48 protein-coding genes, 1 other RNA gene and 1 pseudogene (1 of these 50 cut by a window edge) are annotated in these 57,671 nt (G+C 50.2%); 31 read left to right on the top strand and 19 right to left on the bottom strand.

Going from position 1 to position 57,671, the window contains the following annotated elements; genetic code table 11:
- Nucleotides 1-665: 665 nt before the first annotated feature.
- The 18 genes from tssB (at nucleotide 666) to JC793_RS06740 (ending at nucleotide 23,084) form a co-directional block, all read left to right on the top strand.
- Nucleotides 666-1,163 carry a type VI secretion system contractile sheath small subunit gene (tssB, locus tag JC793_RS06825; RefSeq protein WP_046892545.1) on the top strand — a complete coding sequence of 166 codons (498 nt, stop codon included), beginning with the start codon at nucleotides 666-668 and terminating at the stop codon, nucleotides 1,161-1,163.
- 17 nt (nucleotides 1,164-1,180) lie between these two features.
- Nucleotides 1,181-2,665: a type VI secretion system contractile sheath large subunit gene (gene tssC, locus JC793_RS06820; protein WP_052927285.1), complete on the top strand. Its 1,485-nt coding sequence runs from the start codon at nucleotides 1,181-1,183 to the stop codon at nucleotides 2,663-2,665.
- A 5-nt stretch (nucleotides 2,666-2,670) separates the two neighbouring features.
- Nucleotides 2,671-3,108, top strand: coding sequence for a type VI secretion system baseplate subunit TssE (tssE, locus tag JC793_RS06815; RefSeq protein ID WP_046892547.1), 438 nt, complete (start codon nucleotides 2,671-2,673; stop codon nucleotides 3,106-3,108).
- A gap of 4 nt (nucleotides 3,109-3,112) precedes the next feature.
- Complete coding sequence (gene tssF / locus JC793_RS06810; protein WP_166707418.1) at nucleotides 3,113-4,894, top strand: type VI secretion system baseplate subunit TssF; 1,782 nt, start codon at nucleotides 3,113-3,115, stop codon at nucleotides 4,892-4,894.
- On the top strand, nucleotides 4,858-5,883 hold the full coding sequence (gene tssG, locus JC793_RS06805) for a type VI secretion system baseplate subunit TssG (protein ID WP_046892549.1): 1,026 nt from the start codon (nucleotides 4,858-4,860) through the stop codon (nucleotides 5,881-5,883). Before tssF ends, tssG begins: the two co-directional genes overlap by 37 nt.
- Nucleotides 5,884-5,887: 4 nt before the next feature.
- Nucleotides 5,888-7,156, top strand: coding sequence for a type VI secretion system-associated FHA domain protein TagH (gene tagH / locus JC793_RS06800; protein WP_218427901.1), 1,269 nt, complete (start codon nucleotides 5,888-5,890; stop codon nucleotides 7,154-7,156).
- A gap of 12 nt (nucleotides 7,157-7,168) precedes the next feature.
- Nucleotides 7,169-7,708, top strand: coding sequence for a type VI secretion system lipoprotein TssJ (tssJ, locus tag JC793_RS06795; protein ID WP_046892551.1), 540 nt, complete (start codon nucleotides 7,169-7,171; stop codon nucleotides 7,706-7,708).
- A 1-nt stretch (nucleotide 7,709) separates the two neighbouring features.
- Entirely contained in the window at nucleotides 7,710-9,062 is a 1,353-nt protein-coding gene (gene tssK / locus JC793_RS06790; protein ID WP_046892552.1) for a type VI secretion system baseplate subunit TssK, read from the top strand.
- A gap of 68 nt (nucleotides 9,063-9,130) precedes the next feature.
- A complete protein-coding gene (gene icmH, locus JC793_RS06785; RefSeq protein ID WP_166708942.1) occupies nucleotides 9,131-9,853 on the top strand; it encodes a type IVB secretion system protein IcmH/DotU in 723 nt (240 codons plus the stop codon).
- Nucleotides 9,853-12,513 (top strand): type VI secretion system ATPase TssH, encoded by a 2,661-nt coding sequence (gene tssH, locus JC793_RS06780; protein ID WP_218427900.1) that lies wholly within the window; start codon nucleotides 9,853-9,855, stop codon nucleotides 12,511-12,513. Before icmH ends, tssH begins: the two co-directional genes overlap by 1 nt.
- On the top strand, nucleotides 12,513-13,310 hold the full coding sequence (locus JC793_RS06775) for a hypothetical protein (RefSeq protein WP_112550480.1): 798 nt from the start codon (nucleotides 12,513-12,515) through the stop codon (nucleotides 13,308-13,310). Before tssH ends, JC793_RS06775 begins: the two co-directional genes overlap by 1 nt.
- Complete coding sequence (gene vasI, locus JC793_RS06770) at nucleotides 13,307-13,954, top strand: type VI secretion system-associated protein VasI (RefSeq protein WP_054424996.1); 648 nt, start codon at nucleotides 13,307-13,309, stop codon at nucleotides 13,952-13,954. Before JC793_RS06775 ends, vasI begins: the two co-directional genes overlap by 4 nt.
- 5 nt (nucleotides 13,955-13,959) lie before the next feature.
- Entirely contained in the window at nucleotides 13,960-15,402 is a 1,443-nt protein-coding gene (gene tssA, locus JC793_RS06765; protein ID WP_218427899.1) for a type VI secretion system protein TssA, read from the top strand.
- The gene (tssM, locus tag JC793_RS06760; protein WP_247717336.1) at nucleotides 15,402-18,950 is read left to right on the top strand and encodes a type VI secretion system membrane subunit TssM; all 3,549 of its coding nucleotides are present in this window, start codon (nucleotides 15,402-15,404) and stop codon (nucleotides 18,948-18,950) included. Before tssA ends, tssM begins: the two co-directional genes overlap by 1 nt.
- Before the next feature lie 14 nt (nucleotides 18,951-18,964).
- Nucleotides 18,965-20,305, top strand: coding sequence for a VasL domain-containing protein (locus tag JC793_RS06755; RefSeq protein WP_218427898.1), 1,341 nt, complete (start codon nucleotides 18,965-18,967; stop codon nucleotides 20,303-20,305).
- 11 nt (nucleotides 20,306-20,316) lie between these two features.
- Nucleotides 20,317-20,796: an Hcp family type VI secretion system effector gene (locus tag JC793_RS06750; protein WP_046892559.1), complete on the top strand. Its 480-nt coding sequence runs from the start codon at nucleotides 20,317-20,319 to the stop codon at nucleotides 20,794-20,796.
- 47 nt (nucleotides 20,797-20,843) lie between these two features.
- Complete coding sequence (locus tag JC793_RS06745; protein ID WP_218427897.1) at nucleotides 20,844-22,577, top strand: type VI secretion system baseplate subunit TssF; 1,734 nt, start codon at nucleotides 20,844-20,846, stop codon at nucleotides 22,575-22,577.
- Nucleotides 22,578-22,703: 126 nt separating this feature from the next.
- Nucleotides 22,704-23,084, top strand: coding sequence for a VOC family protein (locus JC793_RS06740; RefSeq protein WP_218427896.1), 381 nt, complete (start codon nucleotides 22,704-22,706; stop codon nucleotides 23,082-23,084).
- Nucleotides 23,085-23,129: 45 nt separating this feature from the next.
- On the opposite strand, the gene JC793_RS06735 is transcribed toward JC793_RS06740, so the two are convergent.
- On the bottom strand, nucleotides 23,130-23,549 hold the full coding sequence (locus JC793_RS06735; protein ID WP_218427895.1) for a DUF1240 domain-containing protein: 420 nt from the start codon (nucleotides 23,547-23,549) through the stop codon (nucleotides 23,130-23,132).
- 287 nt (nucleotides 23,550-23,836) lie between these two features.
- On the opposite strand from JC793_RS06735, the gene JC793_RS06730 reads away from it, so the two are divergent.
- Nucleotides 23,837-24,097, top strand: coding sequence for a YfhL family 4Fe-4S dicluster ferredoxin (locus tag JC793_RS06730; protein ID WP_052927272.1), 261 nt, complete (start codon nucleotides 23,837-23,839; stop codon nucleotides 24,095-24,097).
- A 33-nt stretch (nucleotides 24,098-24,130) separates the two neighbouring features.
- Here the strand turns inward: JC793_RS06730 and acpS are convergent, their stop codons facing one another.
- From acpS to lepA, 7 genes are all read right to left on the bottom strand, one after another.
- Nucleotides 24,131-24,517 carry a holo-ACP synthase gene (acpS, locus tag JC793_RS06725; protein WP_046892564.1) on the bottom strand — a complete coding sequence of 129 codons (387 nt, stop codon included), beginning with the start codon at nucleotides 24,515-24,517 and terminating at the stop codon, nucleotides 24,131-24,133.
- Complete coding sequence (pdxJ, locus tag JC793_RS06720; RefSeq protein WP_052927423.1) at nucleotides 24,517-25,248, bottom strand: pyridoxine 5'-phosphate synthase; 732 nt, start codon at nucleotides 25,246-25,248, stop codon at nucleotides 24,517-24,519. Before pdxJ ends, acpS begins: the two co-directional genes overlap by 1 nt.
- Before the next feature lie 34 nt (nucleotides 25,249-25,282).
- Nucleotides 25,283-26,041, bottom strand: a complete 759-nt coding sequence (gene recO, locus JC793_RS06715) for a DNA repair protein RecO (protein WP_046892565.1) — start codon at nucleotides 26,039-26,041, stop codon at nucleotides 25,283-25,285.
- Between the two features lie 7 nt (nucleotides 26,042-26,048).
- The gene (gene era, locus JC793_RS06710; protein ID WP_004236984.1) at nucleotides 26,049-26,957 is read right to left on the bottom strand and encodes a GTPase Era; all 909 of its coding nucleotides are present in this window, start codon (nucleotides 26,955-26,957) and stop codon (nucleotides 26,049-26,051) included.
- Nucleotides 26,954-27,634, bottom strand: coding sequence for a ribonuclease III (gene rnc / locus JC793_RS06705; protein ID WP_004236985.1), 681 nt, complete (start codon nucleotides 27,632-27,634; stop codon nucleotides 26,954-26,956). The genes era and rnc overlap by 4 nt, the downstream gene beginning before the upstream one ends.
- Nucleotides 27,635-27,810: 176 nt before the next feature.
- Complete coding sequence (gene lepB, locus JC793_RS06700; RefSeq protein ID WP_046892567.1) at nucleotides 27,811-28,803, bottom strand: signal peptidase I; 993 nt, start codon at nucleotides 28,801-28,803, stop codon at nucleotides 27,811-27,813.
- A gap of 27 nt (nucleotides 28,804-28,830) precedes the next feature.
- Nucleotides 28,831-30,624 carry a translation elongation factor 4 gene (gene lepA, locus JC793_RS06695; RefSeq protein ID WP_107678452.1) on the bottom strand — a complete coding sequence of 598 codons (1,794 nt, stop codon included), beginning with the start codon at nucleotides 30,622-30,624 and terminating at the stop codon, nucleotides 28,831-28,833.
- Between the two features lie 530 nt (nucleotides 30,625-31,154).
- Between lepA and JC793_RS19525 the strand changes: the two genes are divergently transcribed.
- Complete coding sequence (locus tag JC793_RS19525; protein WP_247717335.1) at nucleotides 31,155-35,588, top strand: neuraminidase-like domain-containing protein; 4,434 nt, start codon at nucleotides 31,155-31,157, stop codon at nucleotides 35,586-35,588.
- A gap of 244 nt (nucleotides 35,589-35,832) precedes the next feature.
- The gene (locus JC793_RS19520; RefSeq protein WP_247717334.1) at nucleotides 35,833-38,571 is read left to right on the top strand and encodes a Tc toxin subunit A-related protein; all 2,739 of its coding nucleotides are present in this window, start codon (nucleotides 35,833-35,835) and stop codon (nucleotides 38,569-38,571) included.
- A 226-nt stretch (nucleotides 38,572-38,797) separates the two neighbouring features.
- Here JC793_RS19520 and rseC read toward each other — a convergent pair whose 3' ends face one another.
- The 5 genes from rseC to JC793_RS06665 form a co-directional block, all read right to left on the bottom strand.
- Nucleotides 38,798-39,265, bottom strand: a complete 468-nt coding sequence (gene rseC, locus JC793_RS06685) for a SoxR-reducing system protein RseC (protein WP_218427894.1) — start codon at nucleotides 39,263-39,265, stop codon at nucleotides 38,798-38,800.
- 1 nt (nucleotide 39,266) lies between these two features.
- Nucleotides 39,267-40,220, bottom strand: coding sequence for a sigma-E factor regulatory protein RseB (rseB, locus tag JC793_RS06680; protein WP_046892570.1), 954 nt, complete (start codon nucleotides 40,218-40,220; stop codon nucleotides 39,267-39,269).
- A gap of 2 nt (nucleotides 40,221-40,222) precedes the next feature.
- Nucleotides 40,223-40,858 carry an anti-sigma-E factor RseA gene (rseA, locus tag JC793_RS06675; protein WP_218427893.1) on the bottom strand — a complete coding sequence of 212 codons (636 nt, stop codon included), beginning with the start codon at nucleotides 40,856-40,858 and terminating at the stop codon, nucleotides 40,223-40,225.
- Between the two features lie 31 nt (nucleotides 40,859-40,889).
- The gene (gene rpoE / locus JC793_RS06670) at nucleotides 40,890-41,468 is read right to left on the bottom strand and encodes an RNA polymerase sigma factor RpoE (protein WP_004236997.1); all 579 of its coding nucleotides are present in this window, start codon (nucleotides 41,466-41,468) and stop codon (nucleotides 40,890-40,892) included.
- A 348-nt stretch (nucleotides 41,469-41,816) separates the two neighbouring features.
- Nucleotides 41,817-42,560, bottom strand: coding sequence for a tRNA1(Val) (adenine(37)-N6)-methyltransferase (locus tag JC793_RS06665; RefSeq protein WP_166707405.1), 744 nt, complete (start codon nucleotides 42,558-42,560; stop codon nucleotides 41,817-41,819).
- A gap of 150 nt (nucleotides 42,561-42,710) precedes the next feature.
- On the opposite strand from JC793_RS06665, the gene srmB reads away from it, so the two are divergent.
- Nucleotides 42,711-44,057: an ATP-dependent RNA helicase SrmB gene (gene srmB, locus JC793_RS06660; RefSeq protein ID WP_046892574.1), complete on the top strand. Its 1,347-nt coding sequence runs from the start codon at nucleotides 42,711-42,713 to the stop codon at nucleotides 44,055-44,057.
- 58 nt (nucleotides 44,058-44,115) lie between these two features.
- Here srmB and JC793_RS06655 read toward each other — a convergent pair whose 3' ends face one another.
- Entirely contained in the window at nucleotides 44,116-44,937 is an 822-nt protein-coding gene (locus tag JC793_RS06655) for a Tle-like phospholipase domain-containing protein (RefSeq protein ID WP_166707404.1), read from the bottom strand.
- A 159-nt stretch (nucleotides 44,938-45,096) separates the two neighbouring features.
- A complete protein-coding gene (grcA, locus tag JC793_RS06650; RefSeq protein ID WP_046892575.1) occupies nucleotides 45,097-45,480 on the bottom strand; it encodes an autonomous glycyl radical cofactor GrcA in 384 nt (127 codons plus the stop codon).
- 345 nt (nucleotides 45,481-45,825) lie between these two features.
- Here grcA and ung point away from each other — a divergent pair, with 345 nt between their 5' ends.
- Nucleotides 45,826-46,524 carry a uracil-DNA glycosylase gene (ung, locus tag JC793_RS06645; RefSeq protein ID WP_166707403.1) on the top strand — a complete coding sequence of 233 codons (699 nt, stop codon included), beginning with the start codon at nucleotides 45,826-45,828 and terminating at the stop codon, nucleotides 46,522-46,524.
- Nucleotides 46,525-46,600: 76 nt separating this feature from the next.
- Here the strand turns inward: ung and grpE are convergent, their stop codons facing one another.
- Nucleotides 46,601-47,179, bottom strand: coding sequence for a nucleotide exchange factor GrpE (grpE, locus tag JC793_RS06640; RefSeq protein WP_107678325.1), 579 nt, complete (start codon nucleotides 47,177-47,179; stop codon nucleotides 46,601-46,603).
- A gap of 100 nt (nucleotides 47,180-47,279) precedes the next feature.
- On the opposite strand from grpE, the pseudogene nadK reads away from it, so the two are divergent.
- From nadK to JC793_RS06600, 8 genes and pseudogenes are all read left to right on the top strand, one after another.
- Nucleotides 47,280-48,170: pseudogene (gene nadK, locus JC793_RS06635) on the top strand (NAD(+) kinase); the annotation flags it as partial.
- A 98-nt stretch (nucleotides 48,171-48,268) separates the two neighbouring features.
- The gene (gene recN, locus JC793_RS06630; protein WP_218427892.1) at nucleotides 48,269-49,930 is read left to right on the top strand and encodes a DNA repair protein RecN; all 1,662 of its coding nucleotides are present in this window, start codon (nucleotides 48,269-48,271) and stop codon (nucleotides 49,928-49,930) included.
- A gap of 122 nt (nucleotides 49,931-50,052) precedes the next feature.
- Nucleotides 50,053-50,439: an outer membrane protein assembly factor BamE gene (bamE, locus tag JC793_RS06625; protein WP_004241898.1), complete on the top strand. Its 387-nt coding sequence runs from the start codon at nucleotides 50,053-50,055 to the stop codon at nucleotides 50,437-50,439.
- 418 nt (nucleotides 50,440-50,857) lie between these two features.
- Complete coding sequence (locus JC793_RS06620) at nucleotides 50,858-52,129, top strand: MFS transporter (protein ID WP_166707401.1); 1,272 nt, start codon at nucleotides 50,858-50,860, stop codon at nucleotides 52,127-52,129.
- Nucleotides 52,130-52,357: 228 nt separating this feature from the next.
- Nucleotides 52,358-53,752 (top strand): DNA translocase FtsK, encoded by a 1,395-nt coding sequence (locus JC793_RS06615; RefSeq protein ID WP_218427891.1) that lies wholly within the window; start codon nucleotides 52,358-52,360, stop codon nucleotides 53,750-53,752.
- Between the two features lie 39 nt (nucleotides 53,753-53,791).
- Entirely contained in the window at nucleotides 53,792-54,790 is a 999-nt protein-coding gene (locus JC793_RS06610) for a DUF6896 domain-containing protein (RefSeq protein ID WP_218427890.1), read from the top strand.
- A 236-nt stretch (nucleotides 54,791-55,026) separates the two neighbouring features.
- Nucleotides 55,027-55,881, top strand: a complete 855-nt coding sequence (locus JC793_RS06605; RefSeq protein ID WP_247717362.1) for an HNH endonuclease — start codon at nucleotides 55,027-55,029, stop codon at nucleotides 55,879-55,881.
- On the top strand, nucleotides 55,862-56,215 hold the full coding sequence (locus tag JC793_RS06600) for a nucleotide pyrophosphohydrolase (RefSeq protein WP_072870711.1): 354 nt from the start codon (nucleotides 55,862-55,864) through the stop codon (nucleotides 56,213-56,215). Before JC793_RS06605 ends, JC793_RS06600 begins: the two co-directional genes overlap by 20 nt.
- Nucleotides 56,216-56,453: 238 nt before the next feature.
- Here the strand turns inward: JC793_RS06600 and cbrC are convergent, their stop codons facing one another.
- The 3 genes from cbrC to smpB all read right to left on the bottom strand — a co-directional run.
- A complete protein-coding gene (gene cbrC, locus JC793_RS06595; RefSeq protein WP_218427886.1) occupies nucleotides 56,454-57,041 on the bottom strand; it encodes a PF03691 family colicin E2 tolerance protein CbrC in 588 nt (195 codons plus the stop codon).
- Between the two features lie 207 nt (nucleotides 57,042-57,248).
- Nucleotides 57,249-57,612: a transfer-messenger RNA gene (ssrA, locus tag JC793_RS06590) on the bottom strand.
- A 48-nt stretch (nucleotides 57,613-57,660) separates the two neighbouring features.
- On the bottom strand, nucleotides 57,661-57,671 hold the 3' portion of the coding sequence (gene smpB, locus JC793_RS06585) for an SsrA-binding protein SmpB (RefSeq protein WP_025153347.1). Its footprint extends 472 nt past the window's final position; only the last 11 of its 483 coding nucleotides appear in the window; its start codon lies beyond the right edge, outside the window; it ends in the stop codon at nucleotides 57,661-57,663.

Genomic DNA, 57,671 nt, shown 5'->3' with positions numbered 1-57,671 from the left:
AGTAACAGCTATATCCCCCACCCATGATATTCACCCGAAAAATACTTTCAGCTATCAAAAATGTTGCCGTTTATTAAAAAATACATCTGATGAAAAATACGTAACCGGATACCGAAATCCCTCTTGTTCTTGTTGATGCATTTTAAAAATCAGCACTTCGATATTTGTATCTTTATCAACAGATGTAAAATAATATTTCAAAAATAAAATTTACATTTCCCCTGAATCAGTACATATCAATCTATGCCTGATATAGATATGTCACAGTTACCATCAATATGCTTCCCTGTCCCTCTGCTCTTTTCATTATTTTTCTTTATTTTCAATACATCATGGAATAATTACCACTTATACGGCTAATCTGTAAAACACATCACTAATTAAAGAAATAATTATTTTAACACCCACCTATCAGTTGACTAACATACGCATGTTATTGGTAAAATAATTTTACTGATTGACACCCGCATGCAGGAGAAGATAAATTTTGCATTAATGTAATTTTTAATTTACCTTAAGCTAAATATTTTAATTGACACTCAATACAATGAATTACGTAGCTTACGCGTATTTGCATGATAGCCAAACCCGGATAAGGCAATCGCTTATCTTATGTATATATACGGGGAAATGAATTCCCCAAACTTAATCCATAAGGATAATCAATGAGTAAGAATGGTCTTGGCAGCGTTGCGCCGAAAGAACGCATTAATATCAAATACACTCCGCATGATGGCGGAAGCCAGGCAGAAATTGAATTACCTCATAATCTTCTGGTTATTGGTGATTTCAAAAATAAAGAAGAAGATACCCCGATTGAAGAACGAAAAACGGTTTCGATTGATCAGAACAATTTTAATTCCGTGATGGAAAATGCAGGTATTAATCTGACATTTGCTGTTAAAAACCATCTTGAGGAAGAAAGTGATTCCGACATCCCTGTCAATCTTGATATTAAATCTCTCCGTGATTTCTCTCCTGACAATATTGCTAAAAATGTTCCGGAATTAAATAAGTTACTTGAATTGCGGGAAGCATTAGTCGCACTGAAAGGTCCTCTGGGAAATATTCCTGCATTTCGTAAACAGCTTCAGGCACTGCTGGATAATGAATCCACCCGTGAACAACTGTTAAAAGAGCTGGATATCGTCAGCAATAAATAATTGATGGGAATCGTGTTATGTCTACAGCAACAGAAAGTGTAAAACAGGAAGCAGGCCAAATCCCTGCCGGAACATCACTGCTTGATGAAATTATGTCACAGTCCCGGATGACCCCGGAAACCGAAGCATACGATATCGCCAGACAGGGTGTGGCAGCTTTCATCAGTAACATCCTGGCCAGTGATTCCAAAGAAGAACCGATCAATAAGTTACTGATCGATAAAATGCTGGTGGAGCTGGATAAAAAGCTGAGTGCGCAGATGGATGAAATTCTGCATAACGACAACTTTCAGGAAGTGGAGTCCTCCTGGCGTTCCCTGAAGTTACTCGTGGATCGCACTGATTTCCGTGAAAATATTAAGATTAATATTATTCATGCCACCAAATCCGAATTGCTGGAAGACTTTGAATTTTCGCCTGAAATTGTCCAGTCCGGTTTCTATAAGCATGTCTATTCCGCCGGTTATGGTCAGTTCGGTGGTGAACCGGTTGCCGCTGTGGTCGGGAACTATGCCTTCAGCAATACCACACCGGATATGAAACTGCTTCAGTATGTCAGCGCTGTCGGCGCCATGGCACATGCGCCTTTCCTGTCATCCGTTTCCCCTGACTTTTTTGGTGTAAGCAGCTATACCGAATTACCGGCAATCAAGGATCTGAAATCCGTCTTTGAAGGCCCGGCGCACACCAAATGGCGCGCCTTACGTGAAGCGGAAGACTCCCGCTACCTCGGCCTGACCGCCCCGCGCTTTTTGCTGCGTCTCCCTTACGATATGGTTGAAAACCCGATTAAAAACTTCAACTACCGTGAAAGTGTTAAACAAAACCATGACCACTATCTGTGGGGTAACACGGCATTCCTGCTGGCTGCCGGTATCAATAACAGTTTCGCCAATTACCGCTGGTGTCCGAATATCATCGGGCCTCAGAGCGGCGGTTCTGTCAGCGATCTGCCGGTTCATTGCTTTGAGGCGATGGGCGAACTGCAGACTAAAATCCCGACTGAAGTGCTTATCACTGACCGTCGTGAATTTGAGCTGGCAGAAGAAGGCTTTATTACCCTGACGATGCGCAAAGGCAGTGATAATGCAGCATTTTTCTCCGCCAACTCCGTGCAGAAACCAAAGCATTACCCGAACACACGTGAAGGTAAGATGGCGGAAACCAACTATAAACTGGGTACTCAGCTGCCGTACATGTTCATTATCAACCGCCTGGCACACTACATCAAAGTGTTACAGCGCGAGCAGATCGGTGCATGGAAAGAGCGCCAGGATCTGGAACGTGAACTGAATATCTGGCTGAAACAGTATATCGCCGATCAGGAAAACCCGCCGTCAGATGTCCGCAGCAAGCGTCCCCTTCGCTCCGCACAGATTCAGGTACTGGATGTCGAGGGCGATCCGGGCTGGTATCAGGTCGCTATCCAGGTGCGTCCGCACTTCAAATATATGGGTGCCAGTTTCGAACTGTCACTGGTTGGCCGGCTCGATAAGGAGTAACCGGAATGGGGGCGTATTATCATCGTCACTCGTCACAACCTGTACGCCTTTTTGAACGGATAAGAGGGAAGCACGCCGGTGCTTCCCGTCAGTCCCGCACCGCTGCCCTGATTAATTCGGTCAAATCACATCTGACGCTGGTACTGAATACCCGGCCGGAAACCTGTCAGAGCAGCCGTGAACTGGGTGTGACCGATCTCAATGACGCCACCGCAACCGCAGTAGATTTTCGTGCCAGTCTGGAAACGGCCATCCGCGAATGCATTCTGCGCTATGAGCCGCGGATCAGTGATGTCGCGGTGGAAGGTGTGATTGATGAGCATAATCCGCTGCTTCTGGAGTTTCGGATCACTGCACTGGTATTACTGGAAAATCAGTCTCAGGTAATTGAATTTAATATGCAGATGGACAGTCACCGGCATTACAGACTGAAACAGGCCTGACAGTATGCCCCGTAATTCCCGTTTTTCTGATGAACTTGAGTACCTGCAACTGCTGGAAGATACCGTTGCGCGCCACAAGCCGCATCTGGTTAATTTTCTGGCAGAAAAGAGCACGGACCCGGATGTGCTGCGGCTGCTGGAGGGGTTTGCTTATCTGTCTGCCTCTTTACGCAGTCAGATTGAACGTCAGTTCCCGGAACTGACCAACAGTCTGGTCACAATGCTGTGGCCCAGCTATGCCCGGCCGTTTCCGTCAATGACCGTCATGCAGTTTACGCCATCCCCCTCTCTGCGGCTTCCCGTTTTTGTGCCGGAGGGAACGCTGTTTGAGAGTCAGCAAATCACACTGGATGAAAGCGATGCGGAAGACGATGTTCTGCATCAGATGACCTGTCATTTCACGCAAAGCCGTGATCTCAGGGTGATGCCGTTTACCGTCACGTCGGTCACCGCCGGCCCGCAGTCAGTGACGATTTCCTTTGCACTTTCGCAACCAGCCCGGTTATCGGATACCGGTCTGACAGCGTTACAGTTTTATCTCGGCGGGGACGATTATACCGCTCATGAACTCTATTTTCTGCTGAATCACGCGGTGTCCGGAGCAACACTGACAACGGATAAACACACGTATCAGCCGGAAAACTTTGCCGTGTCACCGGCGGGATTCAGCCGTGAGGATGCCCTTCTGCCCTATCCCAGAAACAGCTATGAAGGGCACCGGCTGTTACAGGAATATTTCAGTTTTCCGCGCGCCTTTTTGTTTCTGAATATTGAAGGGCTTGATGATATTCCGGCCGTGATGTCCGGAGATCACTTCTCCCTGACCATTCATTTCTCCCGTCCGCTGCCGCCGGCGGCGGATATTAACGATGACAGCATCCGGATCAACTGTGTGCCGGCAGCCAACCTGTTCCCGATGGAAAGTGAAGCGGTGGAACTGAACGGCAGACAAAGCGAGTACCCGCTGAGTCCCGGTTTTGCTCATCCGGCAGGTTACGATATTTTTTCTGTCACCCGGGTGGACGGATTACGCCGCTGCGGTAACCAGCCGGCAAAAATGACACATTACACGCAGTTTGAAAGTTTCCATCATCAGGACCCGGTCAATAAAGGCGATGAAGAGCAGTATTATCGCCTGCGCACACTGCCGTCACCGGATGACAGCGGATTCCGTCACCGGATTTCCTTTGTCCGCAGTAATGAGCCGGCACTGACCGGCTGTGATGAAACGGTTTCTGTTTCTCTGCTGTGCACCAACCGGGATGTGGCCGGCTATCTGCGGACCGGCTCTGTTACCCGCTGTACAGAGCAACTGCCGGATATCAGTGCTGTCCGCAATATCATGAAGCCGACACAAACACTGCGGCCGCTGCTCGATCACTCGCTGCACTGGTCAGTGCTGACGAATCTGTCCCTGAACTATCAGTCACTGCTGAGCCTGGAAGCGTTGCGGGAACTGTTGCAGCTTTATGATCTGACATCTGTTTTCCACCAGCAGACCGCCCGCCAGGCACAGAAATGTCTCGATGCGCTGGTCAGCATGACCACACAGCCCGTCGAATATCTGTACCGCGGATTACCGGTGCGCGGGCTGAAATCCACCTTATCTGTTTACCAGAGTGCGTTCTCATCCGAGGGCGGACTCTATTTGTTCTGTTCCGTTATTGCTCATTTTTTCGGGCTCTATACCAGTGTGAATACCTTTCATGAGCTGGAAGTGATCAATATGGATAACCGGGAAGTGTATTTATGGCCGGCGAAAATCAATCGCACCGTTCTGCGCTGACAACCTCTGTCAGCGACGGCACCGCCGCCATGACAGAGTATGACTTTTATCAGCTGGCAGAGTTGCTGAATAAATCCGTGACAGCCGCCGGAAAGTCCGCACAGGAGAATATCCGTTTTTCGGCAAGTGCCGGGATCGCATTTCCGACACGGGATGTCACCGGTGTAACCCGCCGTGAGGACGGCAGTTATGACGTCAAAGTGGCATTTTTGGGTCTGCACGGCAGTCAGTCCCCGCTGCCCGGGTATTACCTCGACAGCCTGGCGTGGGAAGAAGCACAGCAGACGGAAAGCGTTACGGACTTTCTTAATCTGTTTAATCACCGCTTTGTCACGCTGCTGCACCGGATCTGGCGGAAATACCGCTATTACATCTCGTTTGAGCCGGACGGCCGCGATCCGTTTTCCCGCTATATGTTCACGCTGCTCGGGCTGGGCAGTGAAAGTAACCGCAGCCGGATCCGGATCAATCACAACAAAATGCTGGCCTATGCCGGGTTACTGGCCAGTCCCGGACGTTCACCGGATGTGGTGTGCAGTCTGATTTCCCACTGTTTTGATCTGGACAATGTGAATTTATCCGGCTGGGAAACCCGCCGGGTGGCAATTGCCGATGATCAGCAAAACCGGCTGGGGGAAACCTTGTACAGCGCGAGCCGCACCGCGCAACCGCGCTCCCTGCTGGGGGAAAATTTCAGTCTGGGCGCACGCATTGAAGACTGTAACGGCAAATGCACCATCGAAATCAGTGAATTATCACTGACCCGTTATATGCGTTTTTTACCGAACGGCCCTGACTACCTGCCGCTGGTCGCGTTTGTGTCTTACATCATGCACGAACAGCTGGCCTGGGATCTGCGGCTGAGAATGGCGGAAAAACAGGTCGGCGGGATGGTTCTCGGTGAGAAAGATAACAATCAGCTGGGCTGGCGGAGTTTCATCGGGCAACCGGAACTGAAGCCTTTTGTGACGATCTCAGTATTGGAATAACATAATGGATAAACCACAACTTAATTTTCATTTGGTGAACAGTAACCGGCTGGAAAGCGGCCGGGCTGCTGCTGCCCAGTTTACCTCACAGGGCGGTACCATCGGCAGTAATGCCGACTGCACCTGGTCACTCCAGGACAGCCTCGGCAAAATCGCCGGGGTTCAGTGCCGCATTATCCGTCAGGATCAGACATTCTGCCTGAAAACCCTGACCGAGCCGGTTCGTCTTAATCAGACCGCCATTCCCCGCCACGCCGGTGCCGTGCGTCTGTCACAGGGCGATATTATTGAGATCGGTGAGTTGCAGTTTAAAGTGCATCTGACCATAACCGGTGAACCCTACCGTGATCCGATGGCAGTGGCACCTCAGGATATTGTGTCCGCCGGCAGCAACCCGCTGGATAGCCTGATGGATAACCAGACTGCACCGGACAATCCCCCGTATCAGGGAGATGATACCGCACCGACCGTCCGCGGTTCCCGTACCCGCGATCCGTTACAGGCTCTGGAAAATGAGAGCCTGACCACCGGCAGTTCACCGGCAGAACATGACGCCTCCGGCCTGCTGGCCGACCACCATACGGCGGCATCCGCCGCTGTGCCACTCTCCGATAACAGAGGGAATACCATTGTGCAGGAATATATGGATCTGCCCAAACTGTCCGCCACCGATCACGCGGATGATCTGCGGCCGGTCACCGATGCGGATCATATTGCGGTAAACCCGCTGATGCACGGGCTGGAAGCACATCTTCCGCTGCATAACTCCCGCCAGGCCAATGATTTTCTGACCGAGGTCGGCCGGACGCTCAAAGCCGCCATTGAAGGTCTTCTCGCATTACAAAAAACTCAGGATAACCTGCGCGACAAGCAATTACGCCCGATTGAGGATAACCCGCTGCGTCTGAATGTGGATTATCAGGAAGCCCTGCATCTGCTGTTCGGCGACGAACGCAGCCCGGTGCACCTGTCACCGACGGCGGCGGTCAGCGAAAGTCTGACCAATATGCAGCTCCATTACCGCGCCAATCTGGAAGCTATTTCCGTCGCGCTGGAGACCATGCTTGACGCGTTTTCACCGGAACGGCTGCTGGCACGTTTTGCACAGTATCAGCGGGCCGGTGAAGAGAGCAGTTCAGATCCGGCCTGGGCGTGGCAGATGTATGTCAGTTACTACCGTGAGCTGAAATCCTGCCGTCAGCAGGGATTTGAAAAACTCTTTTATGAAGTTTACACCCATGCCTATGACCGGGCGTTACGTAAAGGCTTATAAGGGACATCCATCATGAGTGTGAAACTGCGATACGGATTGTTGCTGCTGGTACTGGTACTCACCGGATGCAGCAAATCCTGGGAGGCAACCAAAAAAGTCGGCAAGGTGCTGTGGGACCCCGATATTCCGGTGGGTAAAGCGAACCAGCAGCCATCTGAAATTGCGATCACACTCCTGGCAGAGCCGGATATCAACCCGAACCCGGACGGTGAGCCGTCTCCGGTGGAGATGCAGCTGGTGTATCTCAGCGAGGACTCCCGTTTTGAGTCGATGGATTTTGACCAGCTGGATGAGAAGCCGCTGCCGGATGTACTCGGTAAAAACTATATCGACCACCAGGATTACACACTGACACCGGATCAGTACAAACCGCTGGCTCTGCTGCGGACCACCGGCGAAAACCGCTATCTGGGTGTCATTGTCCGCTATTCGTCCCCTAACGTTACCGAATGGAAGAAAATCATCAAGTTAAGCGGAATCGGACGACAGTATTACATCCTGGTTCATGTCAGGGAAAATGAAGTGGAATTGCGCAAAGAGGAAGAAGAATAATATGTCGATGAAAAACCGGGTTATCTGGCGCGAAGGTTTGTTTATCAAACCCCAGCATTTTCAGCAGCAGCAGCGCCACCAGGACTATGTGACAGAAAGCCTGCTCTCTGCGTTCTCCGGTCACTATTCCGGGTTTACCTCTCTGGTGATCAACGAAGATATTCTGCGGCTGGGCCGGGTCGGCATTTCAGAGGCGACCGGTATCATGCCGGACGGCACGCTGTTTTCCCTGCCGTCACAGGATGAGCTGCCGCCGCCGATTGATATCACTCCGCTAAATGATACCGGCAACAACATTATTTATCTTGCCCTGCCGCTGCACAGTGCCACGGTCAATGAAATTGCAGCCGGGCATAACAATCATCTGACGGCGCGCTATAAAGAATTCAGTCTGGATGTCCGCGATCTGCACACCGAAGCCGGTGATGTCAGTATGCTGAATGTGGCAAGACTCAGCCCGGTGCTGAAACAGGGCACTGCCGAGCTGAATGCGTATGTGTCAGTACCGGTCTGCCGTATCAGCGAACAAACAGCAGATGGCGGACTGATCCTCGATGATACGTTTATCCCGTCCTGCCTGAATGTGCGCTTATCCCCCTCCCTGACCGGATTTCTGGATGAACTGAGCGGCACACTGGCTGAGCGCGCCCGCCAACTGGCCGGTCGGATCGGCTCACCGGGACAGCAGGGTATCGCCGATGTGGCGGAATTTATGATGTTACAGCTTCTGAACCGGGCATCACCGCGTTTTGCCCACTTTGCCGCACAGGATGTGCTGCATCCGGAGCCGTTATTCTGCGAGCTCCGCTCATTATGCGGGGAACTGCATACCTTTACTGATCAGTCCCGGCTGGCCGGACAACTGCCGAAATATAACCATCAGGCACTGACAGAGTGCTATCCGCCACTGATGCGGGCGCTGCGCCTGGCATTAAGCGTAGTACTGACACCGCGTGCTATTGCGATTCATCTTCAGGAGCAGGAACACGGTATCCGCGTGGCAACGATTCAGGATCAGCAACTGTTGCAGCAGGCCGAATTTATCGTGGCAATCCGCGCTCAGATGCCTCAGGAGCAGCTGCGCCGCCAGTTCACCCAGCAAACCAAAGTTACATCCATCAACCGCATCCGCGACCTCGTCAGTGTCCAGTTGCCGGGCGTACCACTGATTTCCCTGTCTGCCGCACCGCGCCAGTTGCCGTATCACGCGGGTTACACCTATTTCCGTCTGGACCGCCAGGGTACCGCATGGCAGGAAATTCAGCAAAACGGCTCCGTCGCTTTCCACGTTTCCGGTAATTTCCCGGAACTGGATATTCAGTTCTGGGCCATCCGTAACGGGGGCGATTTATGACCGATGATTTACTGACCGGCAGCCTGTCTGATGATCTGTCCGGCGATACCGGTTATCTGCATCAGCGGATGCACAAGCAATACCGGATCCCGCTGCGCGGGGAAAATATTAACCCGATGATTGACGCGGCCACCCCGCTGCTCGGCATGGTTATGCGGATGCATACAATGTCCGGCTCACCGCTGCCGGATAAGCTTTATCAGCAGGTGGTGACCGATATTCAGGCGATTGAGCAGCAATTACAGTCTCAGGGTTATGAGCCGGGCGCGATTGTTTCGTTCCGTTATGTGCTCTGTACCTTTATTGATGAAACCGCACTGGGCCTCGGCTGGAACACAGATAACGGCTGGGTGAAAAAATCACTGCTGGTGCATTTCCATAATGAATCCTGGGGCGGGGAAAAGGTGTTCATTCTTATTGAACGTCTGCTCGGTGAGCCGAAGCGCTATCTGGATCTGATTGAGTTTATCTGGCTGTGCCTGTGCCTGGGTTACCGGGGCCGCTATAAAGTGACGCAGGGCCATAACGATGAATTTAACCGCCTGTTACGCCGCCTGCAAAAACAGATCCGTCAGCTGCGCCCTGAACAGGGTTCTGTTGTGCTGTATGAGGATACGATCTCTGACCCGCACCGCTACCGGCTGGGGAAACGCCTGCGGCTCAAATATATCGTTATCGCCGGCCTGCTGCTGGCCGCCGGTATTTACGGCCTGTATCTGTCACAGCTGAATAATCAGACACAACATATTCTGGAGCAACTCACTCCGTTACTGAATCAGGGTATACACTGATGATAAATGTCGATCTCTCAACGTTAGTTAACCGTCTCGATCCTGTTGCCAGACATGCACTGGAAAATGCTGCCGCCCGCAGTGTCAGCGAACAGCAGCCGGAAATCACCACCGCACTGTTTTTCAGCAGCCTGCTGGAAACACCGTTAACCGATGTGCGGGTGATCTGCCAGCGTGCCGGTATTGATAACACTGAACTGGCGGATATGACGACAGAACTGACCCCCCCGCATCAGGCACTGACTCAGGGTTATCCGGGCTTTTCACCACTGCTGACTGAACTGCTGAAAGACAGCTGGCTGGTCGCCTCCGCCGAATATCACCATACCACGCTGCGATCCGGTATTGTGCTGCTGGTGCTGCTGCAAATGCCGCAGCGCTATCTGCCGCAGCAGGCCTGTAAGCTGCTCAGCAATATCAACCGTGAACAGTTAAAACAACAGTTTGATGAGTGGACTGCCGGTTCGGCGGAAAGCCCGTCCGGTGATCTCAGCAGTCCGTCAGCAGGCGGCAGTACACCGGCCGCCGACAGTCTTCTTGCCCGTTTCACACAGAATATGTCTGAACTGGCACGGCAAAATAAGCTGGACCCGGTTCTGTGCCGTGATAACGAAATTGATCTGATGATCGATATTCTCTGCCGCCGCCGTAAAAGTAACCCGGTGGTTGTCGGAGAACCCGGTGTCGGGAAAAGTGCGCTGATTGAAGGCCTTGCACTGCGTATTGAGGCCGGTGACGTGCCGGAAAAACTGCGCGGATGCCAGCTGCACGTGCTTGATCTCGGCGCAATCCAGGCCGGTGCCGCCGTCAAAGGTGAATTTGAAAAGCGGTTCAAAGGGCTGATTCAGGAGATCATCAGCTCGGCCACCCCGGTTATCCTGTTTATTGATGAGGCTCACACCCTTATCGGTGCCGGTAACCAGCAGGGCGGCACCGATGTCGCCAACCTCCTCAAACCGGTGCTGGCACGGGGTGAGCTCTGCACTATTGCGGCGACCACCTGGAGTGAGTACAAAAAATATTTTGAGAAAGATGCAGCACTGGCGCGGCGTTTTCAGTTAGTTCAGGTTAAAGAACCGACGGCCGCTGAAGCCGTGATCATCATGCGCGGCCTGCGCACAGCTTATGAATCCGCTCATCAGGTCTTTATTGATGATGATGCCCTGCGTGCCTCGGCTGAGCTGAGTGACCGCTATCTCTCCGGCCGTCAGCTGCCGGATAAAGCCATTGATGTGCTGGATACCGCCTGTGCACGTACCGCAATTAACCTGACCTCACCGCCGAAACAGATTTCAGCCCTGAAAACACAGTTACACCAGATTGGTATGGAGTGCGATGTGCTGGCGCGGGAAGATTTGCTCGGACTGACCGATCACACTGACCGTCTGGCCGCGCTGCATCAGCAGTCCGCACAGTTACAACAGTCACTGGAACAGTTACAGACTGACTGGCAGGCGCAGCTGACATTAGTCCGCGATATCATCCGCCTGCGGGCTGCATTGCTGAACAGTGCTGAATCAGCGGCTGAATCCGCAGAGACAGAAAAATCAGCAGAGACAGAAGAAACCGCAGAAACGGAAACGCCGGAGAGTATCCGCGAACAGTTACAGGTACTGAATGCAGAGCTGGAAACCCGCCGGGAACAGTCTTCCCTGGTGTCTCCGCATGTCGGCAAAACACAGATTGCTGAAGTCATCGCCGAATGGACCGGTGTTCCGCTCAACCGTCTGTCACAGGATGCCCTCGCTGTCGTCACTGAATTACCGGCTTACCTGGAGGAATCCATCAAAGGCCAGGATCTGGCGATTGCTCATCTGCATAAACACCTGCTGACCGCCCGTGCTGATCTGCGGCGTCCCGGCCGCCCGCTGGGAGCATTCCTGCTGGTCGGCCCGAGCGGTGTGGGAAAAACCGAAACGGTATTACAAATCGCTCAGCTGATGTTCGGCGGCACACAATATCTCACCACCATTAATATGTCCGAGTTTCAGGAGAAACACACGATTTCCCGTCTGATCGGGTCCCCGCCGGGATATGTCGGTTATGGCGAGGGCGGTGTGCTGACAGAGGCCATCCGCCGCAAACCTTACTCAGTCGTGTTACTGGATGAAGTGGAAAAAGCCCATCCGGACGTGCTGAATCTCTTTTATCAGGCTTTTGATAAAGGGGAAGTGGCAGATGGTGAGGGCCGCGTGATTGACTGTAAAAACGTTGCTTTTTTCCTGACCTCAAACCTGGGTGACAGCACCATTGTTGCGTATGAAAACCGGCCTGATGAGCTGTTGGATGCGCTTTATCCGGAGCTGACCACTTTCTTCAGACCGGCACTGCTTGCAAGGATGGAAGTGATCCCGTTCCTGCCGCTCAGTGACGAAACACTGACACGGATCATCCGTTTCAAACTCAGCCAGCTGGAAACACGGCTGGTACAGCGTTTCGGTGCTCAGGTCACCATTCATGATTCTGTTTATCAGGCCATTATTCAGCGCGCCAACCGGGCTGAAAACGGTGCCCGTATCCTGGAATCGGTGATTGACGGCCACTTACTGCCGCCGCTTTCCCTGTTGCTGCTGAAACACACGGCAGACGGAAAAACGATCCGCCATATCACCCTGTCTGCAACCGGTGATGAATTCACGGCTGAGGTGGATACGGAATAATGAGGAACCGACTGAAAAATGCGCTGTCACTGATGGACTGCCAGACCACCGAATCGCTGATATCGCAGTTTCTGCCGCACTGTTTTTCCCGCAGTTCCCTGAGTGCTCTTGCTGTGATGGTGCTCAGCCCGCGGGATAACCGGCTGCTCAGTTACTCTGTCGACTATGCACAACCGCAGGTCACCACCGGCCTGCTGGATACAGATGCATCGGATATCCGCCAGCCGCTGGTTCAGGTGACATTCAGCCGGACACCCACCTGCTGGGAAAACCTGTCACAGGGCAGCCATCTCGAAGACAGCAGCCTGAAGACATTTATTCGCGGGCTGCCTGCAAATACCGGTATACACGGGTTCCCGTTCTGCGATCACGAGGGTAAACCCGCCGGGGCTATCTGCCGCCTCGGCACCGATCTGAGCCACAAAGAACACGAAAAAGGAATGACAGCAATTTATTACCGGATCTTCTGTCATCACTACGGCACGCTGACCCGCCGGATGCAGGTCCGGACGCAAAACCAGCAACTGCACAAACTGCTGCAGCTGGCACAGGAAAAGGAGCGGCGGCTGGAAGCCATGATGACACACACCATGGTGACTCCGGCACTTTCGCAGGTATCCGCGCCGGATCTGTCCGGGATCAGCGATCTGACCGAAGCGCTCGACCGGTATGAATCTGACATTCTGACCTACCGGATGCAGGCGGACAACGACGACCTGAAAGAAGTCGCCACAAAGCTGAATATGTCCAAACGTGCACTTGTGTATAAATTAAAAAAATACGGATACCTATCATGACCAAAAGGATGCTTCAGAGCGTGTTCACCCTGCTGATACTGACGCCGCTGTGGAGTCCGGCACAATCTGTCCCCGCACTTTCCGGGGAAATCTCAGCGCTGCTGGACACCTGCCGCAAAGAGCCGTCACCGCTGATACGGCTGGACTGCTATGACAACATCGGACGGGAGAACGCTGTGCCGCCGGCTGACCAGACGGTAAAAGGTGAGATCCGGCTCCGGGCAGCAGCCAATGAAGAAAAACGGACAGCACATACCGTCACCTTCATTACCACCCAGCCCCGCGAAGGTACCTGGCCTGTGGTCATGACCGCCCCGGCGATCGGTACGCAACCACCCCGCCCGGTTCTGATGCTCAGTTGTGTGGATAACATCACCCGCATGCAGCTGGTAATGAATTCGCCGGTAACAACACGCAGCATCCGTTTATCCACCCCGCAGACCACATTCAGCAGTGACTGGTTTATCCGCGAAAACGGCTATGTGCTGGAATCCAGCCGGGGTCTGGCCGGCATTGATGAAATCAAACGCATTATGACCGGCGATAAGCTGACTATCACCCCTGAAAACGGGGAACCGGTAACTTTTGATCTGTCTCAGCTGACAGAAAGTATCAAACCTTTACGTGCGGCCTGCCGCTGGTGAATAGCATGATAGCAACACGTTTTAACTGGTCTGAACAACTGCTTGCCCCGCTTGAGCCGGAGCAGGTCAGCAGTGCGGTCAGTGACAGTCACCCGGACTGGGAATATATCGACAGCGAAATGGTTAAATTCGGCTCCCTGACGCATGCTTCTCTGGATACTGAGGCCATTCAGTCACGGATACTGACTCTGCTGGCCACCACCACAAAAGATTTCCGTCTGGTGGTCCATTTGCTGCGCACCCTGCAACATGCCGGAAACGCCGGTGAAGTCACACTCGGTGCGCACCTGTTTGCCCTGTTCTGCCGTCAGTTCTGGCACAACTGTTATCCGGAAAATATCAGACTGAAAGTCCGCCTGACGCAGCAGGTTTTGCAGCGCTTTGAGCTGGCACAGGATAACTTCATCCGGCAGGCTGCTGCGGCACAGCGGGATGATGTTTTAGGAGATTTTGCCGGGCTGGCGCAATTCTGGAATGACGATCACCCTGCATTGTCACAAACGCTGGATGAGCTGAGCCGCGGTTACCGCCGTATTGAAAACTGCGTACCGGAAGAGACCGCATCCGCCGTCCGTCCGGCAGAAGACACGACCGGAACCGCACCGTCCGCAGCATCTGTACCACAGGATACCCCCGCCGGAACCGAGACAGACTTTCCGGCCGAAGAGATTGACAGCGGAAATGATCGCACCCGCAAATCAGCTCTGCTGAGTGCCGCAGATGCGCTCTGCCGCCGTGCCCCGGAAAATGCTATCGGCTATCAGTTACGCCGCTATGCTGTCTGGCATACCATTCAGTCAGTACCGTCAGCCGATGCCACCGGTAAAACACCACTGGCCGCCGTATCCGCCGACCGGGTCACGGCCTACCGCAAGCAACTGACACAGGCCGACCCGGTATTGCTGGCTGATATTGAACAGAGCCTCAGTCTCGCCCCTTACTGGCTGGATGGCCATTATCTGGCCGCGCAGGCAGCACAGCAACTGGGACTGGACGCCGTTGCACAGGCCATCCGCCGCTGTGCGGCGGAGTTTACCGCCCGTCTGCCGCAACTGACCACCCTGAGTTTCGCCGATAAAACCCCGTACGCGGATGCGGACACTCTGGCCTGGCTGAGCACCACAGAATCTGCCCCCGCAACCGCTGTCACTACCGCCGGGGAACACGATGAGATCACCCGCTGCTATCAGGAAAACGGTCTGGATGCCGCACTGCAAAAAATTGATGACGCCATGCAGCGTGCTGAACAGTTACGTGACCGTGTCTGTCTGCAATTTCTGGCCGCATCGCTGTTCGAACAGTCAGGCATGACCGGGATTGCCCGGGCACAGTATCAGCAACTGCATGACATCGTGTCACGCAGCACAGTAACGCAGTGGGAACCCGCTTTACTGCAACAGCTTACCGGAAAACTGCCGGAGTCCGATTTAAAAAGGAATAACGTTTAATGAAAAAACCATCCTTATCATCCGTGAATGCACAGGGTCTGATCAGAAAATGGTTTAAAGCCGACAAACCAAAACTCAAATCGGCATGGGCCATTTTTCTGGCCATCGTTCCTGCGCTGATCCTTCTCTGGATTTGGATCTGGGGTGCGGATTTCCGCTTCCGCGATGATTATCCGCTGCGGCCGGTCAGCGCCCGCTGGCTGGCAACGCTCGGGTTATTCCTGATTGTTATCGGCTGGATTGGATACACCGCCCGGCGGCGTGTCCGCGAACTGGAAAAGCTGAAACTGGATGTTGAACTGGCCGTGGCAGATCCGGTCCGCAAAGATATTGAATTCCAGAACCGCTATCTCAGCCGCTGGCTCAGTGAGCTGCGCCGGCATCTCGGCGACAACGGCCAGTCTCTTTATCAGCGCCCGTGGTATCTGGTGCTCGGGGCGGAAAACAGCGGGAAACATACCCTGTTTTCAGCTAACCTCGGCCTGCTTGACCTGATACCGCAGGACAGGATCATCTCAGAAGAGGGTATCGGTCTGCATGTCCGCTGCTCGCTGACCGATAAAGCCGTCCTCCTGATGCCGCGCGGACACCTGATCACCCAGCCGCACGAGGACAGCGAAAAACCGCAGTTGTACCACCGCCTGTGGAACAGCCTGCTGGAACGCATGGTGACAGAGCGCACCCGCCAGCCGCTGAACGGTATTATCCTGGCCATCGACACCGCACGGCTGATGACAGAAGATAAAGAAGCGGGCAGCCGTTATTTCACGGATATTCATATGCGTTTGCAGGAGATCCGCCTGGCCTTTAACACCCGTCCGCCGGTGTATATCGTGCTGACCAAACTGGATCTGTTACAGGGATTCAGCGCGATGTTCCAGTCACTGGATGTGGCCGAGCAGGAATCTGTTCTCGGCGTGACCTTTACCCGTGACAACCCGCACAATATGGTCAGCGAACTCACCACCTTCTGGGAAAAATGGATCACCCGGCTTAACGCAGCCCTGCCGGAGATGATGCTGAACCGGGTGGATGACAGTCAGCGCAGCGAGCTGTTCAGCTTTATCCGCCAGATGGTCGGGCTGCAAAACCGGGTAACAGAACTGACAGAACAACTTATCGGCAGCAACGACGCCGAAATTCCGCTGATCCGCGGTATCTATCTGACCTCCTCCGCACAACGCGGTCAGATTGACGATATCTTTACCCAGAGCGCCGCCGTGCAGTACAACCTGCCGCCGGCACCGACTCATACCTGGCCTGTCAGCGAAAACCAGACCTGGTTTACCGGCCAGCTGTTCCGTGATGTCCTGTTTTCAGAGCCGAACCTGGCGGCAGAAAACCGTTTCTGGTTACGCCGTCATCATTACAACCTCTTTTTTGCCTCCGTTGTCACCGCAGCGGGAATCATTGCCCTCTGGAGCGGCTGGCATCATTACTATGATCAAAACTATCAGGCCGGTAAAAATGTGCTCTCCGAAGTCAGTGCTTTCAGCAGTGTGACCGCGGATAACCAGCAGGACACCACCGGTGTACGCCAGTTGCCTATCCTCAATCCGTTGTCGGAAGCAACGCTGGCTTACGGTAATTACCGTGAGAAGAACGGCGTTCTGACCGATCTCGGTCTCTATCAGGGTAAAAAAATCGGCCCGTATGTGGAAAAAAGTTATCTGCAACTGCTGATCGAGCGTTTCCTGCCCGCCATTATGGCCGGATTACAGCAGGATCTGGCGCAGGCTCCGGAGAACAGTGAGGAAAAACTCGCTATTCTGCGTGTGATGCGCATGCTGGAAGATAAAAGCGGCCGCAATGATGCGATTGTCAAAAATTACCTCCGCAAACGCTGGAGCCGTGAGTTTACCGGGCAAAACGAAATTCAGTCACAGCTGATGACGCACCTGGATTATGCCCTTGAGCATACTGACTGGGCGGCAGACCGCAATCGCGGGGATATCGTGGCCAGTCAGGCCTTTAAGCCGTTCTCTGCGGTTATCCGTGACGCCCAGAAAGAACTGAGCCAGCTCTCACTCTATCAGCGGGTCTACCAGACACTGCGCCTGAAAGGTTTTAATGAGCTGTCATCACCGCTGGATCTGCGCCATATGATCGGGCCGGGCTTCAGCCATGTTTTCGTCTCACTCGATGATGAAAAACTGGAAGTACCGCAGTTTCTGACCCGCAACGGAATGATCAATTACTTTATCCGGCAGAATGAAGAGCTGGTGGATCTGACGGCACTGGATGCCTGGGTACTGAACCTGTCACAAAACGTCCGTTACAGTGAAAGCGACCGCCGGGAAATACAGCACCAGATCAGCGAACAGTATCTTGGTGATTATGCCGCGAACTGGCGGGCGGCCATGAGTAATCTGGAAATCCGTGAGTTTGAAACTATTCAGGATGAAATCAGTGCGCTGGAGCAAATTATCAGCGGCGAACAACCATTACGCCGCGCGCTGCAAATACTGCGCGATAACACCAGCCTGCCCGCAGTGGACAGCAATCTGACGGAGAAAGAAAAACAGGCCGTTATGGCGGAGAGCCAATACCGGTTACTCAGCCGGATCAGCCGCGAATTTTCCCCGCAGACGGACATTCTGGTCAGTAACAACGGTGAGAACCTGCAAAATGTTAACCAGAAACTGAATGAACTGCATCGTTACCTGCTCAGTATCGAAAATGCCCCCGTACCGGGGAAAGCCGCACTGAAAGCCGTTTTCCTGCGTCTGGAAGAAAATAACCGCGACGCCATTTTTGAAGTCAGCCAGATGGCGAAAACCATGCCGGAACCACTCGGCCGCTGGATTGGCGAACTCGCGGATCAGGCCTGGATTGTGGTGCAGAAAGAGGCTATCCGTTATCTCGAGGTGGAATGGAATGAGTCCGTGGTCAAACAATACAACAGCTATATCGCAGGCCGTTATCCGTTTGACCCGAAATCAAACCGTGATGTGCCGCTGAGTGAGTTTGAACGCTTCTTCAAACCGGGCGGAACACTGGACGCTTTCTGGCAGCAAAATCTGCGGCCGTTTGCCGAGAACAACCTGCTGGTTAATGAAGACGGACAGTCGCTGATCCGCCCGGATGTGCTGGAGCAGATTGAAACGGCCAACCGTATCCGCAACACCTTCTTTACACCGCAGGGCAACCTCGAAACGCAGTTTGCGATTGAACCGGTACAGCTGTCCGGTAACAAACGGCGCAGTGTGCTGAATCTCGACGGGCAGATCCTCGATTATGCTCACGGACGCAGCAACACCGCTCATATGATCTGGCCGAACTCGATGCGTTCCGGCGGAGAGAGCAAGCTGACGCTGGTTTCCGGTACTGCCGGTAAATCACCGCGTGCGATTGTCCGCAACGGCCCGTGGGCGCAAATCAGACTGATTCAGTCCGGAAAACTGACCAACGTAAACACCAACAGTTTCGATGTCCGTTTCGCGGTGGATGACGGGGAAATGACATACCGCATCTATATTGATGAGTCGGATAATCCGTTCTCCGGCAATCTGTTCTCCCGTTTCAGCCTGCCTGAAACACTGTACTGATGACGGAGCGGAATATGGACGGCATTATTATCCGGACCGGTGCTTCTCCGCTGGATTACCCGGAATTCGCGGAAATCCGTGAAGAGATAAATAAACTCAGCCACCCATCGCAACCGGAGATCAGCTGGTCGCGGGTGGAAGCGAAATCCCTGTCACTGTTCAGACAAAACGGCGTGGATTTGCAGACCGCGGTCTACTACACCCTCGCCCGCCTGCACCGCAGCGGTCTGGCCGGGCTGACCGAAGGTTGTGAGCTGATCGCCATGATGGTGGTTCATGACCGGGAGACGCTGTGGCCGCCGCAAATCAATCACCGCATTGATATTCTCAACTGGTTTATCACGCGGGCGATGGCGGTGGTACGCCGCCTTACTTTCAGCCGTGACGATTTGCGCCTGCTCTACCGGGCTGAGCGGGCATTACAGCTGATCACAGAACGGCTGACACAAACGCCGTCCGGCAAAACGCTGACCACGGACAATCTGCAATTTTACTTCCGCAATGCCGCCACAGAGATAGAGCAACCCACGCCTGCGGCGGAAAGCGAGCTGCCGCCGGTCACCCTTGCCCCGCTGGTGTATATCGCGGAAGAAAGCCCGGCCGTTTCCGGAACAGACACGGCTCCGGCAGGCGGTGCGGGGCACAGCACCGTCCGCTTTGTGCAGATTGCGGCAGAAACGCCCCCGGCACCACGCAAAACCTTCCCGTTCGCCGGTTTTGCAGCCGGACTGCTCACCGGGCTCATTCTGATCGCCGTGTTATTCTTCACGGTTTATAAGCCGGTGAAAGATGAACTGGATACATTCGCCGCCCAGCCCGGCAGCGCACGGGTCATGTGGTTTGCCGATCCGCAGTTGGCGACTTACGGGCAATTACTGACCAGTGAGGAACAGCAATCTCCGGCTGCCGCACTGCTTCTGACGGAGAAAATGACAGAAACTGCCCGTCAGCGCTGGCCGAATGATCCGGATCAGGCGTATGCCACCCGCCGCTGGCAGGATGTATTACAGACACGGATTGCGGATGCATCCCAAACGGACAGCTGGTATCTCACCGGCAAGCGGTTACAGGCACTGACGGACACCATTGTTGCCAGAGAAAAAGATCGCGGCAGTTTTACCCTGTCCTATCTGAAAACGGAAATCCACAACATTCAGCAGGCTCACTCAAAAACGACCCCGGCAGAGGAATATCTGCGTGTGCTGTCCGACGATATCCGCAACGGTAAACCGGTTTCGGCAGCACAACTGCACCGCATTGACCAGCAGCTCAACGGCCTGATCGCGCTTTATGCTGATCTGCAAAAACAGGCTGAACAGGCAGGGCTGAAACCCGGCAACGGCAAACAGGAATAAGGAAGACAATTATGGCGAATATGATCTATTTGAGTCTCAACGGTAATCAGCAGGGCAATATTTCACAGGGTTGCTGCACGCCTGATTCCATCGGCAATAAATATCAGTCAGGTCATGAAAATGAAATCTTTGTGCTCCATCTGAATAATATGTTTAACCGTGCACAGAACCTGACGTTCAGTCCGGTAAATTTTGTCAAACTGCTGGATAAATCGACCCCGCTGCTGGCAAATGCCATCGCCAATAATGAAGTGATGGAGATGGTATTCACTTTTTACCGGACATCACAAAACGGCTCTCAGGAAAAATATTTTATTGTCACACTGCGTCAGGCATCCATTGTCAGTATCAACAGCCATTATCCGCACTCTGCGGATAACAATGACGCACAGCCGGAAGAAACGGTTAGTGTGAAATACAAGGATATTATTTTCCAGCATGTCATGGCGGGAACATCCGGTTATTGCTGCTGGGAAGAAAGTACGTGTTAATTATTCTGTACGATAAATACTGATTACCGGCAACCGCAGAGTCATTCATGAGCGAAATTAAATTTTTACAGGAACAACACTATTTACAGCAGCTCAGCCGCGAGTTTATCCGCGATTATCCGCACCTTGCGGATATTCTCGACCCGCATGATGAGCAGAGCGGCAGCCTGCTGGAGGGATTTGCGTTTCTCAGCGCACGGTTGCAGGAAAAGGTGGATGATGCATTTCCTGAAATTACCCTGCCGCTGTTACAGCGCCTGCAATCCCGGGCAATAAAAGGTATTCCGGCGACTGCGGTTGTCCGTTTTGATTCACAGGAACGAATTGGCTTCCCGCTGGATATCCCCGCCGGAACCGTGGTGAAAGGCACCGCAGAGGAAATATTCACAACCTGTAACCCGGTCGTGCTGCAGCCTTATACATTATTGCGCCGTTATGTGACTCACCATCCGTCAAAAAGCTGCCTGTCACTGGAATTTAAATACCGCGGCAATCACAAAGAGCCGGAAACCGCATTATTATCCTGTTTTCTTGATCCGTCAGTCTCCTGCGCCGGGATTTTATTATTATGGCTGAGCCAGTATTTTGATCACATCGAACTGGCGCACGCGGATAACCTGTATCACGGTGATGAAACCCGGTTCAGTTTTATTCCGCAGATCGGAAAAAATAATTCAGTATTATCCGGTGCTGATGAAAAACCGAACTGGCCGCAAAAGTTGCTGGAAGGGTTATATATCGATCATGTCCATCATTTTATCGATATCGATATTCCGGCCATTGTACCGGAACTGGACTGGGCATTATCAGACACTTTCACGCTGAATATTTATTTCAGCAAGCAGCTGCCGCTGCGTAATGATCAACTGACAGAGAGCTTTCGTCTTAATTGTGCAGCCGTGGTAAATCAGGAAGAACAAAATGAAGTTATTCTGGATTTTCATGAAAATGAGGCTGTTTATCGTCTGCCGGTGGATGACAGCCACTATATTACCGAACTGAAGCATATTCAGCTGGCTTTTGAACCTCATGAGGAATTCAGGGGTATTATTGCGGATTTCTATCCGGTGACTCACCTGGCGCCCGCTTCCCGCCTGCTGCCGCAATATCAGGATGCCTGGTTCTACGCACTCAGTATCGATAAAACCATCACCGGCCGGAATCATTACTCTATCCACTTTTATGATAATCACGGCAAAGCGCTCACCACCCCGCCCGGGCCGCACTTCCGCTGTACTTACCGTTGTATTATCAGTACACCGCAAAGCCGTGCTGAGGATATCTGCCATCTCAGCCCGCTGCTGCCGGATCTGCTGGAAGCCACCGGTGTCACACAATGCACGCCGTGCTATCCGCCGATAACAGATAATCACGCTTACTGGAATCTGCTGTCACACTACAGTGCCAACAGTTTTATGCTGTCGTCTGTCGATTCGGTAAAACAGCTTATCCGTGATTATATACTGTATCAGGATACAGACCGGCAGCGCTGCAAACAGATAAGTCAGCTGCTGAGCGGCATTCACGCGGTTGACTCGGTACTGGACGACCGTCTTGTCCGCGGAAAACCTTATCGCTGTCTGGATCTGACAATGACACTGGACCCGCATATATATGACAATCCCGGCGATGCCTTTATGTTTGTGATGCACTTATATCATTTTTTCCCGTTCTGCCTGTCTGAAAATATGCTGCTGAAAATGAATGTGCAATTTACCGACAATGATACGGTCTGGCATTTAGCGCCTTATTTGCTGAATGGGTATAAATCGCTGATTTAACTAAAACGAAACGAAAATCAGAAATAAAGACGGTTAATTTTTTCCCGGAACGTCATCCGGATTCATCACTGCTGACAATTTCCGTCACTCAACAGGACTATGATATGAAAAACCACAGGAGGCAGCATGTTTAAGCCAAACAGTATTATTCTGTACGTCAGTGATGTTGAGAAAAGCACCCGTTTTTACACCAGATTACTCAATGCAGAGCCTGTTGAACAATACAGTGAATTCTCTGTTTTTGCCTTATCGGACGATATGATATTAGGGCTTCAGGCAAAGTCCGGCATCGATCCTGCACCACAACCGCACATTGGTGGTACGGAAATATGCATGTCTGATGTCAGTAACCGGGAAGTTGATGATATTTTCCGCAAATGGAGTGAACTGGGCGTGGAGATTATTATGAAACCCGCGATGCTGGATTTCGGCTATACCTTCGTGGTAACCGACCCCGACGGCCATCGTCTTAGAGTCTGCGCGACTGACACCACAAACATTGATTAATAAATAACCATGCACGATAAAAAATAACAGGGAATATACTCTCTGTTATTTTTTGCATAAAGCAGCATCAAAAACATAAATCGTTGATGACCTGAATGAAGACTTCGGGCATCTAATATACCCCTCTGACATAAGTTCTTTATCCATATATATCGATCCAATGATTAAAAAGACAAAAGAAGAAAAAGCCAAAGCAAGAAAAAAGTAAACTAACACCCTGAACAATTTATATTTTCTCAACACTTTCTCTTTATTCAATAAAACCATGATACCAATGAATGAGAAATAAAGTAACAACGGCGCAAATAGGATAAAGAATTGACTAAAATGAATTTTGATGATGTCTTTTCTATTTATATAGTCCAGAAAATAAATTGATGACAACCATATATAAACAGCAGATAGCATAATCAGCAATAATACCCCGAACGCTATATTATCTTTTTTTATCACCAGTTCATCCATGTCTACTTTCCCTGAAAACATAAATCTATGATGAAAATTATGCCCTGAATCAGTACATATGTATATTATATTTATTTCCGTTCACTTTTAATCTTTTAAGGCCATATTCTCTGCATACAGGAATTTTTTGCGTATACTGTCATCAGTAACGGCCTTACCGGGTGTTCCCGGCCGGTAAAAGCCGCTATAATCAGTTCCGGGAATACTGCCGGAAGCGGCAGAGAGTAACGTATAAGTGCAAGATATAAGTTACTGAATTTTAAATAATTTATATGGTGATAGCGACTATGGCGTTACTGATTACTGCACGTTGCATAAATTGTGATATGTGCGAACCCGAATGCCCTAACGAAGCAATTTCGATGGGGGATTCCATCTATGAAATTAACCCTGATTTATGTACTGAGTGTGTCGGCCATTATGATAAACCGACTTGTCAGTCTGTCTGTCCGATTAACAACACGATTATTATCGACCCTGCGCATACCGAAACACAGGAGATGCTGTGGGATAAGTTTGTGCTGATACATCACGCCGATAAGATCTGAACAGACAGAGACGCCCGCAACCGGGCGCAACTGTCAGGTATTTGTTTCGAGAATAACCGTGGCACAGGCGTAATGACGCTCGTCGGCAATCGAGACATGGTAGTGTGTGACTTCACGGGCGGCAGCCAGTTCTCCGGCATAGCCGAGGAAAGTCAGATTGGGTTTTCCGAGTGAATCATTACTGACTTCAAACTGATTAAATGCCAGCCCCTGACGTATCCCTGTTCCCAGTGCTTTGGATGCGGCTTCTTTGACAGCAAACCGCTTTGCCAGAAAACGTACCGGCTGTTTATGCTGCCGGTAAACGTCCCACTCCGCCTCACTGAGGATCCGTTTTGCAAAGCGGTCACCGGAACGCCCGATAACCGCTTCAATACGACTTATTTCAACAATATCCGTACCGATACCGACAATAGCCATTAACGACGGGCTTCCCGCAGCAGGGTTTTCATATCCGCGACAGCCGCAGCCAGTCCGCTGAAGACTGCCCGGCCAATAATAGCGTGACCGATATTCAGCTCATAAATAGCAGGCAGTGCTGCCACGCGCTGAACATTATGATAGTTCAGGCCGTGTCCCGCATTCACTTTCAGGCCTTTGCCTGCCGCATAGGCAACCGCATCTTTGATACGGACAAATTCTTTATCTTCTTCCTGAGATGTTTCCGCATCCGCATAGGCACCGGTATGGATTTCAATAAACGGTGCGCCGACATCATCTGCCGCGTCAATCTGGGTATGGTCAGGATCGATAAACAGAGAGACTTTAATACCGGCTTCGGTCAGACGTTTAACCGCACGGGCAATTTTTTCTTTCTGACCGGCGACATCCAGCCCGCCTTCTGTTGTTACTTCCTGACGTTTTTCCGGGACCAGGCAACAGAACGCCGGTTTGATACGGCAGGCGATCTCCACCATCTCATCGGTGACGGCCATTTCCAGATTCATACGGGTCTGAATGGTTTGTCTCAGCAGTTCCACATCGCGATCCGTAATATGACGGCGGTCTTCGCGCAGATGCACGGTAATACCTTCCGCTCCCGCCTGCTCTGCGACAAATGCCGCCTGAACCGGGTCCGGATAGTTGGTGCCGCGTGCGTTACGGACAGTTGCAATGTGGTCAATGTTTACACCCAATAAAACTTCACTCATTTTTTCATCCTCCGGGTAACTTATATTGTTCAGTTTAACCTTTTTCAGACGAAGAGGAACCATCACGACTATTTTCTTTTGAAACCAACGGCGGGCGCACAAATTGACGAAATAATTCGCGGCTTTTCAATGGCTTTCCGCCGAGATAAGGTTTTAAAGCGATACGGGTGAAACGTTTGGCGGCACGTAAAGTTTCCGCATCAGGGAATTCCCGGGCGGCAAGGGCTTTCAGTTCACGGCCGGTAAAGCTGCTGTTATCCACCACCAGGCTGGCGATAAAGCCTTTTTCTTCGCGGTAGCGGTACGTCATGGTGTCAGAGACTTCCTGACCGCTGCCCGCGCAGTGAAGAAAATCCACGCCGTAACCGATATGGTGCAGCAGCGCCAGTTCAAACTGACGCAGAGCCTGTTCCGGCGTGGTTTCGCTGGCCGCAAGATACTGAAGACAACGCAGATAATCAAAAAACAGCGCGGAATACGTGACACCGTTAGCCAGCACACGGGAAAGCAACTCATTGATATACAGGCCGCTGTAAAGAACAGTGCCACTCAGGGGTAATGCGAGGGAGATAGGGTCAGCATCGCGCAGGGTTTTCAGTTCCCCGCGCCCGCCCCAGCGGATCAGAAGTGGTGTAAAGGGCTGTAATGCCCCTTTGAGACCGGAACGGCGGCGGCGTGCCCCTTTCGCCAGCAGGCGCTGCCGCCCTTCCTGTTCAGTGAACACATCCAGCATCAGGCTGGTTTCACTGTAAGGGCGACTATGGAGTACAAATGCGCGCTGCCAGCCGTCCATCGGTGTGTTACTTCAGGTCGTCAACATAACCCAGGCTGCGCAGTGCACGTTCATCATCTGCCCAGCCGGCTTTGACTTTCACCCACAGTTCGAGGTGAACGCGGGCATCAAACAGGCGTTCCATATCAATACGGGATTCCGTCCCGATAGTTTTGATACGGCTGCCTTTGTTGCCGATAACCATTTTTTTCTGGCCTTCGCGTTCAACAAGGATCAGACCGTTGATCTGAAATACACCGTTGTCCTGCACAACAAACTGTTCGATTTCCACTGTTACCGAGTACGGCAGTTCATCGCCGAGGAAACGCATCAGTTTTTCACGGATGATTTCAGAGGCCATAAAGCGCTGTGAACGGTCAGTAATGTAATCTTCCGGGAAGTGGAACGGCGCCTGCGGAATGTGCTGACGCACGATGTTCGCGATGGTATCGACGTTCATTTTCTTCTCGGCACTCAGTGGCACCACGTCGAGGAAGTCCATCTGCTGACTGAGGAACGCAATATGCGGCAGCAGTTTGGTTTTGTCTTCCACGTTATCCACTTTGTTGATAGCAAGCAGAACCGGGCAGCGCAGCGAGCGGACTTTATTCAGTACCATCTCATCATCCGGCGTCCAGTTAGTGCCTTCAACCATAAAAATCACCAGCTCAACATCACCGATGGAGCTGCTGGCCGCACGGTTCATCAGGCGGTTGATTGCCCGTTTTTCCTCAATATGCAGCCCCGGGGTATCCACATAAATAATCTGGTAATTATCCTGTGTATCGATCCCCATAATGCGGTGGCGCGTGGTCTGCGGTTTCCGCGAGGTAATAGAAACTTTCTGCCCCAGTAACTGGTTCAGTAAGGTGGATTTGCCCACATTGGGACGTCCGACTATCGCGACGAAGCCGCAATAGGTGTTTTCTTCGCTCATTCAAGCTCCAACAAAATTAATGCTTGTTCCGCCGCGGCCTGTTCGGCTTTCCGGCGGCTGGAACCGGTTCCTTTTACCGGCTGTTCAACACCGCTGATTTGGCAGTGAATGGTGAACTCCTGATCGTGAGCTTCACCTTTTACCTGAACAACCAGGTAGTTCGGCAGAGGCAGATGCCGCCCCTGAAGGTATTCCTGTAACCGGGTTTTCGGGTCTTTTTGTTTATCCCCGGGCGAAATTTCGTTCAGTCTGGATTCGTACCAGCTGAGGATGATCCGCTCAATTGTCTGAATATCACTGTCGAGAAAAATCCCGCCAATCAGGGCTTCGACGGTGTCCGCAAGGATCGATTCACGGCGGCTGCCGCCGCTTTTCAGTTCCCCCGGCCCCAGGCGCAGACATTCGCCGAGGTTAAATTCGCGGGCCAGTTCCGCCAGGGTATTTCCGCGCACCAGTGTGGCACGCATCCGGCTCATATCCCCTTCATCCACTTTCGGGAAGCGGTGATATAAATCATTGGCAATAACAAAACTTAAAATAGAATCGCCGAGAAATTCCAGGCGTTCATTATGTTTGCTGCTGGCACTGCGGTGAGTGAGTGCCTGCATTAATAAGTCCTGACGGGTAAAAGTATAGCCGAGTTTTCGCTGCAGCTGGTTTATCACTATCGGGTTCATGTGCGACCAAAAATTATGATGTTTATAAAACGCACACGCAACAGACCTGTAGCCGCGAAAACCGCGATACAAAACTGTTGCGTTTGCACTGGCTCCCCGCTACCGGGGAGCCAATCATTTTGCCGGGCATATTCTACACTGTGATTACATGTAATGCTCAGCAAATTCTGTTTTTTCTATTCTATCCGTCCGAAACGGCTCAGGCGCAGACCGGTAGGCCATTCACCTTCCTGTTTTTCAAGGCTTAACCAGATAAAACTGGCACGACCGACCAGGTTTTGTTCAGGCACAAATCCCCAGACGCGGCTGTCCGAACTGTTATCACGGTTATCACCCATCATAAAGTAATGCCCTTCCGGCACTATCCAGGTGTACTCCGGTAATCCCGGCTGACGGAACAGACGCTGCCCGCTGATGCTGTCCGGTGTGATTTCCGGTACGGTCAGAATATGGTGTGCAACCGGCCCCAGGTTTTCAATCCGTTCCGCCTGACGGCGGTAACCGACTTCCATATCATCCTCGATCGGGAACTGATGTGCGCCGCCGCTCATAAAGGAGCCGCCCAGCGGTGATTTTTCCCAGCGGATAGCCCACTCGCTTTCATATTCCTGACCATAGGTGACCGGCAGGGTTTCACAACTGCTCTGGTCTTTGGTACAGCCCGGATAGACCTGTAATTCTTTGGCATACGGGTCATACACCACTTTATCACCCGGCAGACCAATCACGCGTTTGACATAATCGACACGCGGATCATCCGGATATTTAAATACCGCTATATCACCACGCTTCGGCTCCCCGGTTTTAATCAGGGTGGTCTGCGTGATCGGGTCTTTTAACCCGTAAGCGTATTTCTCCACCAGCATAAAATCGCCGATTAACAGTGTCGGCATCATGGAGCCGGACGGGATCTGGAATGGCTCATAAATAAATGAGCGTACAATCAGAACAATCGCCAGTACCGGGAACAGGGATGCAGTACCTTCCACCCAGCCCGGTTTGGCCACAGTTTCAGCCAGATGAGCCTGATCCATGGTTCCTTCGGTCAGCTCTGCCATGCGCGCCAGTTTTTTCTTACGGGCCGGCTGAATTTTAAATTTATTCACCGCCCAGATGATCCCGGTAACCAATGTTGCCAGGGTCAGGATCAGCGCAAAGGTGTTCGCCATTATGTCTCCTTACAACCTGCTGAATGTTTAATCTTTGCCGACATGGAGAATGGCTAAAAACGCTTCCTGCGGTAACTCAACGTTACCAACCTGCTTCATGCGTTTCTTACCGTCTTTCTGTTTCTGCAACAGCTTTTTCTTACGGCTGACGTCACCGCCGTAGCATTTCGCCAGGACGTTTTTACGCAGCTGTTTCACTGTTGAACGCGCAATAATATGCATACCGATGGCAGCCTGAATCGCGATATCAAACTGCTGGCGCGGGATCAGCTCTTTCATCTTCTCAACCAGTTCACGGCCGCGGTACATGGAATTATCACGGTGTGTAATCAGTGCCAGTGCGTCAACCCGCTCGCTGTTGATAAGGATATCAACACGCACCATGTCAGACGCCTGGAAACGTTTAAAGTTGTAATCCAGTGATGCATAACCGCGTGAGGTGGATTTCAGGCGGTCGAAGAAATCGAGCACCACTTCCGCCATCGGAATTTCATAGGTCAGTGCAACCTGATTACCGTGATAGACCATGTTGGTCTGCACGCCGCGTTTCTCAATACACAGCGTAATCACGTTACCGAGATACTGCTGCGGCAGCAGCATATGACATTCCGCAATCGGTTCGCGCAGCTCTTCAATATTGTTGAGCGGCGGCAGCTTGGACGGACTGTCAACATACACGATTTCGCCGCCGGTGGTTTCCACTTCATAGACAACCGTCGGCGCGGTGGTGATCAGATCGAGATCATATTCACGTTCCAGACGCTCCTGGATAATCTCCATATGCAGAAGACCGAGGAAGCCGCAGCGGAAACCGAAGCCCAGCGCAGTGGAACTTTCCGGTTCGTAGAATAATGAGGCATCGTTGAGGCTGAGTTTACCCAGCGCATCACGGAACGCTTCATAGTCATCAGAACTGACCGGGAACAGACCGGCATATACCTGCGGCTTCACTTTCTTAAAGCCCGGTAATGCTTTTTCGGCAGGCTGACGGGCCCCTGTCAGGGTATCCCCGACCGGCGCCCCGAGAATATCTTTAATGGCACAGACCACCCAGCCGGCTTCACCGCATCTGAGGACATCTTTATCCACCTGTTTCGGTGTGAAGATCCCCAGACGGTCAGCGTTATACACCTGGCCGGTGCTCATCACTTTAATTTTATCGCCTTTGCGCAGTGTGCCGTTTTTAATCCGGATCAGAGACACAACACCTAAATAGTTATCAAACCAGGAGTCAATAATCAGTGCCTGTAACGGCGCATCAGGATCACCTTCCGGCGGCGGAATATCGCGTACCAGGCGTTCGATCACATCGTTGACGCCCACACCGGTTTTCGCCGAGCAGCGCACCGCATCGGCCGCTTCAATCCCGACGATATCTTCAATCTCTTCCGCCACCCGCTCCGGGTCGGCAGCAGGCAGGTCAATTTTGTTAAGAACCGGAACAACTTCCAGGTTCATTTCCATCGCCGTATAGCAGTTCGCCAGAGTCTGCGCTTCCACACCCTGCCCGGCATCAACCACCAGTAATGCGCCTTCACACGCCGCCAGTGAACGGGAAACCTCATAAGAGAAGTCAACGTGGCCCGGGGTATCGATGAAATTGAGCTGGTAGGTTTCACCATTCTGTGCGGTGTAATCCAGCGTTACGCTCTGTGCTTTGATGGTAATGCCGCGTTCGCGTTCCAGATCCATTGAGTCCAGAACCTGTGCGGCCATTTCACGGTCGGATAAGCCGCCGCAAATCTGAATAATGCGATCAGATAAGGTCGATTTGCCATGATCGATATGAGCAATAATGGAAAAATTTCGGATATGGTTGATTTTCAAGATAAAATTCTTCTTTGTAATGCCCTATAAAACTAGCTTTGGACACCTGTAAGGACTCAAAGCCAACACTCTATATTGCTGGTTAACAGACTTATTGCCAGCATTCTACATGCTACAGACACTCAACTCAAAGAAACGTTCATTTTGCGGGGAAAAAACCCGTTTTCCCAATTAACCGGCCAATCATTCTGCACCGGGTGTAGTCATCCGAATCTGTTAAACCAATCATCTGATTATATAAATATAACTGCATTTATAAAATTTAATGATAATTAAATAAAAAATAATAATACGTAAATATGATTATTAATCAGATAATTATAATGGTTACCAAAAAACAAGCATCTTATGACAACCCGTTTATTTGACTAAAGAATCATTGGCGATAATGATTATTTATAGTGACTTTTACTTACAGATGGATTTAGTTTAGCCATAGATAGGAACATAAAGTAAATCATAAGAATATTTTACCGGATAAATCACTTACATCAGATACTTTAACATTTATGAGGCAATCATTAATGGAAAAAATAACCAGAGTCCTTGAAAAGCTGAATCAGGGACGTACCGACCAGCCTCTCACCCTGACCGATTTTATGCCACTTTCCCTTGCCGAAATCCGTAATACGAGTCAGCTTTCACGGGATGAAGCACGGTTACTGTTCCGTGCAGCGCAAAAAGAAAAACAAAACAACCTGCTCTATACTGCACGGGCACTGACCCGCGCCAACCCGCTGCTGCGCAACGAGATGGGCCGGGCCCGTTATCACGGTGCCATGCCTTATAGCTATGATGATATGATTGTGCCGCGTGCCGATGAGTTTGCCGCCCCGGGCGCTGTCTCTTCCATGTTTTCCCCCGCCGGTTATTTGACTGAGCTGTACCGTGAAGCCCGGGGACTGCATCCAAAAGACAGTGACCATAATCTGGATAAGCGCCGTCCGGACCTGGCAAAACTGGTGCTCTCTCAGGACAATCTGGATAACGAAATCTCTGCTCTGTCACTGGCGAATGAGCAACTGGAAACGGCTCTGATGACACAAGCCGCCCAGACAGACAAAAGCACATACTATGACGCACTGGCAACGTCCTGCAACAGTGGTGTAACGCCGTATAACCTGCCGTTTGAGGGAATGCATAACGCCCTGGCGCAGCGGAATTTTGTTCTGCCGGATAATATTCTCAGCACCCCTGCGAAGTTTGCCATACTGGCGGCATACAACGCCGGTATCTCACCAAAGTTGTATGCCATACTGACAGAGGATACAGAGTCATTAACCGGTTCCGATCTGAAAAAATCTCTGAAAAAAAACTTCCCGATGATTAAGATTAAAGACCTTATGACTCTGGATGCGCTGGCCAATTATTATGAGCTTCCGGCAGATGAAATTCAGGCCCTTATTGCCGCCGAAATAACAGGCCTGTTATCAACACCGGATATGTATGACGACGATTATAAACTGGTAATACCGGCAATAAGCACCGGCGGAAAAATGACATTCAGTGAACTGGCCAAAACACCGGATGATAAAAAACAGGCAATCTATATTGATTTAATTCCGCAGGGTGGTAATCAGTTTTTAGTTAATTTTAGTGTAACGGAAACCCTGAAAGACGCGACGCATTTTAGTATAGGCTATAATGAATCGTTTAATAATCTGGCAGATAAAAAGGGGTTTATTCCTCTGGCCGGGGAGCACTACAGTATCCCCGTCACACTGGATGCTAAGCTTTTAGAAGCAAAAACTAAAATCGGAATCACCAGAAAAAAACCTGAACCAGCCAGCGACGGGAACTATTACACCTCAACCACCTTCACCATCCGTCCCGATGCGAAACCGGGTACATGGCTCCTCAGACTCAATAAAACACTGCGTCTGGCAAAAGTCAGCGGTATGACCCCACGCGAAACACAACATGCATTAATCCACGAAAGAAATGATTCAGACGAATACGAATTACGCCGTTTCACCGAAACGCTGCTTTACCGTAAACGTTATGGCATTGATACTGAAACAGCATTAATGCTGTGTAACGCCGGTATCAGCAAAGTCCGCTATGACGGGCAGCTCAGCCATTTTGACCGTCTGTTTAATAATCCGCCGCTGAATGGTGTAACTTACACGTTAGGTGGTGACGACATTCCGATGGAACCGGATGCCAAAGACCCGCGTCGTGAAGTCCTGAAACGCGCTTTCCGGGTAGATAATACCGGTTTGTGGCAACTATTTGTTATCACAAATCGTAAAAACAAATCCAAAGCTATCGAAAACAAGACAGAAAAACTTCGTGGCCTGTTATTTGTTCGTCTGCTGGCGGATGTGCACAACCTGACAGTAACACAACTGGATGCCCTGTTGCGGATGTCCCCTTACAGCTCAATGGACGTTTACAATTTAGATGGCAAAACACGCCAGAAAATGCTCTCTTTTCTGTCCCGGATCACCCAATGGCTGAATACACAAAATATCACTGTTGAACAGCTGATGCTGCTGCTGAGTAAAGAATCTCCGGCGGTACCGACCAAAGAGATGCAGGTCCTGCTGGATCTCCTGCGTAACGGTGGTATTGATAAAACCGATACAGAACTGTATACCACCATGGCACCGGTGATTACTGCGGCTATGCAACTGGACGTCACGGAATCAGGGGAAGCACTGCTGCGCTGGCTGGATAAAAATCATCCCGCAGAGATACCCGCTACCACCGAAGCCCGGGCGCTTATTATCAAAAAAGATCAGACGGCCGGCGACAAGAAAAAACTGGCGGCCTGGTGCCAGGCACTGGCACAGCGTGTATTGGTAATTCGCACCTTTGCACTCAGTAATGCCGAACTTCAGACATTGTCACAAGGTGCACCGGCCGGCATCATTACTGACCTGTATAATATCTGTGATTTCCATAACCTGATTAACCGCTGCGGTGAACAGGCCGGTACGGTACTGGATGCACTGCAAAGCAAGACACTGACAGTTAAAATTCTGGCACAGGCACTGAATCTGTCAGAAGATGTGATTACTCAGGCACTGACACAGGCCGGACAAAAACCGGAACTGACCACATGGCCACAGCTGGCGACATTGCCGCCACGGCTGGATTTGGCAAATACCCTGCATATCACTCCGAAAGATATCACCACTCTGCTGACAGTGTCTGAGAATGTGAAAGCTTCTTATGCAGATCTCTCCGCACTGACAGGATTGTTACAGGCCGGTCTGAACGAACAACAGACCAAACAACTGCAAAATCAGTCTGAACCGCGCCGCAGTGAAGCCCTCAGCGGAGAGTACCGCTCTCTGATCATGAATAATCCGGTGGCAAACCGTGATGATATCTGGCGTAATCTGCTGGTGGACGGAAAAGTCAGTGCTGAAATAACCACCACCCTGCTGGCGGATGCCATCGCCGGTATTCAGCTCTATATTAACCGCACTATTGCCGGTGATGAGCCGGGTGCAAACAGTGACGCTCTTGAGCGTCAGTTCTTTAAAGACTGGGATGCCTGTAATAAACGCTACAGTACCTGGGCGGGTGTGTCTCAGTTAGTCTATTACCCTGAAAACTTCGTTGACCCGACCCTCCGTATCGGTCAGACCGGGATGATGAACACCATGCTGGAGCAGCTTTCACAAAGTGAACTCAGCAAAGATACCCTGGAAAACGGCTTCCGCCAGTACCTGACCGCCTTTGAGCAGGTCGCTAACCTGAAAGTGGTCAGCGGTTATCATGATACTGTTAATATTAATCAGGGTAACACCTGGTTTATCGGTACCAGCCAGACTGAGCCGAAAAAATATTACTGGCGTAAAGCGGATCACAGTAAATGTCAGAACGGCCGTTTTGCCGCCAATGCCTGGAGTGACTGGAAAGAAATTACCTGTGCGGTGAATCCGTACGGAGATATGGTGCGTCCGGTAATTTTTCATTCACGTCTTTATCTGTTATGGATTGAAAAACAAGTACAGAAAGATAACACCGGTAAAGATACGGCATCTTTTACTCTGAAGCTGACACATATTAAATATGACGGCAGTTGGGCTTCGCCGTTCAGTTATCATGTGACTGATGACTTCATAACCGGCGGAGAAAAAAATGGTCTGTACTGTGCCGCCAACCAGGAAGATAACTCACTGCTTATTGCCTGCTATAAAAAAATAACAAAAAATAACACAGTACCGGACGGAGCCTTCGGATTCAATATTCTTCCGGATATGAGCCAAGAAAAAGAAGAAGAAGACAATATAAAAAATATATTAAATAAAATTTCCTATCAATTAGATACAGAAACTACCGTCAGAGTAAATACCCTTCTGAATAGTAAATTCGCTTACGAATTTACCCCGAAATCACAAGACGGAAATCCGGCACTGAATCTTACCCTATCCCCTGGTGACTATTTCATCAGGAATGAAAATAATAAAAACACACTGATACTGAATCCTGATGCTTATATTACCATCGATCCCAATAAAACATTTGATTATATTCCCGAACCTTTGCGGAGAAGATATATTAGTATAGTTAACATTACTGGAGCTACAATTTATAAACCGGAATCAATGGAAATAAAGCCTAACGGTGATAAGATGTCCGGCTCTATTAACAAGCTTGCCGTAGCTGGTATCAAGCCAAAAGAATCGGCAAGTGAGATAGCTCTTTCCATCTGTAATCTTACGCCGGAAGTTGATAGCATTATTCTGACAAGTAACACAACAAAACGGAGTTTCACTCTGGGTCTAAACGAAAAATCAGGGTCATGTTTTATATTTAATAGTACGCTTGAAGAAGAATTAGCGACGAATAGTGAAAACTATTCTATTTATACTGACGCAGCAAATACAGGTACACTCCTCTTGGGCGCCATGAAAGCTCAAGCCAAACCTATCCATGAAAATAATATCGAAATTACGTTTAAACTCAAGGAGAGTGAACTAAAAAAAAATAAACGGTCATGACGCCGGGATCACCCCTCCGACTTACCCGCTTAATTCAGAAAAAATACTGAAATTTCCGTTTGGGGAACAGAAAATAGCTCTTCCCGACAATACAGATATTAATAATCTGGAGATCACAGTAACAGTTAGTTTCAAAAATACAGATGTTCTTGCAGCTACTGCCACTTATAAGTTGGTTATAAAGAATGCTGTTTTAGATCCAAGATCCATATCCCTGTACACCACGCCGGAGGGCGCTCAATATATGGAATGGGATGGTTACCGTACCCGGTTAAACACTCTCTTCACCCGCCAGTTAATTGAGCGTGCCAATAACGGAATTGACGCAATATTATCTCCTGAAACCCAGTATCTGCCTGAACCGAAACCGGGACAGGGCACCTATGTCACACTGACACTGAACCCGTATGACACGGCTATCCATGGCACTGACCGGGCATTTACGATTTATTACAGCAATGTTGACACGGGCTCCGGCAAATTTTCTGTTTACAGTGGCTCACTCAGTATTGCCGGTAATACGGAAGTAAAATTATTTATTCCGCTGATTAAAAACGCCGCGAGTCAGTCTGCTGATACGAAGTCGGATACTTTATATCTTAATGCGAAATACCAGACAGGAGCAACAAACCAGATCTGTCTGTACCGCACCGAGGCTGATAAAAATAATCCTGAAGGCTGGACATTGGATAAAAGCGTTAACAAGGGCACCTTCGCCGGCCTGGCAGAAGACGGGGTCTCCGGTTTATTACAATCCGGTGAACCGATGGATTTCAGCGGTGCCAATGCCCTCTATTTCTGGGAATTGTTCTATTACACCCCGATGATGGTAGCAACGCGTCTGTTGCAGGAGCAGAACTTTACCGAAGCTGACCACTGGTTAAGCTATATCTGGTGTCCTGCCACAAATGGAGCCGATGACTGGCGGGTACGTCCGCTGAAAGAAGACACATCCTGGAACGCCGACCCGCTGGATTCGGTTGATCCCGATGCGGTCGCCCAGAATGATCCGATGCATTACAAAGTCAGCACCCTGATGAAATTACTGGATTTGCTGATTGCCCGTGGTGACAAAGCTTACCGCATACCGGAACGCGATACCCTCAATGAAGCGAAAATGTGGTATATGCAGGCTCTGGGGCTGCTCGGGGATAAACCTGTCAGCATTCTCAACAATGGTTGGGAAAATCCGTCACTAAGTAATGCGGCAGATAAAACTCAGGCAAAACAGTTCCATGACGAAATCAGCCGTATCCGCAGCGGCGGCCTGCTGCCGGATGTCCGCACTGCCAATACCCTGACCGGATTGTTCCGGCCGCAGCAAAACGAAAAACTGCTCGGCTACTGGCAAACGCTGGAAATGCGCCTGTTTAATCTGCGTAATAATCTCTCCATTGATGGTCAGCCATTATCTTTGCCAATCTTTGCCGCACCGGCAGACCCGGCCGCACTGCTCAGTGCCGCCGCCGCAGCATCCGGAGGCAGCAAATCTTTACCGTCTGCTGACATCCCGGCAATGCGCTTCCCGCAGGCGCTGGAAAGTGCCCGCTCGCTGACCGGGCAGCTGATGCAGTTCGGTTCCACCCTCCAGGGGCTGATTGAGCGCCGGGATGCGGAAGCGATGAGTGAACTGCTGCAAAACCAGGCCGGTGAACTGATACTCTCTTCCCTGCGAATGCAGGAACAGGCTCTCACCGAACTGGATGCCGAGAAGAAAACACTGGAACAGAGCCGTGCCGGGGCACAATCCCGCGTTGACAGCTACCGCGTCCTGTATGATGAAAATGTCAGTGCGGAAGAAAAACGGACCATGGATCTGTATTTATCTTCTTCTGTACTGAGTACATCCGTTGAAGCACTGGATATGGCTGCCGCCGTTGCCGATATGGCTCCGAACATCTTCGGCGTAGCCACGGGGGGCAGCCGCTGGGGCGGTGTCCCGAACGCAATTGGTTCAGGTATGAGCCTGGCGGCGTCTGCCACCAAAACTACTGCCGATAACATCAGCCAGTCTGAAGCATGGCGCCGCCGCCGTCAGGAATGGGAAATCCAGAAAAATAATGCCGAATCTGAAGTAAAACAGATTGATGCACAACTGGAAGCCCTGGCTGTCCGCCGTACCGCAACAGAAATGCAGTACAAACATCTGGAACTCCAGCAGGCACAGACTCAGACACAACTGGAGTTAATGCAGCGTCAATTCAGCAATAAAGCACTTTATAGCTGGCTGCACGGCCGTCTGGCATCCATCTATTACCGCTTCTACGACCTGACAGCAACCCGCTGTATGATGGCGGAAAAAGCTTACGCATGGCAAACCAACGATACTGCAACCCGCTATATCAAGCCGGGTGCATGGCAGAGCAGTAATGCCGGGCTGATGGCCGGGGAATCTTTGCTGCTGAACCTGGCAGAGATGGAACAGGCATGGCTGAAACGGGATAGTCGCTCACTGGAGGTCACCCGTACTGTTTCTCTGGCAGAAGTGTACCGTACTGACAATGTCATTCTGGCAGAGAAAATTGCTGACCTCCTGAAAGGTAGTGGCAGCGGGAATACACCAGCATCAACCGGGCTTTCAATGACGGAGGATAAACAACTGCATGCCGCGTTCAACCTGCAAAAACTGGGTATTGAGGCAGACTATCCTGCCAGCCTGGGCAATACACGCCGTATCAAACAAATCAGTGTAACCTTACCGGCGCTGGTTGGTCCGTATCAGGATATGCGTGCTATATTCAGTTACGGCGGCAACTCGTTGCCGGCCGGCTGCAAAGCCATCGCGCTATCCCACGGTATCAATGATAACGGCCAGTTCCGGCTTGACTTCAATGACGGCTACTGGCTGCCGTTTGAAGGTATTCCGGTGGATGATAATAACAGCCTGACCCTGAGCTTCCCGGATGCAATCGGTGAGAAGCAGAAACCACTGCTGCTCAGCCTGACCGATATCATCATCCATATCCGTTACACCATTTGTTAACTTTTATCCTGGCAACAAGTTGCGGGCATCAGATTGTCATCAATAAAAACAACCCGCAGTGATAAATAACAGCCGGTCATTCAGGCTGTTATTTTTTTATTCGTACTACAGACGGGTGGCTTTCCTGCATGGTGTCCTGCGGGTAAAATCACAAGACATTCTCGCGGTAAAAAAAATGCCGGTCAAATCATGACCGGCATACTTTATAACGGGGGAGCTGAATAAATCAGGATTCACACATATCAACACTAAGCGCTGACGGCGGCAGACCGATTTGCAGAATCACCGGTTCATAATCCTCAGAGCCGCTCCAGTGGCGGGCAATTTTACGCGCCAGCAGGAACCCGGCTGCACCGCCGAGAATCCCCCCGGCGAGAACCACAGACTGGCTTTCCGCCAGTGCCTGTACCAGACCCGCACCGGCAAATAATCCCAGAAGCGGTGTCAGATACACCAGCATCGCCGAACGCAGCAGACTGCCTTCCGGGATGCCGACTTCCACTTTCTGACCGGTTACCAGCGGTTCGCTGACCGGAATTTCGAGCTGGTGCTCTGCTTCCGGTCCCAGTTTATTCAGCAGATAAGAGCCGCATGCCGCGCGGGCTTTGCAACTGCCGCATCCGGCAGACGAGCCGTAACGCAGCACCGCGCGCCCGTTCTGCCAGCGCACCACGGTTGCCCACTCTTTGACCATATTAACCTCCGCTGAATGTCACACCGTCAGCTATCTGCCGGGCTGTCGCCGGGGGCAGTTCACCAAAGACGGTGATCTCATTATCACCTTTACGTATGGTGTACAGCGTACGCGAACCCTGACGCATTGTCTGTTGATTTTCTGGTGTCTTCACCGCTTTGGCGACATTCACTGAAAAAGAAAACAGGCCGTCGCTGAACATGACGGTTTCAACCCATTCCTGTTCGCCCACCTGGCGGCGGTTGCGGGTCATTTCTTTAAACCCGTTCGGGAGACGCATTACATCCCAGTCAAATTTGACCTTTTCCGGCTGAGGGATAGCCAGTACCGGCGGCATCGTGACGGACTGTACGGCTTTCAGCGCCTCAGTCACACTACCGTTATCCACGGAAGCGGACACCACACGGAACTGCTCAAGTGAGACATTGTTCTGATCCAGCAGATCCACCTGCAATGGCAGGCCGGTTTCTTCATCCGCGACCACAATATAATTGTAACGTGAATTATCTTTCGAGGTGATACGCACCACCCGGCCCGGGTGATCACCGATATGAATCCGTCCGACATCAATAAAATTATAATAGGCTTTCAGGGCATTGAAGTCCGCGAAAATAATCGACGGCAGATAATCAACAATGTGATTACCACTCAGGCTGAATGAGTCCAGCCCCGGCTCATAATAGCTGATTTCCTGCCCGCGCTGGACGATTTCCCGCCGGGAGCTGTCCATCTGCATAATCTGGGCGACCGGCTGACCATCCATAACCGCATAGCGGTAACGGACAGGAGTGATACCTTTCGGGGAAATGGTAATAAAAGAGAGTTCATAACTGAGAGTGCGGGAAGCGTTACCCATATTCTGCAGCAACGCCTCAGCACTTTGTTGTGCTGAGGCGGGTGCTGCGAGTAACAGGCTGCCCGTCAAAAAAGCAACGGATAACCAGATTCGTTTCATTACTACTGCTGTGGTTGTGAAGACACGCGACCCTGTTCCGGGGTGGCTGTCTGTTTAACTTCAGGCTGACCATCCGTGTGTACACGGCGATCCAGTTCATACTGCTGGAAAATCGCATTCAGGCGCGCACCGCGTTCCTGATCAAAGCGGGTCTGCGGGGCAAGACCGGCACCATTTTTCAGATCCAGACTGACAGGAGATGCACTGCCCATAAAAGGTACGGTATTAAATGCGGAAGCATCACCGTTTACAACACTCTCTGTGCCGTCCGTATTATAGTGCTGAACACCGACAATCACGGCCAGTGATACACAGGCTGCCATACCGACCTGAGTCAGCTGACTGGCCCACGGACGCAGTTTTGCCACAAATCCGTAATCACGCCATGTTTTCGGTTCAGGCTGGGACTCAGGGACCGCCTGAGGTGCGATATAAACCGGCTCCTGCGCCAGTGCTTCAGCTACCCGTGACGCAATATCAAAATGCATAACGTCCGGCAGCTCGCCGCGCATCGTATCACGGATAAGATGATAACCGGCCCACTCTGCCTGCAGATCTGCATCCTGTGTCAGTGCGGTAACCAGTTCACTGTCAAGAGTTTCTCCGTCCATCAGTGCGGAAAGTGTCTCTTTTTGCATGCCTACGTTCCCTTCAGTGTGATTTAAGTGCTCACTGATTTTGTATCAGTGGCTGAACTTTATTATCGATGGCTTCACGTGCGCGGAAGATACGGGAACGAACCGTGCCGACCGGGCAGTCCATAATCTCAGCTATTTCTTCATAGCTCAGACCATCGAGCTCACGCAATGTAATCGCCGTTTTCAAATCCTCGGGTAAGGAATCGATCGTGCGGAAAACCACCGCTCTTAATTCTTCAGACAACATTAAGTTCTCAGGGTTCGAAATTTCTTTTAACGCCCCTGAGGATTCAAAATTCTCAGCATCCCCGGCATCCACATCACTGGATGGCGGGCGGCGCCCCTGAGCAACCAGGTAATTCTTTGCTGTATTGACCGCAATACGGTACAGCCAGGTATAAAATGCACTGTCACCGCGAAACGACCCGACTGCGCGGTAAGCCTTGATAAAGGATTCCTGCGCCACATCCGGAACATCACTCTGCGGAACATAGCGGGATACCAGACTCGCCACTTTGTGCTGATAACGAACCACCAGCATATTAAAGGCTTTCTGATCCCCTTTCTGTACCCGATCAACCAGCATTTGATCCGTTAACTGCTCGCTCATTCGCAGTGTTATCTCCCGAAGCTCAGCTTCACCATTCTCTTTCCTGTTTCGCTTCACTTCATGATGAGCAAGCGATACTTTGAGTCAGCTAAAATAGCGAAGTTCATTTTTCCTTTTAAAAAAATTACAAAAAAGGATCCTTTTTGTGATCCTTATTACACATTTTGCGGATAATTCCTGCGTAATTACCCGCAGACCATTTTTCCGGCGATTAACGTTACAGATTACCACGTTTTTACCGGCAATCCCTCTGATAATCACGGAAAATTGCCTCAGGACAGTGTAAAAATCCTGTAAAATCTGCTTTTGACTGAAAAAACACCGTCATAACCATGACCATGGCACGATTCAGTATTTCAGATAAAAACCGGTAATAAATGATTTAAAATCAGCACTGTAATTCCCCTCTTCCGTTTTAATACTCATTGCTCTGTGCTGCGCACTGCACGGACGGCGGGATAACGCGATTAATATCCGGTGAAAAGGGGTATCCGGTTTATCTGATACTGCAATCTGTGTATGCAGAAACCAGTTCTGCTCACCGGCGGCAACGATAAAATCCTGCCCGGTGGTGTACGGCAGCACCACACAAAGCAAACCATCAGGCGTGATAAGCTGCGCCGCATGTTGCAGCAACTGAGGGTGATCCAGTGACGTGGTATAGCGGGCGGTTTCCCGGGCGCTGTCACGGCAGGCAACCGCCGGGGCGAAATACGGCGGATTGCTGACAATAAGATCATAACGCACCTCCGGGGCGGTACGGATAAACTCACCGATATCCTGATGAAACACGCGCATCCGCGCTTCCCACGGTGATGCGAGGAAGTTCTCCGCGGCCTGAGCCGCAGCGTCTGCGTCAATATCCACCGCATCAATCCGCGTATCCGGCTGCGAACGCTGTGCCAGCATCAGTGCCACCAGCCCGCTGCCGGTACCGATATCCAGAATATGGCGGGCGTTTTCGCACGGTGCCCAGCCGCCGAGCAGCACCCCGTCGGTTCCGACTTTCATGGCGCAGCGGTCGTGGGCCACAAAAAATTGTTTGCAGGCAAAACCACGGCGGCGGGCGGGCTGTTTTTCGTTTGTCATCATCACTGAACTGTTTGTCTGTTAAAATAAATAAATCCCGGCGACAGGATACGGACTTCTGCCCGCAGAAGAAAGTCCCGTACACCGGCAACTATTTTTGATGAAGATCCTGTCCAAGCCGTTTATAATCAGCGGTCCAAACAGAGGTATATAATGACTGCAACTACTTTTTCTGAACTCGAACTGAACGATGAACTGCTCCGTGCACTGGATGCCAAGGGCTATGAGCGCCCGACCGTCATCCAGGAAGCCACTATTCCGGCCGCGCTGGATAATCGTGATATTCTGGGTTCAGCCCCGACCGGCACCGGCAAAACTGCCGCTTATCTGCTGCCGGCCATTCAGCACCTGTCCGATTTCCCGCGTAAAAAATCCGGGCCGCCGCGCGTGCTTATCCTGACCCCGACCCGCGAACTGGCCATGCAGGTGGCGGATCAGGCCAGAGAATTCTGTCAGTTCACCCATCACGATGTCGCCACAATCACCGGCGGTGTGGCCTATATGAACCACGCCGAAGTGTTCAGTGAGAACCAGGACATCGTTGTCGCCACCACCGGGCGTCTGCTGCAATATATAAAAGAAGAAAATTTTGACTGCCGTGCGGTTGAGATCCTGATCCTCGACGAAGCTGACCGCATGCTGGACATGGGCTTTGCCAACGATATCGAAACCATCGCCGGTGAAACCCGCTGGCGGACGCAAACCATGCTGTTCTCCGCCACACTCGAAGGACAGGCCATCCGCGATTTCGCCAAACGTATCCTGAACGAACCGGTTGAGATCGAAGCCGATCCGTCACGCCGTGAACGGAAGAAAATCCAGCAATTCTATCTGCGTGCCGATGACCTGGAGCACAAAAAAGCGCTGCTGGCGCATCTGCTGAAACAGCCTGATGTCACCAAAACTGTGGTATTTGTCCGTAAACGTGAGCGCGTGCGCGAACTGTCTGACTGGCTGCGCACACAGGATATCGTTTCCTGCTATCTCGAAGGCGAAATGGTACAGGCGAAACGCAATGAAGCCATCAGCCGTATGACCGACGGCCGTGCCACTGTGCTTATCGCAACCGATGTGGCTTCCCGCGGGATCGACATCGAAGATATCAGCCATGTCTTTAACTTTGATCTGCCGCGCACTGCGGATGTCTACCTGCACCGTATCGGACGTACCGCCCGTGCCGGACGCAAAGGGGTGGCCATTTCACTTGTCGAATCCCATGACCAGCCGCTGCTCGGCAAAATTATCCGCTATATTGAAGAACCGATCAAAATGCGGGTAATCGATGAGTTACGGCCGAAAACCCGTGCGCCATCGGAGAAAGCGACGCACAAGCCGTCGAAGAAAGTACTCGCCAAGCGCAAAGAGCAAAAAGCCGCTGAGACTGAGAAGAAGAAAAAAACCAAAATCCGCCACCGCGTCAGTAAAAATATCGGAAAACGACGCAAGCCAGGCGCAGAACACGCGGAACAGACTCCTGCGGCCGGCGAACCACAGGAATAAACGGAACTCCTTCTCTCTGATAAAAGAAAACGGACTGTCACAGTCCGTTTTTTTATGCTTACTCCCGGGTCTCATCCATCTGTTCCATCGCAGTAACCACCTGCGACAGGGTGTGTGCTTTCACACCGAGAACCAGCTTCTGCAATGCGGAATGTGCATGCTGCGGCGGATAATAATCCAGCGCTATCCGCTGCCCGAGCGCCTGCGGAAGATCAAGCCCGTCCTGAATATGAGTGAGCCAGTCATGCTCCAGCACATAATGGCGGATAAGTTCGTCCCCGCGCTCCCGCGCGGTCAGCAGAGACACCCCCTCTTCCGCCAGCGTATTCTCCGCCAGTCCCGCCGCATTAAAGATAACCGCCGGCTGCTGAAGCACCACAGCACAAAATGAGGCCAGCCCGCCCCCGAGAGAGTGCCCGACAAATAACCACGGACACACCGACTGCGACAACAGATGTGCTGCCAGTGATACCGCCTCCTGATACTGTCTTGCCGGTAATCCGCGGCCCTGGCGGATGTTGGTCATCATATCTGACATATCATTACTGCCCGCAAACGCCAGAATACCGGTATTGCGGTAATGATAAATCATACTTTGCAGGCCGGACGGGCTGCTTAACTGATCTTCCGTCAGCGAGAGAGAGGCCAGTGTCTGAGTATCAGAACGGCAGACTTCGCCGATATCACGCTGACCGGGCCGGTAACTGTCAGAACACAGCCGCGCCAGTGTTATATCATCAGGGAAACCATCCTGCCGGTGTCCGGCGGATGCAGACAGCAATAAATCCGCTGCGGTGACCTGCTGCCGCTGCAAAAGCGCCTGACAATGCGGCGTGGATGAGAAAGCCAGTAACTGCGAAAAATAGTGTTCGATCAACATAAGTACGCCTCCGTGGACACTGAAGGCTTCACTTAACGCTATTCTCTGACCAGCAACAATATCATTTTTTATCAGTAAGTTACCGGGATTCTTATCCGTCAAACATAAAAAAACCACGCCGGAGCGTGGTTTTCGGAACAAGGACTGTTGCCGGAACGATTACAGGCTGGCAGTAAAAGTACGGGCAATAACGTCGCGCTGCTGTTCAGGAGTCAGTGAGTTGAAACGCACTGCATAACCGGAAACACGGATAGTTAACTGCGGATATTTTTCCGGATGGTTAACAGCATCTTCCAGAGTTTCACGACGCAGAACGTTCACGTTCAGGTGCTGACCACCTTCAACACGGACGGTAGGCTGAACCTGTAAATTCACTTCACGGTACTCGAAAGGACCTAATGCGGAACGGGAAACAACATCACCGTCTGCATATTGTTCTTTTGCACAGATGCAGCGTACTTCGTCTTTGCTGTCATCCAGCAGCCAGAAAGAGTTAACCAGTGCAGCGTTGTCGGATTTAGTAATTTGAATACCAGTAACCATGATGACCTCCGGGTGATTCGTTATCAATTTATTGATTGCCATTTAACTTGGAATATTGGTCTAACCAATGTCTCTGTATCTTATATACCAAGAATACAGGGCTGATTCTTTGATATATATCAATAAAAATCATATCAATTTTTAGCCATCATGATAAAAGACTGTTTTAAATCAAAATTTCATTTTTGCTGTTTTCAGGTTTTTTTGTAAAAAATCAGTCATTTTCTCCCTGCTGCCGCCGTTATCAGAACCCGGTCCGCAAAAAAATTCCTTCCTGTTTCCTAACAGCGGATAAGTCAGGTAAGCTGACGGCAACTCTTGTAATAAATGAAGGATAACGACACGATGTCTGCATCTCTGACCTGGCATGATGTCATCGGCCATGAAAAGACCCAGCCCTATTTTATTGAAACTCTTCGTGCTGTTGCCCACGAACGAGAAATTGGTAAGACCATTTACCCACCACAGAAAGATGTCTTCAATGCATTCCGCTATACTGAGCTGTCTGATGTGCGGGTGGTGATTCTGGGACAGGACCCGTACCACGGACCAAATCAGGCACACGGCCTCTCTTTTTCTGTTCTGCCGGGCATTCAGCCGCCGCCGTCGCTCGTCAATATGTATAAGGAACTGGAAGCAGACATACCCGGATTTACGCGGCCGGACCACGGCTGTCTCGTCAGCTGGGCGCAACAGGGGGTATTACTGCTGAATACCGTGCTGACTGTTGAGCGCGGCCAGGCACATTCCCACGCCAAACTTGGCTGGGAAACTTTTACCGATAATGTGATTGCCGCTGTGAACACCCACTGTGACGGTGTGATTTTCCTGCTCTGGGGCGCACATGCCCAGCGGAAAGGTCAGTATATTGATCAGCAAAAGCATGTGATACTGAAAGCTCCGCATCCGTCCCCGCTGTCTGCACACCGCGGATTCCTGGGCTGCCGCCACTTTTCAAAAACCAATGCGATACTGACAGAGCGCGGCCAGTCTCCTGTCGACTGGCAGCCGGTGATCCCGGCAGAACTTCAGCCCGGCGCATAATACGGTACAAAATACAGGTACAAAAATGCCGCCCTTGCGGCGGCATGTGATTACTGACAAAACAGGATAAAAATCCTTATTTGGAGACCATCACCATTGCCGGACGTAACAGACGGCCGTTTAAGGTGTAGCCTTTCTGCATCACAGTCACCACATGATTGGATTCATGATCAGCAGCATCCACCATACTGATGGCCTGGTGCACATCCGGGTTGAATGGCACTTTCGTCTCTTCAACCACTTCAATACCAAATTTTTTCACCGCATCCAGGAAGGATTTCAGTGTCAGTTCCAGCCCTTCCAGCATATTTTTCTGTGCTTCATCTTCCGGATTAACCGCACTCAGCGCGCGCTCCAGGTTATCAATCACAGGTAATAATTCATTAGAAAAACGTTCTAATGCAAACTTATGGGCTTTTTCAACATCCTGTTCCATACGGCGGCGGTTGTTCTCAATCTCCGCTTTGGCGCGCAGCATGGCTTCACGTTCCGTTTTACGGGACTCTTCCAGTTCATGCTCCAGCTCCGCGATACGGATCTGCGCCGCTGCGGCGGCATCCGCCTGCTCCGCTTCCGGCTGTTCCGCCGCTGTGTTCAGGGTCTCCGCTGCATCTGCAACAGGCTCTTCGTGCGTTTTTTGTTCGTGACTACTCATAAAATCTCCGCGTATTTCGCAATAATCCTGATTCTTGTTTATTATGGGGATCAAACTCAGAGATTCAAGGGATTGGCGATTAAGTGAGGCTAAAACGCACATGCTGACGGACAATACCGTAAAAAATAAATCGTTCCGCTGTATCGGAATTGTCGGCCATCCGCGCCATCCTGAAGCGCTGGCAACACACGAACAACTTTATCACTGGCTGCTGAAGAAAGGCCTGCGCGTAATTGTGGAAAGTGATGTTGCCGCTGAAATGCGGCTGACCGATGCGGTCACCGGCACTCTGCCGGATATCGGGCAGCAGGCCGACCTGGTCATTGTAATCGGCGGCGACGGCAATATGCTGGGGGCCGCCCGTGTCCTCTCCCGCTATGGTGCGGATGTGATAGGCGTGAACCGGGGTAATCTCGGTTTCCTGACTGATCTCGCACCGGACAATGCGCTTCAGCAGCTTGATCGCGTGCTCACCGGGGAATATCACGTCGAAAAACGGTTTCTGCTGGATGCCGGAGTGCTCAGCCCCAACGGCAAACTGCGCCGCAGCACCGCGCTCAACGAAGTGGTACTGCACCCGGGAAAAGTCGCCCATATGATAGATTTTGAAGTCTATATTGATGAGCGCTTTGCATTCTCCCAGCGTTCCGACGGCCTGATTATCTCCACACCGACCGGCTCCACCGCCTACTCACTTTCCGCAGGCGGACCGATTCTGACGCCGAATCTGGATGCTATCGCCCTTGTGCCGATGTTCCCGCACACCCTCTCCTCACGGCCGCTGGTGATCAGCAGCCACAGTACCATTACCCTGAAATTCCCGCAGACCAATATTGATTATGAGGTCAGCTGTGACAGCCAGATAGCCTTGCCGATACAGGAAGGGGATGTGGTCAGGATCAAACGCAGCAGTAAAACGCTCGATCTCATACACCCGGTTGACTATAACTATTTCAATACGTTAAGCACAAAACTCGGCTGGTCTAAAAAAAATGTTCTGATTTTTTTCATTCCGCCTCTTTACCGGATGCAAATCCTGATTATACTGTATGTAAAAACAGGTATGTGTATATCCACAGGAGAGGCGGCATGTTAACCCAGCTCACCATCAGTCAGTTTGCCATTGTCCGCGAGTTAGAAATCGACTTCCGCGCCGGTATGTCTGCTATTACCGGCGAAACCGGTGCCGGTAAATCCATTGCGATTGATGCACTGGGCTTATGTCTCGGTAACCGTGCCGATGCCAATATGGTGCGCCCCGGCGCCAGCCGCGCTGATATCTGCGCCCGCTTCTCCCTGAAAGATACTCCGGCTGCCCGCCTCTGGCTGGAAGAGCATCAGCTGGACGATAATCAGGAGTGCCTGTTACGCCGCACCATCAACAACGACGGACGCTCACGGGGCTTTATCAACGGTACTGCCGTACCGCTGTCGCAACTGCGTGAACTCGGCACACGGCTGATCCAGATCCACGGGCAGCATGCCCATCAGCATCTGCTGGACAACAGCCACCAGAAAATTCTGCTGGATACCTATGCCAATCAGGGCTTACTGCTCGGTGAAATGAAAAAAGCCTGGCAGCAGTGGCACAATGCCTGCCAGGCACTGGCGCTCTGTCAGCAACAGGCGCTGGAACGGGAAGCCCGTCAGCAGCTGGTTGAATACCATCTGAAAGAACTCGGTGAATTTGAACCCCGTGAAGGAGAGTATCCGGAAATTGATACTGAATATAAGCGCCTTGCAAACTCAGGTCAGTTTCTGAGCCTGAGCCAGAGCACATTAAACATTCTCAGTGAAAATGATGAGAACAACATTATCAGTATGCTCAATCATGCCCGCCATGAACTCAGCGAACTGATTTCACTGGATGAAAGCCTGTCTCCGTTACTGACCATGCTGGAAGACGCCGCTATTCAGGTCGACGAAGCCAGTAATGAACTGCGTCACTACAGTAACCGTGTGGATCTGGATCCGAACCGGCTCTATGAACTGGAACAACGCATCTCCCGTTACATCAGTCTCAGCCGCAAACATCACACCACACCGGAAGAGTTATATGTCCTGTATGCTCAGTTGCAGGAAGAGCAGCAAATGCAGCAGGAAAGTGAACAGCACAGTGAAGAACTGAGCCGCGAAGCGGAACAATATTATCAGCAGGCACTGACGATCGCACAGCAACTGCACATGGTCAGGGAACACTATGCCGCAGAACTGAGTGAACTTATCACACAGAGCATGCACCATTTATCTATGCCGCACGGCCGTTTTACCGCAGATGTCATTTTTACCCCGGAACAGCTGAGTATGGACGGTGCCAGCAAAGTTGAATTTAATGTCACCACCAACCCGGGACAGCCTCATCAGGCACTGGCGAAAGTGGCCTCCGGCGGGGAATTATCCCGTATTGCACTGGCAATTCAGGTGATCACCGCGAAAAAAACCGATACACCGGCGCTGATTTTCGATGAAGTAGACGTGGGGATCAGCGGCCCGACTGCCGCCATCGTAGGAAAACTGCTGCGTGAACTGGGTGAATCCACTCAGGTTATGTGTGTGACTCACCTGCCACAGGTTGCGGGCTGCGGACATCAGCACTATTTTGTCAGCAAACACACCAACGGCACGGAAACCGAAACCGCCATGCAACTGCTGGATAAAAAAGCGCGGGTACAGGAACTGGCCCGGTTACTTGCCGGTACTTCAGTCACCAAAAATACCCTCGCCAGCGCAAAAGAATTGCTGGCAGCATGACAAACAAGCTGATTTCATCTAACTTTTATGCGATCCTGCGGTCATAGAAAAATGTAAAGGTTTTCAATTTGATTATTGTCGATTATCATCGTCACAAAGAATCCTAAAGGAATGAAATCACCATGCGTTGTAAATTGCTGATTGCCGCAACGACATCTTTGTTGCTGTTAACTGCCGGATGTTCCACCCTGGAGCGTGTTGTTTACCGCCCGGATATCAACCAGGGTAACTACCTGACACCGGCAGACGTGGCGAAGATCCAGAAAGGGATGACCCAACAGCAAGTCGCCTACACACTCGGTACCCCGATGTTGCGTGACCCGTTCGGAACACAGACCTGGTACTATGTCTTCCGCCGTGAACCTGGCCATGAGCCGGTTAAACAGGAAACACTGACGCTGGTCTTTGACTCCGCCGGCACACTGAGCCAAATCACGAACACCAATTACAAACCGGACGGCGGTGACGAAACAGCAAGTGAAATCGCCAGCGAGACTGTCACTGACTGATTGTCAGCAGTCACGCTGAAACAACGTGTGGTAAGTAACAAAAAACCCGCCGGGACACATCGTGGATCTGCGGGTTTTGTTTATTTCAGCTATCCCGGTTTACTGTTGTATCGTCCCCTGCGGCACATAATCCATTCATTGAATTTATAACGAATAATTATTCATAACCATGATTTATCACTCTCCGCAATTATCCGTATCCGGCCCTGATATTTATAATGATACTCAAACATTACTTTGCTTATATTTCCGTAAATTAGCGGCAAATAGCGTGTCATTCAGTATAGCCACATTAAAAAAATGGATATAAATCATTAGTATAATTAACTTTTCAGAAATATCTCACTGACCGATAGTATCGTGCTAGTATTCACGATTATTTCATTTTCACGCATGTTTAATAAGTAAGGTTAATGGCATGTCTAATCGCTTAAAGCTACAGGACGGAAAAACGCTGACTCTTGCGTCTTTGGGTGGTGCGCTGGAATTTTACGACTTTATCGTATTTCTCACCTTCGCTCCCTTTTTGCAGACACTTTTCTTTCCGAGTGACTCACCGCTGCTTTCGAGCATCATGACCTATCTGACCTACGCGGTCGCTTATTTTGTCCGCCCGCTCAGCGGCGTGGTAATGGCTCACTTCGGCGACCTGATCGGCCGCAAGAAAATGTTTATGCTCTCCCTGTTCCTGATGGCTATCCCGACTCTGCTGATCGGCCTTCTGCCGACCTATGAGCAGATTGGCTATGCCGCACCGGTATTACTGCTGATTATGCGTCTGTTACAGGGGATCGCATTAGGCGGGGAAGTTCCCAGCGCCCACGTCTTTGTCACCGAACATGTCCCGCAAAACCGTCTCGGCCTGGCAAACAGTATGATTGCCAGCGGCCTGACATTCGGTGTGGTGATAGGCCACTTCGCGGCCTACCTGATTTACACCAACTTCAGCCATGATCAGATCTTAAGTTTTGCATGGCGTTATCCGTTTATCTGCGGTGGTGTTTTAGGTCTGATTGCCGTGTATTTACGCCGCTACCTGCGCGAAACGCCGGTATTTCTGGAAATGAAAAAGCGTAAAGAACTGATTGATATGCCAATCAAAGAGGTGCTGAAAAGCTATAAACCCGCAACCATGATCTCCATTCTTGCCACGTGGCTGCTGACCACCGGTGTGGTTCTGGTCGTTCTGGCGCCGAACCTGATGAAATCCGATATCTTTAAAATCGACCCGGAATTTGTCAGTAAAATCGCGATCCTCGCCACCGTGATGAACATGGTCGGCAGTATTATCGCAGGGATTGTGTCCGACAAACTCGGCATCCGCAAAACCGTGGTGATATACAGTATCCTGCTCGCTGCCACCAGCTACGCCTTCTTTAATTCCCTGAGCAGTGGTGACCACACCACTATCGGTTTCTTATATTCCCTCGCCGCCCTGTTCTTAGGACTGGTTGCCTGCGTGCCGATTATTATTATCAAGTTGTTCCCGGCCAATATCCGCTTAAGCGGCATCGGGTTCTCCTATAACATCGGTAACGCCCTGTTCGCCGGACTGACCACATTTACCGTACCGGTTATCGCCGAACACGTTAACCCGATGTTTATCGCTTATTATATTCTGTTCCTCTGCGCCCTCGGACTGTTTATCAGTTTTTGCCTCGGCAGAAAATCCATGAAGTTTTATGTCTGACAGCTATATCTGATACGAAGCGCAGCAATAAAAAACGGGGAAAGTTCCCCGTTTTTTTATATCTCTGTATATCGTTTTACCGTCAAATTCTGAAATGTAACGATATACCCATCCCCTGTAGTACCACTTTTCACCTTAATTATTCTCTCAGATATAGTGTCTTGCCTTTCCCCAAAAAGAATGGAACCATCACTGTAAGTGAATATTCTCTCTGATTAAGGATAAACGGTGACACAATTACCGGCTGTTGCAGAAAATACCGCAGCGCTAATCGCATCCTGCTTATTAAAATATCGTCTTAAATCGGCAGTGGTGAATTATTCAGAAGGATCGATGTTTACACTCTTTCGGCTTGCACCTTCCCCCGGGATACGCAGTTCACAAATTTCCGCCCTCATTCCTGAATTATGCCGCTCTCTGAATGTAACCGAAATCCGGTTGATTGATTTTATCCCCGGAACACCGTATATAGGATTGCTTGTAAAAAATAAGTTCCGGAAAATCATCTCCTTCAGCCACTGTTTCAATAAATGGACAGAAAATATATCGCTGCCGCAACTTTCGGTGATGGCGGGAGAAAATATAACCGGAGAGCCTGTCAGTCTGGATTTAACACAATTACCGCACCTGTTGATCGCCGGAACAACCGGTTCGGGCAAATCCATGCTGATGCATTCCCTGATACTGAGCCTGTTGTACCGGACATCTCCTGCGAATGTCCGGCTGGTACTCTGTGATGCTCACCACCCTGAACTCAGTCTTTACCGTGATACGCCACATTTACTTTTTCCTGTTCTGTCTGACAGCACTAAAATAACCGAAGCTCTGCATTTTCTGACCACAGAAGCCGAAATACGACGCAAACTCTTTTCCGCAATAAATGCTCCCGACCTCCGGCGTTATAATGAAAAAATTGCCCTGGCAGAATCATTCGGAAGACCCATTCCGGATCCATTTTCGAAGCCGGAAGACTATATGACTGAACATCCCTGTTTGGGCCATAAACCCGCCATTGTGATTTGTATCGAAAATGCCGTTCAGCTGATTAATGATCACCGTAATATTGAAGATTTAATATTGCCTCTGCTGCAACAGGGAGCAATGACCGGTATTCATTTATTGCTCACAACACGCAGTCCGCTGCCGACAAAAATAAACCAGCAACTTAAATTTTATATCCCTGCCCGCATTGCAATGACGGTGACTTCCAAAGCGGACTCTCATTTTATTATCGGGCAACATGGCACTGAAATATTATCCGGAAATGGTGATATGTTGCTTATCACCGCTGACTCTGCAGAGCCTCAGCGCATTCAGGGAGCGCATATCAGCGATAGTGATATACATAATGCCGTTGATTACTGCAAAAAATGGGGGAATGTCAGTTATATTAATACCGGAAAAACAGTTGTACAGGACACCTGTGATTTGGATCCTCTGTTTGACCTGGCTGTTCAGTTTGTCGCAAAAAAACAACAGGTTTCGATATCTGCCATTCAGCGGGAATTCCGCATTGGTTACAATCGCGCAGCCAAAATTGTTGAGGAAATGGAAGAGTCGGGAATCATCAGCGAACCATTTTCAGACGGAAGGCGGGAGGTTTTAGTTCCGGGGATTTTGTGATTATATCATTTTTCAAACAGGATAATGTGAGCTTGTGATATGAATAAAAATCTTTATCGCTTGATTGCTGAGTTTCAAAATAATGTCCGGGCTGCTTTAAAGCTCATGTATCGGTCAGGCATTAAAATGCCGTCAAGTCGCTGTGAATGGATTCAATATAGTATACCCGATTCTGGTGAATTAGATGGTGGCATTAAATATTATAAACATGGCGCCGGATGCCTCGTAAAACTAAATTCAGGGTATATAGATTTTGATTTTGGGGAGCGGGGAGAAGCAGGCGGTTTTAATTCCTGGTGGTTAACCTGCTTTGCAGGAAAAAATATAACAGCTTACGGTTTCAGAAATTATGATGACGTTACTGAGCATCTGAACAAAGCGTTAAGTGACGGAGAACTGATTTGCCCGGATCATGATCTTTGCTATATTGCTAACGTTCCATATACCTACGCTACAGACATAGACTGCAGAGAGCCGGGGGATATGCTTCCATGCCGTAATCACGATCGCATACTCACACTTCAGGTTCATTACTTCGAAACAGCTGAACTCATGTTTAAAAATTACAATAAACTCAATCAGAAAATGAAAAAAAATGGCCATCTGAGCCAGCGGGAAAAATCTGATACAAGAATTTATCTTTCTGCATGGTTAGGTTTTTTAGGTGTGGTCTGCGAGGGATTTCGAAAATTAAATATACGAGTCTTACTTGATAAAGATCGCCCTGCCAGCTTTAAAGACTTATTACCAATTTCGGATAGCATCGGAAAGTTGATGAAAGAAAACTCGGATCCACTTCGTATATTCAGAAATAATATTTTTCATCTCAGGGAAGATACTAAATTTGCTTACCATTTTTTTGATCCGGAAGTTGAACGTCTTTCATGGGCATGTGAGTTACATTTTCTGCTTACAAAGTTTTTCTCTCAGTACAGAGTCTGTTGTGAAGTACATTATGTATTTAATGGGCGAAAAGGTGAGAGCGATTTGATAAAGAAAAAAGCAATACGCCGTAAAAAAAACACCTCTGAATATTGACGGCTTATACCAATGAATTACACTATTTACTTTACCTTAAAACCATATTCCCCTTTCGTTTGAATCCAAATTTCATTATATGTACACGCATTATAGTATTTTTTCTCCGGCAATAAATGACTGTTCAGTGATCGCTGTTTTACTAAGTGCCTGTCAGATACCATTTTTGGTGTATCTTCTAAAGCCAGATAGAGATAAGATAAATAAAAATTATGGTATCGTAAGGTTATAACGTGATGTGGACAGTATATATATCAGATAAGCCTCATTCGAAAATTAATTTTCCGATTGGTATGAATCAAGGTGTTTGGGGAGTAAAGGAGGCAAAGAAAGGTACTGTTCAGAATATAAAAAAAGATGATCTGGTTGCCTTTGTCTACTCTATTTCCTGGCTAAAAGCAGAGGGAGCCGCCCCTTCAGGCTTCTCCCGTGTGGGTAAAGAACAGCTGCAAAATTTCCGCGGATTGGTGAAAAAAATTATAATTGGTCAGGTAACAAGAGCCTATTATACTGCTTTTACGAAAGTTTGGCCTGACGATGAGATTTATCCGCATCGCTTCGACTTCAAAATTATTCAGGATTATGGTGAAGATATCTACTTTGGTACAGAGTTTTTCAATGAAGCATTCGTTGAAGCTGTACGTTATTCTGCCTGTACACAGGGTTCGGTTACTCAGGCTGACACGATAACACTATTGGCAGACATTAACCGTGATGTGGATGAGCAAGCTGATGAAACGTCACCTGCTGTCGTCTCCGGTTATGAAGGTAAGCCCATCATGAGGTTACACCAGTCCCGGGAAAGAGATCCCAAAATCATTAAGCAGAAGAAAGAACAGGTACTTAAGGAAACAGGTAAACTTGAGTGTGAAATCTGCTCAATGGATTTTGAAGAAACATACGGAATACTCGGCCACGGTTTTGCTGAATGTCATCACAAAAGCCCCCTGGCTCTTCGGGACAAAAACGAAGAAACAGATCTTTGTGATCTGGCAATTGTCTGTCCGAATTGCCATCGGATGCTTCACAGAAAACGCCCGTGGCTGACACTTGATGATCTGAAGGCAATTTATGAAAATCAAAAGTCTTGAAGACCTGCAAAAGAGACTGGCTGACTTTGCAGGAGCCAGAAACTGGGATCAATTCCATTCACCAAAGAATCTTTCAATAGCTTTATCTGTTGAAGCCAGCGAATTACTCGAAATATTCCAGTGGCTGACTGAGGAAGAGAGTAAGAATCTCAACTCTGAACAGTTAACAGAGACCGAACAAGAAGTAGCTGATGTTTTGTTATACCTCCTGCAACTTTCAGATAAGTTAAATATCAACATCCTCGAAGCTGCATATAAAAAACTCGACGCTAACGATAAAAAATACCCTGTTGAAGCCTGTTTTGGTTCTGCAAAGAAGTACACTAAACTTTAGCACCTGAAACCGGGCTTCTGTATAACGCAACTGAGGTGCTGGCTGGTATTGAATATTCTGCTGAAAGTGCCGGGGACGATTCTCCTGACAAAAATCGCTTAGCGATGATAATTTTTAAAGTACATCTGTATTTTGACACAACCCCCCCCCGATAACCGGTTATCCGGCTATCGGGAGTCACTTCATTCACGGCGTTTTTTAATTGGAAGCGGAGCTGAATTGCTCCGCTCTGCAGCCTTTAACTAAAATCAAAATGCAGGCGTAATTTTTTACAATGCAAACAGCGGAATAAATATCCCTGAGCATCGCTATCCTTATGTAACAGGCCGGATAGCTCCTCAACAGAAAAACCATATTCCTGAATATCATCTTCCAGAGAAACAAATTCATCCAGCCGGTCTTTTATATCATCCCAGCAAACATACCCGATAAATTCGCAGGGTTCATTACAGTGTGCCAACCACACTTCCTGCTGCCATCCGCGGTAACCGGGTGTACGCTTAACCAATTCATCCAGCATTTCATCCGGATACGGGTTGATGGTATGTGAAAATTCACCATCGCCATCATATTCACAGTCCATTCCTTCCACGCTGGCACTATCCTGGAACTCACCCTCAAATTTCAGGCTGGCAGAACCATCCGCAATACACCACGGGCACAAAGCATCGATATCAGCGACAGAATAAAACGGGCTTTCATAAAAAATATCAGTAGCTTGCTGACAGCAATCACACTTGACTGCCTTATCTGCTGAAAAAGCACCGGTTCCAAGTGGGTCGGGATGATATTTAAAAACAGGTAATTTTCGGTTATTTGGTGTCATGGGGAATCCTGTTCAGAAGGAAATGAAACCATTGTAATCATTCCGGAGGCCATCCGCCATTGTCCACTTCCCCTTATCTGAAACAGCCCTGATCAGAACCAACACAGCAAGCTAAAGAATAAAGTGACCAAATAATATGCAGTGGACGATAAGTGGACATCAGAAAAGACAAAGGGGCTACGCTTTCGCGTAACCCCTTGTTTTATTTGGTGGAGCTGGCGGGAGTTGAACCCGCGTCCGAAATTTCTACACCTTCGGTACTACATGCTTAGTCTGGTCTTTACATTCGCTTGCCAGCTGCGGACAGACACGCCACTAACAAACTAGCCCGATTCGTTTTAATGCTTTCTCCCCGGGCAGGAAGTCCACACGATCTCTTTTGGGTTTGACCTCTCTTGATCCCCGTCCTAAGAGCGGAGGCTAGGGAGAGAGGGCTCTGAGCAGGTTATTAAGCTGCTAAAGCGTAGTTTTCGTCGTTTGCGACTATTTTTTTGCGGCTTTTATCGTGGCCAACCGCCCCACGGCATGCACCTTGGGTTTCGCAAATCCCGTCGAATCCAGAATCAGCCCCAAGTTGTGAAGCACAGTATATCAGAAAATCAGTACGGAATACCAGTACTTAACGCCCTG

Source organism: Morganella morganii, assembly GCF_019242955.1.
In the GTDB taxonomy this organism is placed as follows: Bacteria; Pseudomonadota; Gammaproteobacteria; order Enterobacterales; family Enterobacteriaceae; genus Morganella; species Morganella sibonii.
The sequence above is the reverse complement of the archived record's forward strand: the minus strand, read 5'-3'. Positions and strand labels throughout refer to the sequence as shown.

What these genes read in the sequence shown, in the direction of transcription:
- JC793_RS06735 (WP_218427895.1), bottom strand. Translation starts at nt 23,549, where the DNA reads ATGGATGAACTGGTGATAAAAAAAGATAATATAGCGTTCGGGGTATTA.
- vasI (WP_054424996.1), top strand. Translation starts at nt 13,307, where the DNA reads ATGACCAAAAGGATGCTTCAGAGCGTGTTCACCCTGCTGATACTGACG.
- JC793_RS06730 (WP_052927272.1), top strand. Translation starts at nt 23,837, where the DNA reads ATGGCGTTACTGATTACTGCACGTTGCATAAATTGTGATATGTGCGAA.
- tssB (WP_046892545.1), top strand. Translation starts at nt 666, where the DNA reads ATGAGTAAGAATGGTCTTGGCAGCGTTGCGCCGAAAGAACGCATTAAT.
- tssK (WP_046892552.1), top strand. Translation starts at nt 7,710, where the DNA reads ATGTCGATGAAAAACCGGGTTATCTGGCGCGAAGGTTTGTTTATCAAA.
- tssA (WP_218427899.1), top strand. Translation starts at nt 13,960, where the DNA reads ATGATAGCAACACGTTTTAACTGGTCTGAACAACTGCTTGCCCCGCTT.
- JC793_RS06775 (WP_112550480.1), top strand. Translation starts at nt 12,513, where the DNA reads ATGAGGAACCGACTGAAAAATGCGCTGTCACTGATGGACTGCCAGACC.
- lepB (WP_046892567.1), bottom strand. Translation starts at nt 28,803, where the DNA reads ATGGCGAACACCTTTGCGCTGATCCTGACCCTGGCAACATTGGTTACC.
- JC793_RS06620 (WP_166707401.1), top strand. Translation starts at nt 50,858, where the DNA reads ATGTCTAATCGCTTAAAGCTACAGGACGGAAAAACGCTGACTCTTGCG.
- rpoE (WP_004236997.1), bottom strand. Translation starts at nt 41,468, where the DNA reads ATGAGCGAGCAGTTAACGGATCAAATGCTGGTTGATCGGGTACAGAAA.
- rseC (WP_218427894.1), bottom strand. Translation starts at nt 39,265, where the DNA reads ATGGTCAAAGAGTGGGCAACCGTGGTGCGCTGGCAGAACGGGCGCGCG.
- recO (WP_046892565.1), bottom strand. Translation starts at nt 26,041, where the DNA reads ATGGACGGCTGGCAGCGCGCATTTGTACTCCATAGTCGCCCTTACAGT.
- tssC (WP_052927285.1), top strand. Translation starts at nt 1,181, where the DNA reads ATGTCTACAGCAACAGAAAGTGTAAAACAGGAAGCAGGCCAAATCCCT.
- JC793_RS06610 (WP_218427890.1), top strand. Translation starts at nt 53,792, where the DNA reads ATGAATAAAAATCTTTATCGCTTGATTGCTGAGTTTCAAAATAATGTC.
- cbrC (WP_218427886.1), bottom strand. Translation starts at nt 57,041, where the DNA reads ATGACACCAAATAACCGAAAATTACCTGTTTTTAAATATCATCCCGAC.
- JC793_RS06600 (WP_072870711.1), top strand. Translation starts at nt 55,862, where the DNA reads ATGAAAATCAAAAGTCTTGAAGACCTGCAAAAGAGACTGGCTGACTTT.
- recN (WP_218427892.1), top strand. Translation starts at nt 48,269, where the DNA reads ATGTTAACCCAGCTCACCATCAGTCAGTTTGCCATTGTCCGCGAGTTA.
- JC793_RS06750 (WP_046892559.1), top strand. Translation starts at nt 20,317, where the DNA reads ATGGCGAATATGATCTATTTGAGTCTCAACGGTAATCAGCAGGGCAAT.
- tssH (WP_218427900.1), top strand. Translation starts at nt 9,853, where the DNA reads ATGATAAATGTCGATCTCTCAACGTTAGTTAACCGTCTCGATCCTGTT.
- grcA (WP_046892575.1), bottom strand. Translation starts at nt 45,480, where the DNA reads ATGGTTACTGGTATTCAAATTACTAAATCCGACAACGCTGCACTGGTT.
- bamE (WP_004241898.1), top strand. Translation starts at nt 50,053, where the DNA reads ATGCGTTGTAAATTGCTGATTGCCGCAACGACATCTTTGTTGCTGTTA.
- tssJ (WP_046892551.1), top strand. Translation starts at nt 7,169, where the DNA reads ATGAGTGTGAAACTGCGATACGGATTGTTGCTGCTGGTACTGGTACTC.
- JC793_RS06740 (WP_218427896.1), top strand. Translation starts at nt 22,704, where the DNA reads ATGTTTAAGCCAAACAGTATTATTCTGTACGTCAGTGATGTTGAGAAA.
- JC793_RS19520 (WP_247717334.1), top strand. Translation starts at nt 35,833, where the DNA reads ATGGAATGGGATGGTTACCGTACCCGGTTAAACACTCTCTTCACCCGC.
- acpS (WP_046892564.1), bottom strand. Translation starts at nt 24,517, where the DNA reads ATGGCTATTGTCGGTATCGGTACGGATATTGTTGAAATAAGTCGTATT.
- rnc (WP_004236985.1), bottom strand. Translation starts at nt 27,634, where the DNA reads ATGAACCCGATAGTGATAAACCAGCTGCAGCGAAAACTCGGCTATACT.
- srmB (WP_046892574.1), top strand. Translation starts at nt 42,711, where the DNA reads ATGACTGCAACTACTTTTTCTGAACTCGAACTGAACGATGAACTGCTC.
- tssF (WP_166707418.1), top strand. Translation starts at nt 3,113, where the DNA reads ATGCCCCGTAATTCCCGTTTTTCTGATGAACTTGAGTACCTGCAACTG.
- JC793_RS19525 (WP_247717335.1), top strand. Translation starts at nt 31,155, where the DNA reads ATGGAAAAAATAACCAGAGTCCTTGAAAAGCTGAATCAGGGACGTACC.
- JC793_RS06745 (WP_218427897.1), top strand. Translation starts at nt 20,844, where the DNA reads ATGAGCGAAATTAAATTTTTACAGGAACAACACTATTTACAGCAGCTC.
- pdxJ (WP_052927423.1), bottom strand. Translation starts at nt 25,248, where the DNA reads ATGAGTGAAGTTTTATTGGGTGTAAACATTGACCACATTGCAACTGTC.
- rseA (WP_218427893.1), bottom strand. Translation starts at nt 40,858, where the DNA reads ATGCAAAAAGAGACACTTTCCGCACTGATGGACGGAGAAACTCTTGAC.
- tssG (WP_046892549.1), top strand. Translation starts at nt 4,858, where the DNA reads ATGGCCGGCGAAAATCAATCGCACCGTTCTGCGCTGACAACCTCTGTC.
- grpE (WP_107678325.1), bottom strand. Translation starts at nt 47,179, where the DNA reads ATGAGTAGTCACGAACAAAAAACGCACGAAGAGCCTGTTGCAGATGCA.
- era (WP_004236984.1), bottom strand. Translation starts at nt 26,957, where the DNA reads ATGAGCGAAGAAAACACCTATTGCGGCTTCGTCGCGATAGTCGGACGT.
- tssM (WP_247717336.1), top strand. Translation starts at nt 15,402, where the DNA reads ATGAAAAAACCATCCTTATCATCCGTGAATGCACAGGGTCTGATCAGA.
- JC793_RS06655 (WP_166707404.1), bottom strand. Translation starts at nt 44,937, where the DNA reads ATGTTGATCGAACACTATTTTTCGCAGTTACTGGCTTTCTCATCCACG.
- ung (WP_166707403.1), top strand. Translation starts at nt 45,826, where the DNA reads ATGTCTGCATCTCTGACCTGGCATGATGTCATCGGCCATGAAAAGACC.
- icmH (WP_166708942.1), top strand. Translation starts at nt 9,131, where the DNA reads ATGCACAAGCAATACCGGATCCCGCTGCGCGGGGAAAATATTAACCCG.
- JC793_RS06665 (WP_166707405.1), bottom strand. Translation starts at nt 42,560, where the DNA reads ATGATGACAAACGAAAAACAGCCCGCCCGCCGCCGTGGTTTTGCCTGC.
- tssE (WP_046892547.1), top strand. Translation starts at nt 2,671, where the DNA reads ATGGGGGCGTATTATCATCGTCACTCGTCACAACCTGTACGCCTTTTT.
- rseB (WP_046892570.1), bottom strand. Translation starts at nt 40,220, where the DNA reads ATGAAACGAATCTGGTTATCCGTTGCTTTTTTGACGGGCAGCCTGTTA.
- JC793_RS06605 (WP_247717362.1), top strand. Translation starts at nt 55,027, where the DNA reads ATGTGGACAGTATATATATCAGATAAGCCTCATTCGAAAATTAATTTT.
- JC793_RS06755 (WP_218427898.1), top strand. Translation starts at nt 18,965, where the DNA reads ATGGACGGCATTATTATCCGGACCGGTGCTTCTCCGCTGGATTACCCG.
- tagH (WP_218427901.1), top strand. Translation starts at nt 5,888, where the DNA reads ATGGATAAACCACAACTTAATTTTCATTTGGTGAACAGTAACCGGCTG.